This window comes from Kribbella yunnanensis (assembly GCF_039529655.1).
Classification (GTDB): Bacteria; Actinomycetota; Actinomycetes; order Propionibacteriales; family Kribbellaceae; genus Kribbella; species Kribbella yunnanensis.
This window is the reverse complement of sequence record NZ_BAAANF010000016.1, coordinates 497,424-543,127: the sequence shown is the minus strand read 5'-3', so window position 1 is coordinate 543,127 and position 45,704 is coordinate 497,424. Positions and strand designations below refer to the sequence as shown.

The following is a 45,704-nucleotide window of genomic DNA, read 5'->3' as shown; positions in this document are numbered from 1 at the left end:
TGGTCAGGAGGTCCGGCCGCTTCCGCGTCCTGCACTCGCTCCCAACAAGAAGAACATTACTGATGTTCACCCCCCAGATGCAAATCGGGGGTGGAAGCCGGTCCAGCCGGCTCCCACCGCCACGTACAGCACCGTCCAGCAGACGCCTCTCGGCGAGTGGCCGCTCGGAGCGGCTGAGGTTGAGGCCCGGGGGTCTTGTACCGGACGGCATCAGGTGTAACCGGCCCGGTCCGCCACCTATTCCCGCACGCAGTCGAGCTCGAAGCCGGTCTGCTGGAAGACGAGCCGACCGTCCCGCAGCTCGAGCTCAGCCTGGGTGCTCGAAGCCATGAAGGTTGTGGCCGAGAGCGCGAAGAACCGCAGCGGCGGTTGCCCCTCGAACGTGACCTGCAGACCGCTCCCCCACACCTTCACCGCGAACCGCAGCCGATCACCCAGGCGGTAGTCGCCGGCGAGCTCGGCCAGCACCTCTGCTGCCGGTTCATCCGACAGCTCGGCCGCCGGCTGGTAGTCCTCCCACCCGTACGACGACGCCGCGGTCGCGAACGCCCGCATCGCGAGCCGGTAGCCGCTATCCGAGTTCGTCATGACAGCAGCGCCGTACCCAGTTGCCCGGTCGACGAGGAGGTTGCAGCGGAAGCCGAGGTTCCCACCGCTATGGCCGAAGAGCTGACCGGACGCGTTCAGGAACGGACCGATCCCGACGTGGGTCAGGCCGGCGATCGGACTATCCATCTGGATGACAGGTGTCAGCATCTGCCGCGCGAGCTCCGGTGAGACGAGCGCGCCGCGCGCCCCGGCGGACGCCTCCTGAACCCCGATCCCGAATCTGGCGAGATCGGTCGGGGTAGTCCACAGGCCCGCGGCAGCCAGCTCCGGGTACACGTGCCACCCGCCCTCAACCGATTCGCCGGCCTCGTCGTGGCCGATCGCGGATCTCCCGGCGAGACCGGGCGGTAGCGGTTGGGCAAACGCGCTGTCCGACATCCCCAGGGGTTCGAGAACCAACTCGCGCATGAGATCAGGAAACGGCGTACCGGTGACATCTTCGAGGAGCTGCTGGATGACCGTCGTACCGCCGCCTGAGTAGGCGAACTGTGCGCCTGGGATGCGCTCCACTCGTGGTCCGGCGGTGTTGCTCGGTGGAGCACCCGTGAGGATCTCGAGAGTCGTCGGCAACGAGGCGTCGGGGTGGTAGCCCGGGAACCCCGGGGTTGTCATCCCCGCGCTGTGGCTCGCCAACTGCCGCAACGTGACGACCGGTTGCCAAGCACGCGTCGGCGGCACCTGCCACGATGTCAGCCGGGTGTTGACGTCTTCGTCCAGCTCGAGCAACCCGCGATCCACCAGCCGCAGCATCGCGAACGCCGTGACCGGCTTGCTGATGGAGGCGGCCTGGAACAACGTCCCCGCCTCAACCGGCGCAGGCTTGCCTGCTTCGAGGACACCAGCCGTCCCGGTGTGTGCGATCTCGCCGTTCTCGATCACTGCCCAGCTCACGCCGGGCACCCGGAACTCCTCGCGATCCGCCTCGATACCGTCCCGCAGTACGTCCACGTTCCCCTCCTCGACGCCTCACCGGAACGCTACGCCGGATCGGGGGACTACCTCGACGGTTGCGGCGCGCTGCAGTCGATCTTCGGGTTAGCGCCGACGTAGTTCAGCGGGCCCGCCACCACGGTGACGAGGGTTGTGCCGATCTTGGCGCAGGTCGCATCGGAGCCGGAGAGATAACTCCGTTGGCCTGCTGCGGCGAGACCGATCAGCAACCACACGGCGACGATGATGGCGACGGTCCGGGAACCGGTCGTGGATGCTCGACGGGTGTGCATATCCACCTCCTGGGCTGGGCGAATCCCCGTGTGGAACGCCCTTCCAGTGCCCGTGCGGACCTGACCGAAAACGCTACCGCCGTCAACGTTGCGGGTCGGCCAGCTGCAGCCGGGCCAGAACGCGCGCGAGATCGCCAATGGCGACGTTGAGCTGCTTCAGCGCGGCCTGGTCGAGCGGGGGCGGCTGCTGCAGACCGAGGTTGGCCGCGAACCTGAGCTTGGCATCGGCCTCCGCGTCCCGCAGCGAGGTGTCGAGCGCCTCCTGCAGCTGCGGACTCGGCACCATCTCCGGTCTCTCGCGCCACTTGGTGACCGTGCGTGGCGAGATCCCGAGGTGCTCGGCGAAGGCCTCGTTGGTCAGCCGTAGCGCTGCCCGCAAGGCGTTCGCATGCCGTCCGGTCCATTCGTCGATGACTGTCATCGCTATCACTCTCCTGGGCGTTGATCACTCCTTGCAATCAGACTACGGCGATTGAGTGACCGTCGGAGTTCCTAATTTCTGCCCTGTGGATACCGGATGAGTTCCTGGTGAGGCCGACTGCCCGGGCGTTGACTTGGGCCATGGACGAGATCAGCGGTAGAACCGCGACGCTGCCGCGGAGATCCTCGCGGCGGCGGCATCTGAAGGTCGCCGGCGAGGCGGGAGCACGCCGTTTCCAGCTCGTGCGCCATGTCGACGTCTCCGGCGTCAGCGGGACCGGCGTCGTCGCCGAAGGCGTTGAGTGGACCGATGGTTCGGTGGCCCTGCACTGGGGCGGCCGGTACCCGACGACCACCGTCTGGGCCGACGGCATCGACGCTGTGCTCACGATCCACGGCCACAACGGCTCCACCACGATCCGCTGGCTGGACGAATGAGCACCCACCGACCCCGGCGCGGCGGGTCCCTGCAGACAGCCCGTCGCGCCGGCCTACTCCGAGTAGAACTGCTCGCGATACTCACCGCGAGCCGGGCGCTGCGGTTCGGCCTGCTCTACTTCGAGCAGATCATCAACCGCTGCTGTGAACTCCAACTCCGCGCGGCTCGGTTTCGGCTGTCCGACCGCCTCGGCCGAGGCCCGGCGTACCGGCAGGTCGTTCGCGGCCGCAGACAGCTCGGCGAGGGTGTCGAGCAGACCCACCGCGTTCTCGACATCCCCAGGATGATTGGCAAGCCACCAGACCGCGGCCGATCCGGGCGTCGCAAACACGTCGTCCTTCAGGTAGGCACGCTTGTCCTGCTCCATCCGGCGTTCGATCAAGGTCGTCTGCTCAAGGCGATGCAAAGCAGCAAGGTGTTGCAGGTGCTTGTGATCCGCATCAGGCAACCGCAACCGCACCTCGGTCGCCCAGCAACGCACCTGCCCCTTCTCATCCAGCGCCGGCTCCCCCAGGATCGCCGCAAGATGCTGCTGGTTGAGCGCCTCCTCAGTCACCTGCAACCCAACCGCCAACGCCCGCGCCCGCTTCAACAACGCATCAACCGCCACCGCCCCAAGATCCGCATGCCGCGACCCCGACAACACCGTCGACCACTGCACGACCGCCGAGAAGCTGAACTGGAAGTCCGCCGAAGCCGACGGCAACCGCACATCGACAACAGTCCGAGTCGGCGGCCCCGAAAACACCGGATCCGGCAGTACGACGGGCGCCGGCGCGGCCTGCACCTTCTGCACCACCGGCTTGGGCGGATCCGGCTGCTTCCACACCACCGCCAGCAACACCAGCAGCACCACACTGAGCACAACCGCCGCCCAAGCCGGCAAACCGACCACCAGCGACACGACGTACAAGACCACAACGATCGCGGCGGCCGTCAGAAGAGAGTTCCGATGGAGCTTCATGGTGGCGTTCCTTCACCGCGTCGGGCAGACGTCAGCAGAGCAGCCAATGCGCACCGGACGGCTTCCCCGTCCTCACGCCATCCAGGTCACCGGCAACCCAGACCACGGACCTCACCCCACGGCGAGCCCTCCCAAAGTCTCACATGCCCAACGGGCCGCGGCCGCCCGTCGCGTGTCGCTCACCTCGCCCCGCCCCCGACCGAATTCAGCGTCGGTGCCCGGCCGCCCACTCCACACGGCCGGGCATCGATTCAGCTCGGAGCAGCCGGAGGCGAGTCCGGCTGCTCCGACCACCTGACCACGACCAGCGACCGAGCTCCGGTGAACTTGTTCATCGGTCGTTGCCCACCGACCAGGCACGACCCGGCCTGGATCCGGCGTCGGAGTCACCGCTCGGCGGAGGGTCGGCGAGTGGTCGCAGCGTGGGCAGGTTGTACTCCTCGCGGAGTGCCTGGGCGACGATTGGGACGCCCGCCTGGTCGAACGCGTCCGCCAAGCTGTGAGCCGCAGGCCTGCGCGCAGGCTCCTCGAGTTTCTGAATCGCCTCGATCAGGTGCTGACTCTCAGCGGACACATCTGTCTCGCTCGCGCCGGTCGCCAGCCGGGACAGCTTCGTCAGGACCTCGGCGAGCTCGACTGCTCGTTCGACTGAACCGTCGTGCTGGGCCAGCCACCACACGACCGCCGAAGCCGGCGTCCGTAAGGCATCGTCGCGAAGGTATGAGCGGACCCGGTTCTCGTTCGCGGCGCCGACCTCCCACAACAGGCCGTGGCGATGAGCCTCGTCCATCTTGGCGAGATGCTGTTCGACTGCTTCCGGCAACCCCAACCGCAGAGCGGTCGCCCACACTTCCAGATCTCCCCCGTCCGCTGTTGCCGGACGACCGATCCGGGCGGCTAGCTCGTGTTGGGCCAGCGAGTACTGCGCCGGGCGCCACTTGGCGGTCACCTCCCGAGCCTGTTGGAGGACGAACTCGCGGGCGACGTCAGCGTGATAGCTCTCGACCTTCGCAGCCTGCCAATGCACGGTCGCCGACACATTGAGAAACACGGTCTCGTCCGCGGTCGGCAGTCCGCTCGTGGACAGTTCGGACTCGGAAGCCGCCGACACGTCGGCGAACAGCTGACCACCTGCCTTTCGGTACGCGACAACACATCCGATCGTCAGCACCACCGCCAGGACAGCTCCGAGCCAGCCGAGCACAACACTCAGCCAGACGACGAAGGCTGTCCACGGCACGAAGATGGCTGCGATGACGACAGCCCTGGGGTGAGTGATCATTGGCCGGCCTCCGACAAGGTAGGTGCTGCAGGTCGCCGGCCACGCCGGACGAGTTGTTCGATGCTCTGCACGGTTCGTAACCGCAGGGGATCGTCACTGCGGTACTCGAGCCAGTCGAGAGCCGTGTTGAACAGAGCGTCGAGAAGGTCAGGCTGGTGCGCGCAGACCATCGCGAGCAGCTGCTGTACGGCTTGTGCGTCCCCCGGCCGCTCCTCCCCCAGCGCCTCGGCGTGTGCCGTGAGCCAGGGCCGGAACAGCGCAGCGCGCCGCGATTGATCGGTCTCGGTCAACGCGCGATGCCAGCCGGCGACGATCCGCTCGACAGCTTCGGTTCCCAGGAACATCGGCAGCCCGGCCGGCGCGGCGACCGCCGCGAAGCCGGCCGGATCGAACCGCCATCGCTCCAGGACGTAGTCGATCACCTGCAGACGGCGCCTCGGCTCCGCTGCCAGTTGCCCCAGGCCCTCGCGGGCTGCGCGACGGACGCCGTACTCCGAATGCTCGGCGAGCCAGGCCAGCCGCACCACCGCTTGATCGAGATAGCGATCCGCCAAGATGTTGACGCAGGCGGCGACCACGATGGCGACCCTGCCGTCCGGAAGATGTGTGTCGCGCGTCCAGTTGTACAACAGCTGCCGAGCCGCCGACGCCGTTCCGTCATCGTCGAGAAGATCCTCGAGCAGGGTGTAAGCCGCGGAACGCTGTGATTGGTATCTGTCGCCGGACCAGTCCGTCACGAGGCGAAACGCAAGGTCTGTGTCGCGCGTCCTGCGGCATTGCGCACCAAAGCGGCGAGCGAGCGTCGCCATGTCGAAGCGATCGAGTGCACCGACTCCGGTCCGCACAAGCTCTCCGACCCAATCGGTCAGCGGGCCTCGGAGCCACGGCATATCGTCCCAGAAGTACCGCAGCACCTCGGCCGGCATCTCCTGATCCGCGAAATGGAGCCGCTGCCCGGGCTCCGGCGTCACCGACAGATCGAGGGTGATCGAGGCCAGCATCTGCTCGAGGCCTGGGACGTCGAGGGCGTGATCCGCGTCCTCCTCGGTGCCCCGGAGCAACCCGAGCAGGCGCTCGTGCGCGAGCGAGACGGTATGTGTCGACAATCCATGCAGAAGCGCCACGGTGAGAAGCAGCGCCCGCCCGCGCACGTCCTTCACCGACTGCACACACCGAGCGATCGTGTCGGCGCGTTTCTCGGCCGAGTCGAGAACCTCCGAGAGGAGGACGTCTACCGGGATCTCCGGGCGATCGCGCCGGGCATTGCGGACCTGGTAGACGATGCGAACCAGCCCCTCGATACTCGACGAGGCGAAGCTCTCGCGGTACGCCGACAGGTTCGTGGCCGTCAGACCCTCGGCAGCGAGCTGCCGCTGCAGGACCTCGAACATGTCCGGGCGACCGATCTTGACCTCGAAGGGCAGCAGGTCGACGTTCAACCGCTCGCCGTGCAGGTGCGGCAAGATCGTCACCAGCTTCGCCTGACGTTGCAGCAACGCAGACTGCAGTGCCTGCAGATAGTCCTGCAGTTCGCCGAACGCTTCACCATCGACGTCGGACAGGTCGAGCATCAGGCGATCGTCGTCACGAACGTCCGAACCTTCGAAGATCCGCCGCTCGGCCTCCGCTGCCGACTTCTCCAGGTCCGGTGCGACGAAGCGGACCGCTGTGCCGGGTGCCATCCCGGCCCGCAGCAGCATGAGGCCCGCCGTACTGCGGCCGGTGCCAACTGCCCCGCTGAGGATCACCAGTCCATCCCGATCGGCGAGGATGCCCGCCGCACGGTCGAACCCGGGAGGTGGCACGAAGCTCTTCCACCGCTGTTCGAGCTTGTCCTGACTGAAGTCCCACGTCCGTGGCTTCCGAGGCCGCTGCTCGTAGTACCGGATGTCGTTCAGTTGGTCACCGGTGCCGGTGTGGATCGGTCCCTTGCTGTCATTGACCTCCGTGCGCGGCGCCTCCGGTGGAGTGGAGTCGGCCGGAGCAGACGGACGCTCGGCATCGGGTTGTGCGGCCACCACCAGCTCAGTCATCGCTCACGTCCGTGGTACAGCGTGTTGTTCTGCGTCCCGCTCCCCGTGTAGATGGGTCCGCTGGATCCGTTGATCTGGACACCGAAGCCTCCCGCCGGCTGACTCGGTGCAGGCGGAGTCGTCGTACCGGCAGGTGTCTCTGGCCCACGCGCGGGCTTCAGGAAGCCCGCGCCGAGCAGGTATCCGGACGGCTTGGGCACCCGCAGGTAGGCCTGGCCCTGATACGTCTTCACCTCAGCGCCGGCCTCGACGTACAAGGACGCTGGATCGTCGGCGAAACGGGCGAGTACGGCGTCTTCGTACACCCGGCGCGAGATGATCGCGGCGACCTGCGTCACCTCGGGATCGGAGCCGTTGAGCAAGTGGCGGACAGGGTCGCTGTCGAGGAGACGGTGCAGCACCACGCGTTCGGCACCGCTGCCATCGCCGAGCTGGTTCTCGCCGGAATCGGCAATCGGGCCGACGTTGACACTCACCCGGAAGCGGATCGGGCCGTTCCAGAAGTGTGGGCGATAGCGGTTGCGGTGCTCGAGCTCTTCCTGCAAAGCGGTCAGGTACGGGTTCAGCAAGTGCGGCAGCAACTCGGGCGGCAGGACGATCGCATAGCCGTCGCCGGTGCCGTTGTGGGCGCTCTTCCGGGCCCAGATCCAGGCCAGGCCGGCGCGCTCGAAGGCCGACTGCATGATCTCGGGGATCAGCTTGGTCAGCTCCGTCTGGTCGCGTCCGGCATTGCCGCTGTAGTCCTTCATGTCGACGACCAGCAGGGCGCGGTACGGCGGGAGCTCGGAAACGCCGGTGTAGCGCGAATCCATCGGTGTGCTCATCGTGGTCTCCTCCGAACGGGTGGGTCCCTTCAGAGTCGACGAGATCGGCCGGGCAGATTGTCCGGAATCGGACAGCCGGGCGGTGATGCAGAACTCAGATGCGAAAAGCTTCGGCCAGCCGGTCGAGATCGGCGACGACGAGGTGCGGTCCTCGGGTCAGCGCGCCTGACGCCCGCAGCGTCGTGAGCTGGTCGGCGACCGTGCTGCGCGCGAGACCGAGTGCGCCGGCGAGCTCTTCCTGGGTGAACGGGACCCTTCGGGGGTCCGCTGCGGTGGCGGGCGCGAGGGCGACCGTGTCATGCAGCAAGCGGGCGATCCGGCGAAGTGCGGAGCGGTGGGCCAGATCGACCTGGCGCGAGACAGCTTGGTCGAACTTCGCAGTCACGTAGCGCTGGTACTCCTGGGCGAGGCCGTGCTTCGCGAGGAAGCGCTCGAACTGTGCGATGGACAGGTAGTGCGCCGTACACCGGTCCAAGGCCTCGACCGTCGCCGTCCGTCGGCCTTCGGCTCCGGCCAGTTCGCCGAGAAGCTGACCGGCGCCGCGGATCGTGAGCAGGAGCTGGGCGCCGTCTGCCGCAGAGGCAAGGAGTTTGACGCGGCCGTGATCGAGCGCGAGCAGGAAGCCGCCGGGATCGCCCTGGCGGAGGATCGGCTGCCCCGGACGGTAACTGCGCAGCGTTCCCTCGGCGAGCAGGAGTTGCCAGGCGGACGAACCAATCAGGTCCTGGAACGTCTGCGGCAGAGTCAATCCGATCACACTCCGTGCCTCACCAGCAGTGGAGACACAAGTTTCACACCGGCCGCGGGTGGCGACGCTTGCTCTGCGTGTCGGTCAGCCGGTGAGGGAGCGGAGGGCTCGGCGGGAGGGGGTGAGGAGGACTGGTTTGTAGGGGCAGCGGGCGTCGGTGAGGGTTTCGTAGGCGCTGATGGCTCGGGTGGCGGCGTCCCAGCCTTGTTCGGCGGGGGTGCGGCCTAGGCCTCGGTTGCGGACCAGGGCGCCGTAGAAGGCGGAGCAGAAGACGGTGGCTTCGTACCAGCCGACGACGGTGCTGGTGCCGATGTAGGTGATGTCGTCCTGGAGGCAGTCGCGGATGGCGCGTTGCCATTTGCCGATGCCGGTTTTGCAGCCGTCGGCGATGACTACGCCGCTGGAGATGCCCCACTGGCGGTCGAGGAACCAGTCGGCCAGGGAACGCAGGGAGACCTGGGTGCGGCCGTCGGTGGAGAGGAAGGAGGGCTCTTCGCTGTGGTCACCGTGTGCCATCACATGCAGGACGGTGGAGGGGGTGGTGAGGGCGGAGAAGGCGGTCTCGTGGTCGCGGGTGCGGACGAAGTTCACGTCGATGACGGGCTCGTCCCAGCCGGCGTTGATATTGCCGGTGATGCCCTGGACGAACGTCATCGAGGCGTCGAAGGAACTGTCGAGTCCGAGGTCCACCAGAGTGATCAGCCGATTGCGCATTCGCCCACCCTCCAACGCGTTTCGATCCCGCCCGGCCTCCATCATGGACCACGCTTCCGACAATTCGCGCCCCAGATACGGGTGCTGAGACAAGGGCCGGGCCGTACGGCGTACGGTCGGCTGAGGGCCGGATCCCGGGGTGGGTGCGGACGGTGAACGGCGTACCGTGGCCGGACAGTCGCTGCCGAGGAGGAGAACGATGAACCAGATCCCGACGGTCACGTTGAGTAACGGAACTGCGATGCCGCGGATCGGGCTGGGTACGTCGCCGATGAACGACGCGGAGGCCGAACGGGCGGTGAATCACGCGCTCGAGGTCGGCTACCGGCTGATCGACACGGCCGAGAACTACCGCAACGAAACCGGCGTCGGGCGGGCACTGCGACAGGCACCACGCGACGAGTTGTTCGTGACGTCGAAGTTCAACAAGCGCTGGCACAGCGTCGACGGTGTGCGGACTGCGTTCGAGGCGAGTGCGGAGAAACTTGGCGTCGACTACCTCGATCTGCTGCTGATCCACTGGCCGAATCCGGACCAGGATCAGTACGTCGACGCGTGGCAGGGGCTGATCGCATTGCGTGATGCCGGCCTGGTCAAAGCCATCGGTACGTCGAACTTCAAGCCGACCCATCTTCAGCGACTGATCGACGAGACCGGGGTCGCCCCAGAGGTCAACCAGGTCCAGCTGAGCCCGGTGTGGGCGAAGCCGGCCGAGCGCGAGTTCCACGCCAAGCACGGGATCGTGACCGAGGCCTGGAGCCCGCTGGGCAAGGGCACCGACCTGCTCGACAACCCCATCCTGCAGGAGATCGCGAAGGAACACGGCCGGACGCCCGGTCAGGTGGTTCTGCGGTGGGAGACACAACAGGACGTCGTACCGATCCCGAAGTCTGCCGACCGCGGCCGGCTCGCGGAGAACCTGGCGGTCTTCGACTTCGACCTCTCCCCTGTACAGCTCGCGGCCCTGACCGCCCTCGACGGGACGGCCAAGACTGCAGCAGATTCGGACCGCTTCGGTCACTAGGGTCTGCCTATGACGAGGACGACACCCCCGCGCCCGGTGGACATCGCCGCGGTGTTCCCTGAGCTAGCTCCATTGGCACGATCTGCGGTGCGGTTACATCCTCGCGCTGGACAACCCACCGTGCACGACAGCTCCGTCGGCGGGCCACTGCTTTGGCCCGCCGACGAGGACTGGCCCACCTGCGCTGCCGAGCATGAGCTCTACGACGAGCCGGTGTCCATGGATGGTGTGCGCCGAGGCCGCGACCTGCTCGAAGCCGCGTGGCTGCGGCCCCGCGCGCCGAAGGAGGACCTCCTCACGCCGGAGCAACGTTCGTACCTGCATGAGCTGAGGGCGGGCCATCCTCAGCACAGCGAACCGAACGCACTGCTTCCCATCGCGCAGCTCTACCTTCGCGATGTCCCGGGACTGACCGGTCCCGACGGGGCGGACGTCCTTCAGGTGCTGTGGTGTCCGCTCGACCATGACGACTATGCGCCCGCGGTTCAGCTGGTCTGGCGGAACGCCTCCGACACAGGTGCGGTACTCGCCGACCCGCCGGTCCCACTCGACGTCCAGGACGACTATGTGCCCGAGCCTTGTGTGGTTCACCCTGAGGTCGTCACGGAGTACCCAGCACCCCTTGAGCTGCCCGAGGAGCTCTCTGAGCGCCTGAGGAGCTGGAGCGAGGAGCAGGGGCCCGCCAGCGACTACAGCGAGCACAGCATCGCTCCGGGCTGGAAGGTCGGTGGCTGGGGGCCTTGGAGCTTCACCGACCCGGTTCCGATGGACTGCGCCAGTTGCGGCTCGGCGTACCAACCGTTGCTGACCATCAGCTCAGGCGAGTGGGATCGGGGCAGCAGTTGGATCCCGCTGGAGGACCGCGACCAGACCGGGCCCGTCGGCCTCCGGCGCCCATCCAACCCGCCGATGGTGGTCGTCGGTCGCGGCTACAACCTGCAGGTCTACAGCTGCCCGACGTCGTACGAGCACCCGCATTTCACCTACGTGCAGTAAGCGGCTGGAAGCGCTCCCAGTTTTCGGCCTATGATCTGCGTTCCGATCACGACGACTGGGAGCCGCCCCAATGTCCTTTTCCGTCAGACGCGTCGCAGCCGGGCTTGCCGCCGGATTGCTGACCACCACGTTGCTGACCGTTGCGCCGGCGTACGCGAATACGCCGGCGAACTGCTATCACAACCCGACGAAGGAGCTGCTCAACTCTCGGCTCAGTGCTGCCGTCTACTGCACCGATGGTGAGTGGCTGGGTGTCCATGACGACCAGGCTGACGGCTACAGCGCGCGGGCTGCCATCCAGCTGTATCAGAGCCAGGTCGGCTTCTGGTACGACGCGCACGAGTGCTTCGACGACACCACGGTGGCCGACTACCAGGGCTTTTCGTTCTGCAACTTCTCGGTGACCGACGGCACTCTCGTCCGGATCCGCCTGTGGTCCTCGCGCAACGGGGTCGAGTCCTACTCGGTGGTGACCGGATCCTTCACGACCTGAGGACGCACCGCGGCCCCCGGGGGAAGTGGGAAGTTCCCGGGGGCCGTAGTGCGTTCAGCCTGTCAGCTGCAGCCGGAGGTGCTGCCGCAGCCTTCGCAGACGTAGCAGGAACCGCTGGGGCGCATCTTGGTGCCGCAGGTGAAGCAGAGCGGCGCGTCGACCGAGGTACCGGTGATGAGTTCGAACATCTCGGCGGTGGTGCGGACCTCGGAGGTGTCGACCGGCTTGGCCGCGGCAGCCTCGGTGGGCTTCTCGGTGACCTCGGCGATCGGCTCGACCGACTTCAGTGACTCGGCTTCGGAGATCTCGACGGGGGCCGGTTCGTAGGAGCCGGTGTCGAGCTGACGGGAACGCTCTTCGGCGGAGTAGATGCCGAGGGCCGCGCGCTCGTCGAAGGGCAGGTAATCCAGAGCAAGCCGACGAAAGATGTAGTCCATGATCGACTGCGCCATCCGGACGTCCGGGTCGTCGGTCAGACCGGCCGGCTCGAACTTCAGGTTGGTGAACTTCTGCACGTAGGTCTCCAGCGGTACGCCGTGCTGGAGGGCGATCGAGATCGCGATCGAGAAGGCGTCCATCACGCCGGCCAGGGTCGAGCCCTGCTTGCCCATCTTGAGGAAGACCTCGCCGAGGCCGTCGTCGGGGTAGGAACCCGCCGTCATGTAGCCCTCGGCGCCACCGACCGCGAACGACGTGGTCCGCGACGGCCGCGACTTCGGCAGACGCTTGCGGGTCGGCCGGTACTCGATGACCTTCTCGACGATCTTCTCCGCGACGGCCGCCTGGGCCGCGACCGCGTCGTCGGACTCGGCGGCCTTCTTCGCCTTGGCGTCGGCCAGCGGCTGACCGACCTTGCAGTTGTCGCGGTAGACGGCCAGCGCCTTCAGGCCGAGCTTCCAGCCCTGGAAGTAGACGTCGGCGATCTCCTCGACCGTCGCGGTCTCCGGCAGGTTCACCGTCTTCGAGATCGCGCCGGACAGGAACGGCTGGGCCGCCGCCATCATCCGCACGTGGCCCATCGGCTTGATGGCGCGCTCACCCATCGCGGTGTCGAAGATCTCGTAGTGCTCCGGCTTCAGGCCGGGCGCGTCCACGACGTGACCGTTCTCCGAGATGTACTCGACGATCGCCTCGATCGTCTCCTCGGTGTAGCTGTACTGCCGCAGCGCCCGCGGGACCGTCTGGTTGACGATCTGCATCGAGCCGCCGCCGACCAGCTTCTTGAACTTGACCAGCGAGAAGTCCGGCTCGATACCGGTCGTGTCGCAGTCCATCATGAAACCGATGGTCCCGGTCGGGGCCAGCACCGAGGCCTGCGCGTTGCGCCAGCCGTTCTTCGCGCCGATCTTCAGTACGCCGTCCCAGGCCGCGGTGGCGTGGGTGTGGACGTCCTTGTCGATCGGGTGGATGGTCCGGATCGCGTCGTTGGCCGCGGCGTGCTTGCGCATCACCCGGGTGTGCGCTTCCTTGTTCCGCTCGAAGCCGTCGTACGCGCCGACGACGCCGGCCAGCTCCGCCGACCGCCGGTACGACGTACCGGTCATCAGCGAGGTGATAGCGCCCGCCAGTGCGCGACCACCGTCGGAGTCGTAGGCGTGCCCCGTGGCCATCAGCAGCGCACCGAGGTTCGCGTAACCGATACCCAGCTGCCGGTAGGCCCGGGTGGTCTCACCGATCGGCTCGGTCGGGAAGTCGGCGAAGCAGATCGAGATGTCCATCGCGGTGATGATCAGCTCGACGGCCTTGACGAACTTCTCCGAGTCGAACAGGTCGTCGTCGCGGAGGAACTTCATCAGGTTCAGCGACGCCAGGTTGCAGGACGAGTTGTCCAGGTGCATGTACTCCGAGCACGGGTTGGACGCGGTGATCCGGCCCGTCTCCGGGGTGGTGTGCCAGTCGTTGATGGTGTCGTCGTACTGCAGACCCGGGTCGGCGCAGGCCCAGGCGGCGTGGCTGATCTTGTCGAACAGCTCGCGTGCGTCGACCTTCTCGATGATCGAGTTGTCCAGCCGCGCCCGCAGCCCGAACTCGCCCTTGTCCTCGACCGCGCGCATGAACTCGTCGGTGACCCGGACGGAGTTGTTCGCGTTCTGGTACTGGACCGAGGTGATGTCGCGGCCGCCGAGGTCCATGTCGAACCCGGCGTCGCGAAGGACGCGGATCTTGTCCTCCTCGCGCATCTTGGTCTCGACGAACTCCTCGATGTCGGGGTGGTCGACGTCCAGCACGACCATCTTGGCCGCGCGGCGGGTGGCGCCACCGGACTTGATCGTCCCGGCGCTCGCGTCCGCACCGCGCATGAAGGAGACCGGGCCGGAGGCGGTGCCGCCGGAGGACTGCAGCAGCTCCTTGGAGGAACGGATCCGGGACAGGTTCAGGCCGGCGCCGGAGCCGCCCTTGAAGATCAGCCCCTCTTCCTTGTACCAGTTCAGGATCGAGTCCATCGAGTCGTCGACGGCCAGGATGAAACAGGCCGAGACCTGCTGAGGCGACGTCGTCCCGACGTTGAACCAGACCGGCGAGTTGAAGCTGAAGTACTGGTGCAGGAGCATCCAGGTGAGCTCGTGCTCGAAGATCTCGGCGTCGGCCGGCGTGGTGAAGTAGCCGTAGTCCTCGCCGGCCTTGCGGTAGGTCTTGACGACCCGGTCCAGCAGCTGGCGCAGGCTCCACTCGCGGTTGTCGTGACCGACCGCGCCGCGGAAGTACTTGGTGGTGACGATGGTGGACGCGTTCACGCTCCAGTAGTCGGGGAACTCCACCCCGCGCTGCTCGAAGACGGTCTCACCGGTCTTCCAGTTCTGCTGTACGACGTCGCGGCGCTCCCACGTCACCTCGTCGTACGGGTGTACGCCCTCGGTGGTGAAAATCCGCTCGATGGTGAGTCCCGCGGGGGCGTTCTTCCGCCCACGGAACCCGGCCGCCGACCGCTTGGTCGACCCCGAGTGGCCGGTCACCGTCTCTGTCATGGTTGCTCCTCGCAATTTATGATCGCCCTGCCGCGGTCTGCCCGGGACCGCCCCGTTGGTACTGCCAACGCCGTACCGCACGTTGTGTTACTGGTGTCGCGAATCCCCGATTTATGTCTGCTGGGTCGGCCTCAGCGGCGGCGGCTCGGTGCCCTCGGGCTCCTTCTCCGCGCGCAGCAGGGCGATCTCGGTCTCGAAATCGTCCGCCGACTCGAACTGCCGGTACACACTGGCGAACCGCAGGTAAGCGACCTCGTCCAGCTCCCGCAGCGGCCCGAGGATGGCAAGACCCACCTCGTGCGCGGGAACCTCCGGCGAACCGCTCGCCTTCAGCGCGTCCTCGACCTTCTGCCCCAGCCGGGACAGCGCATCCACGCCGACGGGCCGGCCCTTGCAGGCCTTGCTCACACCGTTGACGACCTTCTCCCGGCTGAACGGCTCGGTCGCGCCGGAGCGCTTCACGACGGTCAGCTGCATCTGCTCGACGGTGGTGAACCGCTTCTCGCAGACCGGGCACTGGCGGCGGCGACGGATCGCTCCGCCGTCCTCGGCCACCCTGCTGTCGACCACACGGGAATCGGTGTGCCGGCAATACGGACAGTGCACGGCTGATCACTCCTCCCGTAGGCCGCCGCTCGGGCGGGCTGTGGACTGCATCTGTGGATGGATCTGGGGACAACCTGTGTATGGCCTGTGAGTAACCAACCACTACCTGTGGAAAATTACACCCGTGTAACCACTACATCTAGGGATCCTAGATCGCTGCTCCGACAGTTTGCAAGAACGGCCGGATCTCGCGCGCGTCGCTTCTGAATCGGTCTGACCCGTCCTTGGTTTCAACACTCGTGCGGCCCCGTGTAGTCCCGCGTGGCGCCACCAAATGGGCCCTCCGCGGGAGGACACTGCGGCCCTCCCCCGGCGTCCGCGCGGCTTGGCCGATGGGTGAAGATGGGGGGCATGAAACCGGTGATCCTGGACGTCGACACCGGGCTGGACGATGCTTGCGCGCTGCTGCTCGCCGCCCGCCATCCGGGACTCGACCTGCGGGCCGTCACCTGCGTCGGCGGGAATGTCGGGCTCGACGACGTCGTGATCAACACGCTGACCGTGCTGGAGGCGGCCGGGCGGACCGACGTACCGGTCGGGCGTGGTGCGGCGCTGCCGTTGCTGCAGCCGATGCGGGCTGCTCCGCATGTGCACGGGGTCGATGGGCTGGGTGATCTCGACTGGCCGCGGTCGACGCGCTCGCCGAGTCCTACGCCGGCGATTGAGCTGCTGCGTTCGGTTTTGCTGGATGCGGCTGCCAAGAACGACCCGGTGACGCTGATTCCGCTGGCGCCGATGACGAATATCGCGTTGCTGCTCCGGACCTACCCTGAGGCCGCGGCTGGGTTGCGGGAGATCGTGTTCATGGGTGGTGCTGCCGGGATCGGTAATGCGACTGCTTCGGCCGAGTTCAACATCTGGACTGATCCGGAGGCTGCTGCGATTGTGCTCGCGGCCGCGGGTGAGCTCGGCGTACCGGTGACGATGTATGGGCTGGATGTCTTCTACGACGTGGTTGTGACGCTTGAGCAGGCGTCGGGGTTGGGTGGGTCCGCGTCGGCTGATCTGGCGCGGAAGCTGATCGAGCGGCGCAGCGAGTTGTACGGCGCTGCGGGCGCGAGCATCGGTGATGGCGGCGCGGTGTGTGCGGTCATCGATCCGGAGGGGCTCACTACGCGACGGCTGCCCGTGCGGGTGGAGTTGGCGGGGAGTTGGTCGCGCGGGCGGACGATTGTCGACAGTCGGGGGTCGAGCGATCTGACCAGCGATCCGTACGGCGTTTCGCCGACTGTGGTGGACGTCGCGACGGCTGTGGATGGTTCGCGGTACGCCGAATTGTGGTTGAGCGCGGTTAGGTAGTCAGCTCGAGTAGGCGGGATCTGAGGCCGGCGAGGAAGATGTCCAGGCCGTCGGTGAACAGTTCCGTGGTGATTGTCGATTCGGCCACCACGGCTGCTAGACCCCAGCGGGCGGTGACCTCGAAGAAGTGGCGGGCTTGGGGTTCGGGGACACCGAGGCGTACGAGCGACTCGATTTGTGCGCGGACCAAGAGGGCTCGGGAGCCGGCGCCTTGATCGCGGTCCGGGGTTGCTTTTGCCTGCATGAGCGCGGCCAGGCCGGGATGGTCGGCGTAGAAGGCGCGGAATTCGAGTGAGCCGGTTCTGGTGAGGGCGATCCATTCGTCGATGGTTCGGAGATCTTCGTACGCCGTTTCGTCCGCGGCGAACTCGTCGAAGGCGTTGCGGGCTACCAGGTCGAGGAGGTCGGCCTTGTTTCGCACGTGGTGGTAGAGCGTGGGAGCTCGCACGCCCAGCCGCTCAGCCACTCCACGCATGGTCAGCCCGTCGACGCCGACCGCACGGATGACGGCGAGTGCAGCGTCGGCGATGGCCGCGACCGTGATCCCGGCGGCCGCGTGAGAGGAGGGGGCCCGCCGCGTTGTCGCGGGTGGCGCCGTGTGGTCCGGGATGCGAGCCGGGCGCTCGGGGCCCGGAGGCGGGTCTTCGGGCACGGGGAAACCTCGTTGTGGGATCTATGGGGCCGGAGTTAGTGTCTAACGGTGTTAGACAGACTACTCGTGAGGGCGGCGTCGTGACTGGATTGCATCCGGCTTATCCACTGCGGACCGAGCGGTTGGACCTGCGCGCGCATCGGCGGGACGATCTCGACGATCTGCTGGCGTTTCACTCGAATCCGGACATCGTGCGATACGTGCCGTGGCCGGTGCGGGATCGGGAGCAGACGCGCGAGGCGCTGGAGAAGAAGCTCGCGCAGGACCGGCTGACCGAGGAAGGTCAGTGGCTGGTGCTCGCGATCGAGTTGCGGGAGACCGGGACTGTGATCGGCGAGGTGCTGCTGAAGTGGGCGAGCGAGGCGGATCGGCAGGGGGAGATCGGTTATGCCCTGCATGCCGGGTATCACGGCAAGGGGTATGCCTCGGAGGCGGCGCGGGAGATGCTGCGGCTCGGGTTCGAGGATCTCGGGCTGCATCGGATCGTCGCCGTACTGGATGATCGCAATACTGCGTCGGCGCAGCTACTCGAGCGGCTCGGGATGCGCCGAGAGGCACATCATCTGCAGGCCTTGTGGTTCAAGGGTGAGTGGGGCAACGAGTTTGTCTATGCCCTGCTCAAGGATGAATGGCTCAGCGGGCGATCGGGATCTGCAGCGTCTGGCCAGGAGTGAGGTCGGCCGGGCCGGAGAGTTGATTCAGCTCGGCGATCTTCTCGATGACGAGCGTCGGGTCCTGATCGGGATTCGTCTCCTGGGCGATCGACCAGAGGCTTTGACCGGGCGCGACCTGGACCGGGACCGTGCTGCTGAAGTCGGGGCCTGAGTCGAGGACGCCGGCGATCCGCAGGCCGAGCACCGCGATGGCGGAACCGAAGACCAGCACCGACACGAACGAGACCAGCATCCGGCCGCGCCGGGTCAGCCGCAGGGAGGGGGCCTCGAGCTCGTGCGGCCGCCGCTCCTGGTGCCTGACGACCACCTGACGGCCGAGGACCTCGCCGCTGCAGGCACGGACCGGGAGTGGCTCGGTGGCGCTGCCGGGGATCCGGCGGCGTCGCGGAACCCCCTGGGGAGCGGGCGCAACCTCGGGCGCAAGCCGGCCGGCCAGCGCATCCGCTGCGAGTTCCGCTGTGCTCATCAGATCCTCCAGACCACGTTGTTCGCTGTGCTTCCTTGTCTACCGGCCGCCTCCGACAGTTTCTGCGGATGCGGCCAGCCGAACACCTGTTCGATCGAACGTCTGTACGAATGATTAACCCATCCACCCGGTCGGCGCAACTACTTCCAACAGCGACACGCCAGCAGAATTCCCGCCCTATAACCCGACACACGAACAAACGTGCGAACCGACACGCCTTCGAACAGATGTTTGAAGAATCTCAGAATTCGGTCTACGGTCGTCTCAGTCGAACCTGACCAGGACCAGAGGAGCGGATCACCGATGCCCAGGACGCCGAGCGGTTCCAGCAAGAACGAGGACCGCGCCGCGGACACCGCGGACCGGACCGTGAGCGAGCTGCCCGACGGGCCGGCCGACGCGACCGGGCTGACGCCGCGGCAGCGCCGGGTGCTGGACGTGATCAAGGATTCGGTGGACAGCCGCGGGTACCCGCCCTCGATGCGAGAGATCGGCGAGCGGGTCGGGCTGACCAGTTCGTCGTCGGTGTCGCACCAGCTGCGGGTGCTCGAGCAGAAGGGCCTGCTGCGCCGCGACCCGAACCGGCCGCGGGCCATCGAGGTCCGCTACCCCGGCGAGGTCGACGCCGCCGCCCGGCGCAGTGCGCTCGGCTCGGTGCGCCAGACGGCGTACGACGAGACCGGGGCCGGCGACGCGCATCCGGACGCGGTCTACGTGCCCGTGGTCGGGCAGATCGCCGCCGGTAACCCGATCCTCGCCGACCAGCAGGTCGAAGAGGTGTTCCCGTTGCCCAAGGCAATGGTCGGCGAGGGCACGCTGTTCATGCTGAAGGTCAAGGGTGAGTCGATGATCGACATCGCCATCTGCGACGGCGACTGGGTGGTCGTCCGGCAGGAGCAGACCGCGGAGAACGGTGACATCGTCGCTGCCATGATCGACGGCGAGGCGACCGTGAAGACGTTCAAGAAGACCAAGTCCGAGATCTGGCTGCTGCCGCACAACCCGGCGTTCGAACCGATCGACGGCAAGGACGCGGTGATCCTCGGAAAGGTCGTAACAGTTCTGCGGCGAGTCTGACATCTCAGACGGCAAGCGAAGTCGGGCGGCTCGTGTCAGCATTGTTCTCATGACGACTGTCTACGACTTCAGCGCGCGCCGGATCGAAGGCAATGAACAGTCTCTTGCCGATTTCCGCGACCAGGTGCTCCTGGTGGTGAACACGGCGTCGCAGTGCTCCCAGACCCCGCAGTACGCGGGATTGCAGAAGCTCTACAAGACCTACCGTCGGCAGGGCTTCTCGGTGCTGGGTTTTCCCTGCGACCAGTTCAACCACCAGGAGCCCGGTGACGAGAACGAGATCGCGAACTTCTGTTCGACGATCTACCACGTGACGTTCCCGATGTTCGCCAAGATCGACGTGAACGGATCGCGGACGATTCCCTTGTACAACTGGCTGAAACGCGAGCAGGGCGGCCTGCTCGGCGGCCGGGTCAAGTGGAACTTCACCAAGTTCCTGATCGGCCGCGACGGCGGGGTGATCGCGCGCTACGCGCCGACCAATACGCCGGAGAAGCTGGCCGACAAGATCGAGGCGGCGCTGGCGATACCGGCCGCTTCCCGGGAAGCGAACGACTGACCCAGCACGGCGTCCGCTCGGCGATTGATGCCGAGCGCAACTACTTCGCGGCCCTGAGCTGCAACACCTGAACAGCCGGCGTCGCAATGCCCGGCGAATCCGTCCGTATACCGGGCAGTTTTCTCACGCCTCGGCGATTCCCTCACCCGTTGACTAAACCGGTATAGTTCGACATCTTGGCTGCCCATGAGAGCAGCCATCACGAAAGCCTGCGTCGCTGTCGCCGTCGGTGCTGTAGCGATGACGACGTCGATCACCCCCGCCGGTGCCATCACAGCCGCCACCGGCGCGCAGAACTGCGGCACGCCCATCACCTACGGCTACTACCGGCAATGGCGCGATGTCGCGACCACGAAACCCGAGGACCGCGCGCCGAACGTGCAGCGGTTGAGCGAGGTCCCACCGGAGATCGACATCGTCTCGGTCTTCGCGACCAAACCTGCCGAGGATCCGGACTTCTGGGTGGCGTTGCGCGACACCTATCTGCCCGCCCTGCACGCCCAGGGCACGAAGGCCGTCTTCACCTTGTGGATCGACGACTTCGCCAAGGCTCCGGTCGCCGACAACACTGCCGCATACGACGCCTACGCCCAGCAGTTGTACGACGAGTACATCGTCAACTGGGGTGTCGACGGAATCGACATCGACGTCGAGAGCACCCCGAGCGGTACGGCGTTGACCCGCGCGGCCGGCATCATCAGCGCACTCGGCAAGCGGATCGGCCCGAAGTCGGCCTCCGGCAAACTCTTCATCTACGACACGAACCTGACCGGCAGCCACCCGGTCTTCACCCGGACCTCGTCGCTCTACAACTACGTGATGCTGCAGGCCTACGGCCGTGGCGCATCGACGCTGCAGTCCACCTGGCAGACGTTCTCGAGCCGGATCTCGTCGTGCCAGTTCCTGCCCGGTGTCTCGTTCTACGAGGAGCGCGGTGCGCACTGGGGCGACACTCTCGACCCCTTCGAGACCAGCCGGGCCGCGTCGTACGCGAAGTGGCAGCCGACCGGCGGTGATAAGGGTGGCGTGTTCGCCTACGCGATCGACCGGGATGGCAAACAGCCTGGTGATGACACCATCTCGACCACCGACTACAGCTGGATGAAGCGGCTCGACGCGTTGGCCAAGTCAGTCCACTAGGACGCTGCTGGGGTCGATGTCGAGGCGTAGGCCGCGCCAGACCGGATGCCGGAGGCGTCCGTCGGCGGCCCAGCCGGAGAAGGTGATCTCGGCAACCAGCACCGGGTCCAGCCAGTGCGCTCGGCGCTGGTCGGGCCCGGGAATGGTCGCCGGGTTGAAGGCCGGCCTGTCGATCTCCAGGCCGGCCAACTCCGCGCCGAGCAGGTCGAGCGTCGCGAAGTCGAGGCCCGAGCCGACTTTGCCGATCAGGAGCAGTTCGCCGCCAGGTTCGGCGTACGCGGCGATGTAGAAGGAACCGATCTTGCCGTCGCGGTTCCCCTCCCCCGGATGCCACCCGCAGAGGATGACATCGCGGGTCTGCACCGGCTTCACCTTGATCCAGTCGGAGCTCCGCCGGCCAGGCAGGTAACGGGAACGACGGCGTTTCGCCACCACTCCTTCGAGCCCTGTCGAGACCGCGATACCGAGCGCTTCATCACCATCGGCCAGGGCAGCCGGCGTCTCGTAGAACGGATCCCCGAGTTCGAGTGACTCGAGCAGTCCGCGCCGATCGTCGTACGTTGCCTCAAGCAACCACTTGCCGTCGAACCGGAGCACGTCGAACAACCGCACCGAGACCGGTACCTCGGTGATCAGATGACGCAGATGCCGGGGATCCCGCACATGCATCCGCCGTTGCAGCAGGCCGAACGACGGCGCACCGTGCTCGTCCAGCGTGACGATCTCCCCATCCAGTACGGCGGGCAGTCGCAGACCGGGCGATTCGGCCAGACCGATTAGCTCGGGGTACCCGCCGGACACGTCACGGCTGTTGCGCGACCACAACCGGCAGACACCGTCGTCGACCTCGACGACGACGCGAATGCCGTCCCACTTGAGCTCGTACGACCAGTCGGGTCCGGACGGCATCTCCCCCAGCGCCGCCATCATCGGCAGCACCGGCGGACCGCCCGACGGGCTCATACCGTCTGGAGTCTCTTCAAGGCGCCAAGCACCTTCTCACGATCCGCCGTCGGCCACATCGGAGGCAAGGAGGCGCGCAGGAAGCCGCCGTACCGCTGGGTGACGATCCTGGGGTCGAGGATCGCGACCACGCCGCGGTCGGTGCTGCGGCGGATCAGCCGACCGGTGCCCTGGGCAAGCAACAGCGCTGCGTGGGTGGCGGCGACGGCCATGAAACCGTTGCCCCCGGCCTCGTCCACTGCGCGCTGCCGGGCCGCCATCAGCGGCTCGTCGGGACGCGGGAACGGGACGCGGTCGATGATGACCAGGTTGCAGGTCGAGCCCGGTACGTCGATGCCTTGCCACAGCGACAGCGTCCCGAACAGAGATGTCTCGGGGTTGTCGACGAACTCCTTCGCCAACTCGCCCAGTTGCGCATCGCCCTGGCAGAGGATGGTCAGGTCGGTCGCCTCGCGGACGGCGGCGGTCGCGGCCTCGGCCGCCCGGCGCGATGAGAAGAGGCCGAGCGTGCGACCACCGGCAGCGGTGATCAGGTCGATGATCTCGTCGAACTGCTTCTGCCCGAGTCCGTCGCGATGCGGCGGCGGCAGGTGCTTGGCGACGTACAGAATGCCCTGCTTCTCGTACTCGAACGGGGATCCGACGTCGAGGCCGCGCCAGGGCAGTGGACCGGTCTCGTTGCTGTCATCGAGCTCGGGCATCTCGTCGTCGTCCGTGAGCTTGTCGGCCGGCCGCAGGCCGACCTGGCGCGCGATCGAGTCGAAGTCGCCGCCGAGCGAGAGAGTGGCCGAGGTGAGCACCGCGGTGCGGTCCTTCAGGACGAGCTCGCGGAGCAGACCCGCGACGGTGAGCGGCGCGATCCGCAGCTCGCGGCCGAAGCGCTCGCGGTCGGCCATCCAGACGACGTCCAGATCGTTCAGCGCGGCGACCCGCTCGGCGACGTCGAAGATCTCCTTCACCGCGCCCTTGGCCTGCCGCTTCGCGCCGTCGGGGTCGTCGTCCTTGTCGTCGGACTTCTTGTTCAGATCCGAGTACATCGAGCGAGCTGCGTCGCGGACCAGCCCGGCCGCCTCCAGGACAGGCGTGTTGGACGGCTCGATCCGACCTTCGCGAGTGCCATCGAGCGCTGCGCGCAGTGCGTCCGAGGCGTCGATCAGATCGTCGGCCTTGTCGTCGTCCACGAAGCGTCGCGACCGCTTGGCGGCTCGCTCGACCATCTGCGGCGAAAGCTCGTCGCCGGCGGCACCGGTGACGCGCGCCGGGAGCTCGTGGGCCTCGTCGACGATGATCACGTCGTGCTCGGGCAGAACAGTGCGGTTCTCGAAGGCATCGATGGACAGGAGCGCGTGATTCGTGATGACGATGTCCGCCTTGCGGGCCTGCTCCTTCGCCTTCTCCGCGAAACACTCGTCGCCGTACGGGCACTTCTGCGCGCCGAGGCACTCCCGCGCCGCGATCGCCACCTGCTGCCAGGCCTGGTACTGATGTGAGGGCGCATGGTCGCGGTCGCCGGCTTCGCCGTCGAGCAACTGCTGCTCGGCCCAGTCCCGCAGTTCCAGCACCTGCTGCCCGATCTGCCCCGGCGGCGGTACGTCGATCAGCATGCCGTCCTCGTCCGGCGCACCCTCGCGGATCCGGTGCAGGCAGGCGTAGTTGTTGCGGCCCTTCTGAATCGCGTACGACGGCCTGCGCGGCAGAAGCTTCTCAGTCGCGTCGAGCAGCGCCGGGACATCGCGGTCCACGAGCTGCGACTGCAGTGCGAGAGTCGCGGTGGAGACGACCACCCGGCGGTCCTCGATCGCGTGTAGCAGCGCCGGAACGAGGTAGCCCAGCGACTTCCCGGTGCCGGTGCCGGCTTGGACGAGTAGGTGCGAGCCGTCATGCATGGAGGTGTTGACGGCCTCGGCCATCTCCACCTGTCCAGGTCTGGTCTGCCCAGCGATCCCAGAGACAGCGGCTTCAAGCAATTCGCGTACGTCTACACCCACCGCCACACCCTAGCCCGCCGCGCCGACAGATTCCGCTCAGCGAACGGCGCCTGTGGATAACCGGCGCTTCCGCTCGCAGCATGAATGGGTGGAGGTGTGGTCGAGGTCATTTGACCGTCGGTTCGGGGCGCTGACCTGCCACGGATCGGCCAGCCCCGGCGAGGCCGCACTGGCGAGCCTTCACCAACCGGCCATGGGTTCCCCCACGAGCTTGTGGGTTCCCCCACCGCATGCGGGTACAGAACCCACAAGCTGATGGGTCAACCCACGAGGTGGTCAGTCAAGGCCGTTCGGGCGGCGTCGACCGAGCCAGCTGCTGGACGCAACTCCACTCTCCCCAAACCGGTTCGGGGAGGGTCAGCGCAGCAGTTCGGGGAGGAACCACGCCCGACTACATGCCCCGGTCCGCCCCAAGGCGGTTCGACATCGCCCCCTGCGGATAACTCCTCAGATGCTGACCAGTACGACGCCTGCGACGACCGCGGCGAGTCCGGCCAGCCGGGTGCGGGTGGCGCGCTCGTGGAGGACGAGGAAGCCGAGGAGCGCGCCGATGACGACGTTCATGGTGCGACCGACCGCGACCGTGCTGACGGAGGCGTAGGAGAGCGCGAGGAGTGACAGGCCGTAGCTGGCCGGGACGAGGATGGCGACCGGGATCGCTCGCCGCCACTCCCCCAGGGCTGCTCGGCGGTCGCGAGAAAGCACCGAGAGGACCACGACCTGGGCGACATTGCTGACGGCCAGGTAGGCAAGCAGATCCGCATGCAAGGTGCCGATCGCATAGGCGTCCCAGAGCGTGTACGCCGCCGTGCAGGCTGCGACCAGTAGACCGAGTGCGATACCGCGAGCCAGCGTCCGGCCACGATGCAGACGGTCCATGACGAGAACGCCAGCCAGAACGATCAGAGCTCCGGCGTACACCCGCCAGCCGGAGACCGTAGCTAGCGCGACCAGGACGGGCGCAGAGCCTCGGCTGATCGGATAGACGGTGGCGAAGTCGGCGGCGCCGTACGCCTTCTGCAGAGTGACGGCGTACAGAGTGTGCAGGGCCATGCTGATCAGGGCCGGCCACCACGTCACGGCGAGGTCGTCGGAGCGCAGGAGCAGGACGACGGAGACCGGGAGAGTGAGCAGGCCGCAGAGCCAGATGAAGGCGGATCCCTTAGGGCTGACGGTCTTCATCAGCAGGTTCCACGTGGCATGGCAGCACGCGGAGGCGGTCAGCAGCGCGAGGGCGGTCATGTAGACAATGTCTACACGACCGCCGTAGACACTGTCTACCTAGACGACGGCTCCCCGATCTGGAGCAGCATCCCGGTCGACCTGGGCGCGCTTCGGGCGCGGCGGCGGGGCCGGGTAGCGGCGTTCGAGCTCGAGGAGCAGCGGCGCGGCGGTCAGGTTCGACGAGTAGGTGCCGACCAGGATTCCGAGCAGCAGCGCCAGCGAGAAGTCACCCAGTGAGTCGCCGCCGAGGACCAGCAGCGCGGACAGGATGAACAACGTCGAGATACCGGTGTTGACCGTTCGCGGCAGCACGTTGACGATCGCCGTGTCGATGACCGGGCCGAGGTTCTCGGTGGCCCGGGCACTACGGGTCTCGCGGATCCGGTCGAAGACGACGACCGAGTCGTTCACCGTGTAGCCGATGATGGTCAGGATCGCGGCCAGGAAGATGCCGTCGACCGGTTTGCCTGTCCAGGCGAAGACGCCGACCACGACCGCCACGTTCTGGATCAGGGCGAGTACAGCGCCCGCACCGAAGGTCCACCGGAAGCGAGCGGCCAGATAGGCCAGCTGGGCAAGCAAGGCGATCCCGAGCGCGATCAGACCTTTGTTGCGCAGCTCCTCACCGAGCGACGGACCGATGCTCTCGTTGCGCACCAGCTCGGCAGTGCCACCGCCGATCTGCGCGATCGACTCACGGACCTTCTCCGCCTCGTCGTCCGAGATCGTCCCGGTCCGCACGGTGATGTTCTCGTTGTCGGTCGCCTGCACGATCGCGGTCGGATAACCGGCCTCGCCCACCGCGGCCCGCGCCTGGTCCGGCGTGATCGGCTGCGCTGTGCTGACCTCCAGCAACCGCCCGCCAGTGAACTCGATCCCGAGATTGAGACCCCGTACGACGACGCCGGCGACTCCGACCGCGATCACGATCGTGCTGATCAGCAACCACCGGCGACTGTGATTCATCAGGGCCGGCCGACGGGCCTCCAGCCAGGTCCGCACGCGCCCGTGGCCGTCGATTCCACTGAGGCCGGGACGCCGCAGGACGAACTTCCGCGACACGAAGAACTCGGCCAGCACGCGGGTGACCACCAGCGCGGACAAGAGCGACGCAAGCACACCGATGCTCAGCGTGACGCCGAAGCCGCGCACCGGTCCGGCCGCCAGGAAGAACAGCAGACCGGCCGCGAGCAGGGTGGTGATGTTGGAATCCGCGATGGCAGACAACGCGTTCTGGAAACCGCTGCGCAGCGAACGGCGCAGGCCGTCGGTCCGCCCGGCAATGTGGTCTTCCCGGGCTCTCTCGAAGACCAGGACGTTCGCATCGACCGCCATCCCGATGGCGAGCACGAAACCGGCCAGGCCGGGCAGCGTCAACGTGGCCCCGAGCACGGTCAGGGCGGCGTACGACATACCGGCGTACCCGATCAGGCCGAGGACGGCCATCAGGCCGACCAGCCGGTACACGAAGATGATGAAGATCGCGGTAAGGCCGAGGCCGATGATCGCAGCCTCGGCGCTTGCCTGGATGGCGTCCTTGCCCAGCGACGGGCCCACCGAACGCTGGTCGATGATCTCGACCGGCACCGGCAGCGAGCCGCCCTCGATCAGCGCCGCCAGGTCCTTGGCCTCGGCCTCGGTGAAGCGGCCACTGATCGTGCTGGTGCCACCGGGGATCCCCGTGCCGCAGAGCTGGTTGCCGCCGTCCGGGTCGACCTGCGGGGCGCTGATCACCTCGTTGTCGAGGACGATCGCGATCATCCGCTTGGGCGTGTTCACCGGCTCACAGGCCGCCTTGCCGGTGATGTTGGCCCAGATCTTGCCGCCGTCGCCCTTGAACTTCATCTGGACGAACCAGCCCTGGCCCGGCTGTTGCGGGTCGATCATCCCGTCGGCGCCACTCACCAGCTGACCGGTCATCGCCGGCTTCGCGAGCTGCAGCACCCCGGATCCGGTGTCCGAGGGCAGCCAGATCTCACCCTTGGCGGGCACGGCCGGCTTCTCGGCGACCTGGTTCAGCACCTCGTGGAAGGTCAGCTGAGCGGTCTTGCCGACCACCTTCGCGGCTTCGCGCGGGTCCTGGACACCGGGCAGCTCGACGATGATCCGGTTCTCGCCCTGGCGGGTGACGTTCGGCTCGGCCAGGCCGAGGGCGTCAACGCGCCGGTGCAGCACCTGGGTCACGTTGTCGGTGACGTCCTTGGTGACCTTCATCTCCGGCGTGTCCTTGGCCTCCAGCACGATCTGCGTACCGCCCCGCAGATCGAGGCCGAGCTCGGGCTTCGCGGTCAGGACGACGAACGTCGACAGAGCCAGCACGACGAACGCGAGCAACGCGCGAACGATGGACGACCGGTTCACTACAGCCTCCGGAGATGGGCACCCGCAGTACGGGTGTCGTGACAGAGAGCAGCCATGGTTGGCGTGGCGCACAGTGTACGGAGGTGAATCAAACGCCCGAGCGCGGCAGCGCAGTGCCATGGCATCAGCGCACCCCTGAATTGATTGACCTGTCAGGTGAGTACGGCCTAACTTCTGCCCCACCCCGGTCCGTAGTCGACTGCGGACCGACGGTGATCACCCCTCCGCCCCGGTGGGTGATGAGTTCCCTGAGGAGGAACCGTGCGTCGTACCGTCTCGCTGATTCTCGCCGTGGGCCTGGCCCCGGCCCTCGCCCTCGCCACCGCCGCCACCTCCGGTGCCGCATCCGGCCCGGACCGGATCATCGTCCAGCAGGCCAAGGCCGAGCCCGGTGTCTCGGCCATCAAGGACACCTACATCGTCGAGCTGAAGAAGGGCATGAAGCTGAAGAGCGGCCTGGGCATCACGCCGCAGCGCCAGTTCAGTACCGCCGTCAACGGCTTCAGCGCGAAGCTCACCCCCGCCCAGCTGGGCGCCCTGCAGAAGAACCCCGACGTCGTCGCGATCTCGCAGGACGTGCGGATCGAGAACGCCCTCGACGCCACCCAGAACAACCCGCCCTCATGGGGTATCGACCGGATCGACCAGCGCAACCTGCCGCTGTCGAACTCCTACACCTACACGCGGACCGGCCAGGGCGTGCACGCCTACATCATCGACACCGGGATCACCCCCGGGCACGCGGACTTCGGCGGCCGCGCCACCTTCGACTTCAACGGCATCGACTCCAACAACACCGACTGTATGGGTCACGGCACGCATGTCGCCGGCACGATCGGATCCACGACGTACGGCGTGGCGAAGACCGCCCGGCTGCACGGTGTGAAGTGGCTGGACTGCAACGGCTCCGGTACGGCGTCCTCCGCGATCGCGGCCGTGGACTGGGTGACCCGGAACGCGGTCAAGCCCGCCGTGGCCAACGCCTCGTGGAACTTCAGCGCGAACACCACGCTGGAGAACTCGCTGCGCGCCATGATCAACTCCGGTGTCTTCCTGGCCGCCTCGGCAGGCAACACCGGTGGCAACTCCTGTGACCGCCTGCCCCGCAAGATCGAGACCGCACTGGTCGTCGCGGCGTCGGAGCGGAACGACGCGCGGGCGTCGTACTCGAGCACTGGTGCGTGCGTCGACGTGTACGCGCCGGGTTCGGCGATCATCTCTACGCTGCGCACCGGTGGCAGCGGCTCGATGAGCGGGACCTCGATGGCGACGCCGCACGTCGCGGGTGTCGCGGCGCTCTACCTGCAGACCAGCCCGTCGGCCACCCCGGCCGCCGTGAAGACGTACATCGAGACCAACGCGACCCCGAACAAGGTCACCGGTGGCACGACCGGCGGAACGGTCAACCGCCTGCTCTTCACGAACGGCCTGTAACCCCGGCGGACGACGCCCCCGGAACTATTCGGGGGCGTCGATCCCGTGTTCGATCGCATAGCGGACCAGCTCGGCGCGGTTGTGCAGCTGCAGCTTCCGCAACGTGTTCTGCACGTGGTTCTCCACAGTGCGATGCGAGAGCACCAGACGAGTCGCGATCTGGCGGGCAGTCAGCCCGCGTGCGACCAGCCGGAGTACTTCGGTCTCCCGCTCAGTCAGCTGCGGTACTTCGGGACCAGCCCCCAACCGCCGGTACTCCCCCAGCAACAGTCCGGCCAGACCGGCGCTGAAAACCGCGTCCCCCTCAGCAGTACGCCGTACTGCGTCGTCGAACTCGTCCAGCGATGCCGACTTCACCAGATAGCCCGACGCACCGTTCTTCACCGCAGCCAGTACGTCGTCCTGTTCCGCGCTGGCCGACAAGACGAGCACCCGGGTGTCGGGGAGCGCCGCGGTGATCTCTCGCGTCGCATCGACCCCGGAACCGTCGCCCAGTTGCAGGTCCATCACCACGACATCCGGCCGAGTCGCCAGCGCGATCTTCACGGCACTCGCAACGTCCTGCGCGGTCGCACAGACGTCGTACCCGCGACTCCCGAGGTCACGCGCCACGCCTTCACGCCACATCGGGTGGTCGTCGACGATCATCACTCTGGTCATGGTCGGTCTACCTTCAGCTCCCACTCGGTTCCCTCGCCTGGTGCGGTACGGACGGTGGCGGTGCCGCCAAGATCAGTGATGCGGCCGCGGATGGACTGGCTCACTCCGAGGTGGCCGTCGACCCGGGCCTGTTCCAGCTGGGCCGGCGTCGTACCGATCCCATCGTCGCGGATCGACACCAGTACGGCGTCGTCGAGGTCCTCGACCACCACCCAGGTGCGGGCGTCGTCACCGGCATGCTTGTCCACGTTGCTGAGCGCCTCTTTGACCGCGGCAACCAGTTCGTCGGCTGCGGCGGCCGGCAGCAGGACAGGTCCGGCCGGCACCACCACGTCGGTCCTGGTGGTGGCCAACGGCAACAACTGGCTGCACACGTCGGTCTGATCTCCGTCCGCCGTCACCGGGCGGGCGGCCATCAAGGTGCGCAGGGCAACCTCTTGTTCGGCGGCCATCCGTGCCAGCTCGACGGCCTCGCCACCGATGGCGTGACCGCGGCGCTGCACCTGAGCCAGGACTTGCAGGACACCGTCGTGAATAGACCGGCTGAGCCGCAGCCGCTCGGCGGTCGCGCTCTCCGTGGCGATGGCCTCCCGTAGCCGGTCGCCTGCGCGCCTCATGGTGGAGGCGGCGTACCCGACGACCAATCCGGCGACCAGCAGCAGCTGCACGTTGCTGAGCACCTTTGCCGCGTTGTCGACACCCCGTAGCGACAGCAACGCCAGACTGATGGTGGCGGCGCCCAGCAGGCCACCATCGCGACCACGCGAGATCGCGAGTGCCAGGACCGGCCCGGCCGCCCACACCGAGGTCAGCACCGACGCACCGCCCCTGATGTCGATCAGCGGCTGGGCCAACAGCGTGGCGTACATACAACCCGCAGTGACGACCAGGTCTGCGAAGGCAAGCCGGGTGTTCCGCCGTCCCCAGCGCCTGCTGTAGCCGAACGAGGAGATGAGCGTCCAAACCGCCATGATGACCAGCTGCAGTACAGCGCCGGACGGCCGGGCGATGCCCTCCCACCGGGTCCAGACGCCCAGACAGGCGAATCCGAAGGTGATCACCCGGAACACGACCAGCGCACGCCACAGCGGCTGCAAGAGGTCTACCGGATCGCGCTCCACCGCCACAGTCTGTCAACACTCCGGCCCGCTGCGACCGAGGCGTCGTACTCGGCCGGTTGAGTAATACCACTCATGGTGCAGGTTTCCCCGCGCCTTTCCCGTATTTTCCGCCATCTGCTTCCGGAGTCCCCTGGTTGCCCCGTACTCTCGCGCAGAACACGCTCGGGGGAGCTACGAACACGCCGCGTCACCATGCGCGGCGGAGTCCACAATGCATGGAGGGGAATCGTGCGCAAGCTACCCGCTGGGCTGTTCAGCCTGGCCTTGGCGGCAACGGCCGGGATCGGATGGGCCGCGGCCGGTAACGCCGTCACGCCGTCCACCCAGAGTTCGGGACCGATCGCCAGTGAGACCGCACCCGCACCGGACGAGATGCCGAACCCGCTCGAGGAGAAGCGTCGCGACCTGCGCCAGGAGGCACTCACCAAGGTGCTGAACGGCACGGCGAAGCCGGAGCTGCGGAACGGCAGCCAGGTCGTGAAGCTGGGCACCAAGGCCGCCGCCGCGAAGGGGATCAAGAACAAGTCCGGCAAGGTCGACCAGTACGTCGAGCTGAGCCGCGAGAAGAGCGACAAGATCTTCGTCGTACTCGCCGAGTTCGGCAACGAGCGGCACCCGAGCTACCCCGACGTGGACACCTCGCCGAACTTCCCCGGCCCGGTGACCTGGGACGGGCCGCTGCACAACGCGATCCCGGAGCCGGACCGCGCGGTGGACAACAGCACCGTCTGGCAGTCCGACTACAGCCAGAAGTACTTCCAGGACCTGTACTTCGGCAAGGGCAACTCGGTCAAGAAGTACTACGAGAAGCAGTCGTCCGGCCGCTACACCGTCGACGGCACCGTCACCGACTGGGTGAAGGTCAAGTACAACGAGGCCCGGTACGGCCGGTCCAACGGCAAGCCGTGTGCCGCCAACAACTGCAACAACGTGTGGGCGCTGATCGCGGACTCGGTCAACCAGTGGGTCGCCGACCAGAAGGCCAAGGGCCGCACCACCGCGCAGATCCAGGCCGATCTGAAGTCGTTCGACGTCTGGGACCGCTACGACTTCGACGGTGACGGCAACTTCAACGAGCCCGACGGCTACATCGACCACTTCCAGATCGTGCACGCCGGCGGCGACCAGGCCGACGGTGACCCGTGGCAGGGTGAGGACGCCGTCTGGTCGCACCGCTGGTCGGTGCAGTACCCGGGCGGCCCGGCGAACAACCCGAAGGGCGGCTCGCAGATCGGTGACACCGGCCTGTGGGTCTCCGACTACACGATCCAGCCGGAGAACGGCGGGATCAGCGTCTTCGCGCACGAGTTCGGCCACGACCTCGGCCTGCCGGACCACTACGACACCTCCGGCCCGGCGATCGAGAACAGCGTCAACTGGTGGACGATCATGGCGCAGAGCCGGGTCTCCAAGGCCACCGACGGCGGCATCGGCGAGCAGGCGGCCGACTTCGGCGCCTGGGACAAGCTGCAGCTGGGCTGGCTGGACTACGAGATCGTCGCCGCCGGCCAGAACCGGACGCTCGAGCTCGGACCGCACGAGTACAACACCAAGAAGGCCCAGGGCCTGGTCGTGACGCTGCCGAAGAAGTCGGTGACGCACGAACTGGTCACCCCGGCCGCCGGCACGAAGTCCTGGTGGAGTGGGCAGGGCAACCAGTTCACGCACACCATGAACCGTCAGGTCACCCTGCCGGCCGGCGCCGCGAGCCTCACCTTCCAGGCCAACTGGGACATCGAGGACTGCGGTCCGGACCCGTGTGACTACGCCTACGTCGAGGTGAACGACGGTACCGGCTACAAGCCGATCGCCGGCTCCATCACCAAGGCGGCCGAGGGCAACGGCATCGACGGCACCAGCACCGGCTGGGTCCCGGCCACCTTCGACCTCTCGGCGTACGCCGGGAAGACGGTCGGCCTGCAGTTCCGCTACACCACGGACCCGGCGGCTGGCGGCAAGGGCTTCTTCGCCGACGAGATCAAGGTGACCTCCGGCGACACCACGGTCCTCAGCTCCGGTGCCGAGACCACGCCGGACGGCTGGACGCTCAACGGCTTCAGCACGGTCGGAGCGTCGTACACGACCCAGCACGACAACTACTACCTCGCGTCGCACATCAACTACGTCAACTACGACGCGCACCTGAAGACCGGCCCGTACAACTTCGGCTTCGCCAACACGGCGCCGGACAAGGTCGAGCACTTCCCGTACCAGGACGGTCTGCTGCTCTGGTACTGGGACACCTCGCAGGAGGACAACAACACCAACGAGCACCCCGGTCAGGGTCTGGTGCTGCCGATCGACAGCCACCCGGTCCCGATCAACCGCCTCGACGGCCAGCTCTGGCGGCCGCGGGTCGGCGGGTACGACGCTCCGTTCGGGCTCGAGAAGGCCGACTCCTTCTCGCTGCACCTCAACGGCAACGCCAGCTACATCCGCGGCCAGGCCGGAGTCTCGACCTTCAACGACTCCAAGCCGTTCTGGTTCGCCGAGCAGCCGATGGCCGGCGTCAAGGTGCCGAACAACGGCGTCAACATCAAGGTGCTCTCGCGCAACGGCACGAGCATCAAGGTCCAGGTCTCCAAGCGGAAGTAACGCCCTGATCTGAAAAGCAGCCCCCGGGTCACTGCCCGGGGGTTGCTGCTGTCTGGGCCACCTGGGTCCGGTCGGGCCGGCTCTTCAACTTCTCGATCGTGGCCTCGTAGCCGAACCCGGCCAGCAGCGCCTGCCAGAAGGTGAGCTGCAGATCCGGCTTCAGCGACCGCACGATCGCCAGCAGGACGAGTGCGGTGACCAGGCAGAAGAGGAACAGCCTCACGTACTTCGGCACCCACGGCGGAAGTCCCGCGGTCGCCCCGAAGTCCTTCTGGATATAGCCCTTCAGGAACGTGTACAGAATCGCGGCCAGCACTCCCAGCGCGATCCCGAGATAGTCGTCCATCGCAAACCCCTCCCAAGGTTCAGTCGATGACCGGTAACCGCTCGTCGAGCGGAACCGCCAGCGTCGAGCGCTCCAGCGGTACGCCGTCTGGCGTGAGGAAGACGAGATCGAAGACAACGCAGACCGGGGCGTGCGTCGCTTCCTCGTACGCCGACGGTTCGACGTACCCGATCGCCACCCGCAAAGCGGTCTCGCCCGCCGGCCGCAACAGGTCCACGGCGAGTGCCTCGATCTCGCGCGGATCGCGACGACTTTCGACCGGTACGGCGGTCGCCAGCGGCCGCACGCCGACATCCACGAAGGCGCCGTCGTGGCCGGTGATCAGGCTGACTCGACCGCCGGGCCCGATCGACGCCGTACCGCCGATCACCGTCAAGCTCTCCCGCTCGACGACAGGTGACGAAGGCTCGACCTGCTCCAGAGATCGTGGCGGCGAAGTCCGCTCGAGATAGCGCTCGGCCTGCTCCCAGTCGCGGAACCGGACAGTCCCCGACCACGGCATGTGCTCCGCGTCGGGCAGTTCCCAGGCCAGAAAACCGAGCTGCTCCTCCACCGGCGCGAACACGAGTGTCGGCCCGGCCTCAGCCCAGTGCTTCTGCTCGTACACCCAGCCGGCCGCATCGCTCAGGCTGAGTTCCGTCCAGCGCATCAGTACTTCGCCTTGACGGTCGGTGTCGCCGAGGTGCGCGGTCCGGGCAGGTTGTCGATGTCGAGAGTATCCAGCGTGTGCTGAGCGTCCTGGTCGCTGTCACCGAACGCGATCGCGAGTGGCTCATCGGTCTGGTAATACGCACCGGCTTGCATGGACCCGAACCAGGCGTCCTTGACCGGGAACTGCCGCAACATGGTGGCGAAGGCGCGACCGCGGATCGACGCCAGCTTGGACACCGAAGCGGCCGAGCGGAAACCGAGGACCATCCGCAGCTCGGTGCCGAGACTGCTGTTCTCCCATTTCGTCTTCCAGCCCGGCTGTTTGACGTCGTCGAGATTGCAGCAGTCGAAGACCACCACCGCAGGACCGCGACCGCCGAAGTTGCTGGTCAGGAGATCCCAGTCGAGCGCATGCAGGGCAACGGAGAACCCGTTGGTGCCGAGGCCGCCGTGCGACGCGACGTACAGGATGTCAACGTCCTGGCAGATGCCGGGATCGAGCGAGGCGCTCGTCAGGTCCTCGTCGCAGAGCACGAACTGGATGTCATCCCCCGCGTTGAGCATCCCCTGCAGGAACAGCGACGGCGCCCGGTACGCATAGCGCAGCCTGGTGTGCCGCACCGACGTCTGCAACGCCTGCTGCCACAGCGGCCTGTCGAAATGCGTCGCCCAGGCGACGCCCACCCTGATCGCCATCCCCCAACCCCCATTTCGGAGGATGACACAGCGTGAGGCCGCCGCCAAGATGCCGATGGATGATTCGATGCGCGGGTGGCGGACCGCCGGCACTCACCAACTCGGTGTGGCCTGCTTGATTCACGCTCAGCACGCCCTGCCCGGACGGCTCAGGAACGGGTTGATGAGTGGCACAGGTCCGCCGCAGGCCCGGGCGGTCGCCCGGCGACTTGGCTGGGGGGATAGCTGACGCGGGGAAGAACAAACAACCCCCGAGGATTGGTCCTCGGGGGTTGTTTGTTGTGCTGTTAGGCGGAAGCTACCTCGTACGGCGTGAGGTCGCCGGCCAGGGCCGGGTGGACTCGGGCCGTGACGCGGGTGCCGTCGGCGGTGTGCTCGAGTTGCTCGACGGAGCCTTCGGAGTGGATGCGGGAGACCAGGTCCCCGCGGTCGTAGGGCAGCAAGAGGTCCAGGGAGATGTGCGGCTGTGGCAGTGCACCCTCGAGGAACTCGCGGAGCTTGTCGATGCCCTCGCCGGTCTTGGCCGAGACCACGATGGCGCGTGGTTCGCGGGCCAGGATCGGGGCCAGCGCCAACGGGTCGGCGGCGTCGGCCTTGTTGATGACGATGATCTCGGGGACGTCGAGGGCGTTGATCTCGCCCAGGACCTCACGGACCGCGTGGATCTGCGAAAGCGGATCAGGGTGCGACCCGTCGACCACGTGCAGCAGCAGGTCGGCGTCCGCGACCTCCTCCAGCGTCGAGCGGAAGGCCTCGACGATGTCGTGCGGCAGGTGCCGGACGAAACCGACGGTGTCGGTCAAGGTGTAGACGCGACCGTCGGCCGTGGTGGTCCGCCGGGTGGTCGGGTCCAGGGTCGCGAACAGCGCGTCCTCGACCAGTACGCCGGCCCCGGTGATCCGGTTGAGCAGCGAAGACTTGCCCGCGTTCGTGTACCCCGCGATCGCCACCGAAGGAACCAGGTTGCGGCGACGCTCCTGGCGCATGGTCGAGCGGGTGCTCTTCATGTCCTTGAGCAGCCGGCGCAGCTTGGAGATCTTGGTGTTGATCCGGCGCCGGTCGGTCTCGATCTTGGTTTCACCAGGACCACGGCCACCGATACCGCCACCGGCCGCACCGACGCGTCCACCGGCCTGGCGGGACAGGTTGCCACCCCAACCACGCAGGCGCTGCTTCATGTACTGCAGCTGCGCCAGCTCGACCTGGGCCTTGCCTTCCTTGCTCTTCGCGTGCTGCGCGAAGATGTCCAGGATCAGCGCGGTCCGGTCGACCACCTTGACCTTGAGCTTGTCCTCCAGGTTGCGCAGCTGCGCGGGAGCCAGCTCACCGTCGGCGATCACCGTGTCCGCGCCCGAGGATGCGACCAGGTTGCGCAGGTCGGACACCTTGCCGGAACCGATGAAGGTCGCCGGGTCCGGCTTCTTGCGGCGCTGGATGACTCCGTCCAGCACCTCCGAACCGGCGGTCTCGGCGAGCAGCTTCAGCTCGGCCAGCGAGTTCTCCGCGTCCTCGGCGCTGCCTTCGGTCCAGACGCCGACCAGCAGCACCCGCTCCAGCAGCAGCTTGCGGTACTCGACCTCGCTGATATCGGTCAGCTCGGTCGACATGCCGACTACACGGCGGAGCGCCTGGCGCTCTTCGAGGTCCAGGCCTTCGGTGCTCAGATCACGTTCGTCGTACTCACTTTCGGTCTCGTCATGACCCGTCAACGGAGTGCCGGAGTCATCGCCCTCGAGGAGGTCGGTTTCGACATCGGTGGTCTCGTCGTAAAAGTTCGATTGGGTCGTCATATACCTTCCATGGTGGCACGGGCCACCAGTACAGGCGACCCGATTACCCACGTCAACGCCTCAGCGGCTGCCTGAATTCCCGTTCAGCCAGGCGCGGTCGAAGTCGCCGCGGGCATGCAGGACGGCCGGCCCGGTCAGTTCCAGGTGGTTGTCATCGCGCCACGTGACCGTGACTTCACCGCCTGGTACGCCGACGCGGTACGTGACCGGTAGTGCTTGCTTGGCGGCTTTGGCCGCTGCCACGGTCACTGCGCAGGTCCCCGTGCCGCAGGAACGGGTTTCGCCCGAACCACGCTCGTGGACGCGCATGTCCACGTCGTACGGACCACGCCGTACGACGAACTCCAGGTTGACGCCGTTGGGGAACGCCTCCTGCGGGGACCAGGTCGGCTGGTCGCACAGGTTGCCTGGCTCACTCAAGTTGTCGATGAAGGCCACTGCGTGCGGATTGCCCATGTCGACGTGCAGAGCGGGCCACTGGTGGCCGTTGGCGGTGACAACGATCCCGGCGGGTCCGGGCAGGGTGGGCTCGCCCATGTCGACGGTGAGCGTGCCGTCGTCATTCTGGACGACCTCTTTGACCCCTGCACGCGTGCCGACGCGGACTGGCTTGTCGTCGATCAGACCGGCGTCTGCGAGGTACCGGACGAACACCCGGACGCCGTTGCCGCACATCTCGGCAATCGACCCGTCCGCGTTGCGGTAGTCCATGAACCAGTCGCCGCCGTCCTCGACGTACTGCTGGCTGGCGCCTTCAAGGACCCGCAGTACGCCGTCCGCGCCGAGGCCGGCGTGGCGGTCGCAGAGGAACTGCACCAGTTCCGCGTCCAGCTCCCCGTGGACTGAGCCGTCGGGGTCAGGAAGGATCACGAAGTCGTTCTCCGTGCCATGGCCCTTCAGCCAGGGGAACGTGGTGCTCGTCATGGGTAGATCGTACGGTGTTGCGCTATGGAGCTGATCGCCTACTTCTGGGAGCAGGAGGACGCCGTTGCCGTCGCTGCGCGGCTGGACGGTGTCGTACGGCGGGGGCGGTTTCACGGGGAGGACGACGACGAGGACCACCCGTGGGTCGTCGTACTGGACGCTGCGGTGAGCCGTGCCGAGCTGGACTCGTTGCTGACCGAACACGACGGCTGGCTGGAGACTGCGGTCGACGAGCCGGTGGCGGCTCCCCCGCCGTTGCCTAGCGGGCCTAAGCGGTTCAAGAAGACTTGAGTTCGCTCGTGGCGATCGTGTTGGCGGCGATGAACGCCGTGTCGACCTCGTGCCCCAGACCTGGCGCGGTCGGGACCTGTACGACGCCCTGCGTGGCAACGACGGGTGGCGTGATCACGTCCTGGGCGTAGTACTTGGCGGAGGCCGAGACGTCGGACGGGAGCGTGAATCCGGGGAGGCTGGAGAGCGCTATATTCGCCGCTCTCCCGATGCCGAACTCGTGCATGCCGCCGCACCAGACCGGGATGCCCGCCGCGTGCGCGCGGTCGTGCGCTTCGCGGGCCGCGGTGAGGCCGCCCATCCGGGAGACCTTGATGTTGAGAACGCGGAGAGCGCCCAGAGAGAGCGCTGTCTCGAGATCTTCGACGGTCTCGATGCTCTCGTCCAAGCAGATCGGCGTCTCGATGTCCTGCTGCAGGTGGGCATGAGCCAGCAGGTCGCGCGGGGCGAACGGCTGCTCGATCATCGTCAGGCCGAACTCGTCCAGCGCCTCGAGATCCTCCCACTGGTTCGCGGCATAGATGCCGTTGGCATCGACATGGAGATCGAGGTCGGGGTGGGCCGCTCGGACCGCACGGACCGGTTCGACGTCCCAGCCGGGAGCGATCTTCAGTTTCACGCGGGGGTAACCGGCCGCAAGGTGCCGGTCGACCTCGGCCAGCAGGTCGTCGATCGTCGGCTCGATGCCGAGGGAGACGCCGGCTACGACCTCACTGCGGGTACCGCCGAGGGCCTCGGCCAGCGGCACGCCGTTGATGGTTGCCCAGAGCACCCATCCGGCCGTGTCCAGGCCGGACTTGGCGAACTGGTTGCCGCGCACCTTCGCCCACAGCTGCGGAAGTTGCTCGGGGTGATCCCACTCCTGGCCGAGGATCGCGGGAACGAGATAGCGCTCTCCCACGTGCCAGCAGGACTCGACGGTCTCGGGCGCGTAGTACGGGTCGGACGGCGAGGCGATCTCTCCCCAGCCGGTTGCGCCGGAGGCGTCGGTCAGTTCAACCAGGATGTGGTCGAGGAGGCTCTTGCCGTGTGAGCTGGTCCGAAACTCGTGCACCAGCGGCAACCGGACTCGGTGCAACCTGGCCGCGACGATCTTCATGCTGTTCCTCTCACGAGATGTACAGACCCAGCTCGGTGTTCAGGCGATCGCGCTCTCCCAGCCGACGCCGGGCGCCCTTGGCGCTGGCCGTGGTGAGGGTCGCGAGGACATGTAGGACGGAGGCGATCACTGTCGGCGAGTCGACGTACGACGCGCTCCCGGTGGCGACGTAGATGCACTGATCGGCGACCGCCGCCAGTGGGGCGTCTTCGAAGTCGGTGATGACAACGAGTTCACCCCCGGCCGACTTGAAAGATCGCGCGATCTCGACTGTGTCCCGGCGGTACCGGCGGAACGAGAACGCGACCATCAGGTCGCTGGACCGGACATCGGACAGTACGTCGACCGCCCGCACGACCGTCCCGTCGACGAGCGTCACCTGGGACAGGCCGGCGCTCAGGTCGAAGGCGAGGAGGGATGCGTACGAGAAGGATTTCGCCGACCCGACCACGAACCGCCGTCGGGCCGCGACGATCCGGGCCGCGGCCAGCGCGATCGCGTCGTCGGCCAAGATCTTGTCGAGCGCTTCCTCGATCGAGGCTCGCTCCTGCTCGATCACTCGGCGCTGGAGCAGCGTCGACGACCGCCGTTGCAGACGCGCGTCGTACCGGTCCTGGGGGCTGGCGAGTTCGCGGTTCCGGTCCTCGCTCATTCGGCTGGTCCGAACAGGTACGACGCGGTGTGCTCGTCGTCGCGGTGGATGCCGGTGGCAACGAGTCCCTTGGCCAGGAGTTCGGCGAACTCGTCGCGGACCCGAGAAACCAAGAGAGCGCTCACCGCGGCGCGATCAACCGGGATCTCGACCCGAGCAACCGGTTCTGGGAGTTGCACCTTCTCCTGGGTCAAGTTCCATTCGACGACTAGGCGGTCGGTGCCGGGGCCGTAGAGGTCGGGGCGGTACCAGCGGGCGCGGGCGCCTAGGACGTTCAGGTTGAAGTGGGCGTTGCGCACCTGGAACGGGTCATACGTCCAGCGCATCCGGGTCATGCCGTTCGCGAGCGCGACCTCACGTTGCGCGTACTTGAGCATCCGGCCGAGGCCGCGGCCCTGCAGGTCCGCGGCCACGACGGCTGATTGTGAGTAATGGTAGAGAGCGCTCTCCGATGTTCCCGGGAAGCCGTAGGCGAAGGCGACCAGACGATCAGACGCGTCCAGGACGCCGACCACGGATCCGCCGTTGCCGGCCAGGGCTGCCAGCAAGCGTGGGTTCAGGCCGTGATCCGGCTGCTGGTAACCGAAGACCTCGCGATACAGCGCCGCAGCTTCGGCGTACTGCTCCGGGGTCTGCAGTGAGACCGCCCGGAAGTCGTCGGACACTACGCGCTCCTCTCGAAGATACGAAACGGATCATGTCCGTCGTACGAGTAGAACGCTCGACTTCCGGGTCAGTCAATCAGCGACCGGATGATGATACGGATGCTATCTGTTGGTCGGCCAGAGCTGGTGGACGGTTCCGGCCGAGCCGCCGCCGCGGCGGGTGGGCTCGGCAGCAGCCAGGAAACCGCCGTTGGGCAGGAACTCGAGCGCGGCCACAGCGCCGATCTCGGCCGCCGAGGTGAACGCATCCCCGGACGGCACCAGCGTGTGACCGTACGGCTTGAGTGCAGCGCCGTAGGCCTCGATGAACGGCGGTTCGGCGGTGACGTTGGCCGTGTTGCGCTGCGAGGCACGCGGTGCAGCCACTGCCTCAGGCAGCGTCATGCCGCGGTCGACACGGTTCGTCAAGGTCTGCAGGACAGTGGTGATGATGGTCGACCCACCCGGTGAACCGAGCGCGAGGAACGGCTTCCCGTCGCGCAGCACGATCGTCGGCGACATCGACGAGCGCGGGCGCTTCCCCGGCTGGATGCGGTTCGGGTCGGCGTCGCTGTAGACGGTGGAGAAGTCTGTGAGCTCGTTGTTCAGCAGGAAGCCACGGCCGGGGACGGTGATGCCGCTACCGCCGGTCTGCTCGATGGTCAGCGTGTACGAAACCACGTTGCCCCACTTGTCCGCGGCAACCAGGTGCGTGGTGGACAGGCCCTCGGTGTCCGGGCGCTCGTTAGTCACGGTCGTCGCGCCACAAGCGCCGTACTGGCCGTCCGGCACGCCAGGCTTGACCGGCTTCACCGCAGCCTTGGCCGGGTCGATCAGGCACGAGCGCTCGGCACCGAAGCCGCGCGACAACAGCTCCTTCGTCGGTACGTCGACGTACGCCGGATCGCCGACGTACGCGCCACGGTCGGCGAAGGCGAGTGCCGACGCCTCGAGGTAGCTGTGCAGGGCTTGCGGAGTCGACTGCTTGCTCAGCTGCAGCGGCGTGAGGATGTTGAGCGCCTCCCCGACCGTAGTGCCACCAGATGAGGACGGTGCCATGCCGTAGACGTCCAGTCCGTCGTACCGGACCTTGGTGGGCGCGCGGTCGATCACCTTGTACTTCGCCAGGTCCGCAGTGGTCAGGTGGCCGGGCATCACCGGCAGTGCGGTCCCCGGTGTCTTCGGCGGGTTCTTCACCGTCGCCTCGATCTCACTCGCCAGCGGGCCGCCATAGAACGCCGGGAGCCCCTTAGCGCCGAGCAGCCGGTAGGTGTCGGCCAGCTCGGGGTTCTTGAACACCGTGCCGACCTGCGGCGCGTCACCACCGGGCAGGAACAGCTTCGCGGTCGGCACGATCGCAGCGAACCGGGCCTTGTTGTCCAACGTCTGACTGCGGAATGTGGCGTCAACGACAAACCCGTGCTGCGCCAGATCGGCAGCCGGCTTCAGCGCCTTGCCCAGCGACAACGTGCCCCACTGCCGCAGTGCGCGGTCCCACGTGGCCGGCGTACCAGGAATGCCGACTGACACCCCAGAAGTGACCAGCTCCGGGAAGAACCGGTACGGCGCGCCTGTCGCAGGGTCGATGAACGCATTGGTCGGCATCGCGGCCGGTGCGGTCTCGCGGCCGTCGATCGTGAGCACCTTGTGCTGTTTGGCGTTGTAGAAGACGAAGTACCCGCCACCGCCGATACCTGCGGAATACGGCTCGGTGACACCGAGTGCTGCGGCAGTAGCGACCGCCGCGTCGACCGCGTTGCCCCCACGACGCAGTACGTCGAGACCGATCTTGGTCGCATCAGGGTCGACCGAGGCGACAGCGCCGCCGTACCCGATGGCTGTTGGGTACTTGGTGCGCGCCTGCGCCGCATCATGGGCCGACTCCGGCACCAGTGGCTTCGGTGGGCTCGCGGCCGCACCGCTCAGACCGAATCCGGACAGGACTAGCGCACTCGCGGACAGCGACGCGATCAGCTTCTTCACCGGGTCTCCAGGAGCTCAGGCGGCAGGGATCTGTCCCTTGCCTATCCCGAACTCGCCCCGGGCGCCAGTCGAAAGGCGCATCCGGAGCAGATCAGTTGATCGTGCAGGACCCCAGGAACTGGCGCACCGTCTCGTCCGTCCAGGCCTGGTCCCCCGCCGGAGCCTCGACCAGCAGCCACTGACCGGACACCTGCACCTGACCGGTCAACCGGCCCGCCAGCGTCCCGATGTGATACCTCTTGCCGGCCGCATCGGTCACTCGGACCCCGTCCAGCGTCAGTGCGGACTCCCGGCGCTCCAGCACCACCTTCGCGGCCACCTCTGCGGTCCGCATCTCCGGCTGCGCCAGTACGACGCGGTCGGCCGCGATCGGCTTCTCGGCGACCCAGCCCACCGGGGCGAGGGTGCAGCCGATCGTGTTCCAGGCCTGCTGGTTGGCCGCGAGCTCGACGCCGCTGGAGAACAATGACATGGGGCCCTCACTGGCCTTAGCGCTCGGTTCGGTCGATCCCGCTGCACTCCCCGCGACCGACGACTCGTTCTCCCCGCCAGCCGCAATCGGCGCGTCGCCAGCACCGCCCCACCACTTCAGTTGGCCGAACGCGAGCACCGCGGCCGACACCGCGGCCACGCACAGCACTCCGGTCACCCGGCGGCGCCGTTTGATCCGGCGCAACGCTCGCCGCCCCCGCGCGATGTCCGCGTCGATATCCGCCGGCGGCAGGCCATCGGCGGCCTCCTCGGCGAACCCCTCCAGCAACTTCTTGACCTCGTCCACTACTCCGCTTCCGTCCCTCTCCCGGCGGTGTCGGCCGGGATGTCAGCCACTCCCCGTTGCCTGATCCGGCTGTTCGTCGGTCATCAGGTCCTTCAAACGCTTGAGCGCCTTGGCGGTCTGGCTCTTCACCGTTCCCTCGGTGCACTCCAGGATCCGCGCGCAGGTCGCGACGTCGAGATCCTGGAAGTACCGCAGTACCAGGACCGCGCGCTGGCGGGGCGCCAGGTCCAGCAACGCCCGCCGGACCGCGATCGTGTCCACCGGATCCGTCTCGTCGGCCAGTCTCGGCTCGAGCGTGTCGGCGGTCACCACCTCGGGGTGGCGGCCGGCCCGGCGGCGCTCGTCCAGGAACGCGTTCACCAGAATGCGGTGCGCGTACGGCCCGGCGCCTTCGTGCCGGATCCGGTGCCAGTGCACGTAGACCCGAGTACAGGCGGTCTGGACCAGATCCTCCGCGGTATGCGAATCCCCCGCGGTCAGCAACAGCGCCGTTCTCATCAATCGGGTGCGATCCGCGAGCAAGTACTCGCGGAACTCCGCCTCACGGTCACCCCCTCGCATCGACAACCCCCGCGGTGGGGGCGTTTTCTACCCCGACTACGCCATCGGCACCCGTTCGGTTGCCTGCGGCCAGCACATCGATCGCCTTGTCCAGCAGGGCGGAGTCGTCGTACGGCAGCCAGGTGATCCGCGGATCCTTGCGGAACCACGAATCCTGCCGCCGCGCGAACCGCCGGGTCGACTGCGCGGTCCGCTCCCGGGCCTCGGCCTCGTCGATCTCGCCGTTCAGCAAGGCGATCACCTGGGAGTAGCCGAGGGCGCGGTTGGCCGTCCTGCCTTCGAGCAGGCCGTGCTTCAGCAGTTCGCGCACTTCGTCGACGAAACCGGAGTCGAACATCCTGTCCACCCGCAGGCCGATCCGCTCGTCGAGCTCCGGCCGCGGTACGTCGAGACCGATCTGAACAGCTGGGTAGACATAGCGGTGCTCGGGCAGCGTCGCACTGTACGGCGCTCCGGTGATCTCGACGACCTCCAGTGCCCGGACGATCCGGCGACCGTTGCTGGGGAGGATCTGAGCCGCGGCCTTCGGGTCGACGGCTTCGAGCTTCTGGTGGAGCGCACCGGATCCGAGGTCTTCAAGCTCAGCCTCCAACCGCTCCCGTACGGCGGGGTCCGTCCCGGGGAAGGTGAAGTCGTCGAGGATCGCCCGCACGTAGAGCGCGGACCCTCCGGCCAGGACCGGAATTACCTGCCGACTCGCGCAGTCGTCGATCGCGGACCGCGCCAGCTGCTGGAACTCGGCCACGGTCGCGGTCTCGGTCACATCGAGAATGTCGAGCAGATGATGCGGTACGCCGCTCCGCTCGGGGACGGTGATCTTCGCCGTACCGATGTCCATGCCGCGGTAGACCTGCATCGCGTCCGCGTTCACGACCTCGCCGCCCAGGCGTTTGCACAGGGCAACGGACAGGTCGGACTTGCCGGCCGCTGTGGGGCCGACGACCGCGACGACGAGGGGTTCGGCCATCGCTCCAGTGTGGCAGTTCAAGTCTGCACCAAGAAGCATCGGGGTGCCCTTGTGGATGACCCCGGAAGACAGGTAGACACGACAGCAGTTCGCAACACCGGATTACGGGAGGAATGAAGCTGTGACGAATCCGTTCGAGGGAGAGTCCGAAGCGGCCAAGGACGCTTTGGGTCTGGGGGACGACGAGCTGGACGCCGCGAAGCGCAGCGGCGGTGACGTCGAACTGAAGGCGAGTGGTGGCGACGTGGAGTCCGGCGGTGACGTCGAATCGGGCGGTGACGTCGAATCGGGCGGTGACGTCGAGTCGGGTGGCGATGTCGAGTCGGGTGGCGGCAGCCAGGACTCCGGCGGCGACGTCGAGTAACAACCGCTGAATTCCTGTCCGACAGTTCGCGGCGGTCCTAGGACTTCAAGGGCCATTGATGTAATCATCTACCGCTAGCTGTCAGTAAGCAGTTCACTACGCAGGAATGGGAGCCCCAGCGATGGGCATCTTCGACAAGTTCAAGGACAAGGCCGAGGACCTGAAGGACAAGGCCGGCGACCTGGTCGATCAGCACGGCGACAAGGTCGGCGACGGTCTGGACAAGGCCGGTGACTTCGTCGACGAGAAGACCGGCGGCAAGTACGGCGACAAGATCGACCAGGGTGTCGACAAGGCCAAGGACGGCCTCGATGGCCTCGACGGCCAGAACGACGACATCCCGGACGCGGACAAGCCTGCCTGAACGCTTCCTTGACAAAGGGCCGCGAGCACTCTGCTCGCGG

45 protein-coding genes are annotated in these 45,704 nt (G+C 67.1%); 14 read left to right on the top strand and 31 right to left on the bottom strand.

What is annotated here, in order from left to right; translation table 11 throughout:
* Positions 1-237 precede the first annotated feature (237 nt).
* The 3 genes from ABD231_RS23555 to ABD231_RS23545 form a co-directional block, all read right to left on the bottom strand.
* Positions 238-1,557, bottom strand: a complete 1,320-nt coding sequence (locus ABD231_RS23555; RefSeq protein WP_344155814.1) for a serine hydrolase domain-containing protein — start codon at positions 1,555-1,557, stop codon at positions 238-240.
* A gap of 47 nt (positions 1,558-1,604) precedes the next feature.
* Positions 1,605-1,832 (bottom strand): hypothetical protein, encoded by a 228-nt coding sequence (locus tag ABD231_RS23550; RefSeq protein WP_344155811.1) that lies wholly within the window; start codon positions 1,830-1,832, stop codon positions 1,605-1,607.
* Between the two features lie 82 nt (positions 1,833-1,914).
* Complete coding sequence (locus ABD231_RS23545) at positions 1,915-2,253, bottom strand: helix-turn-helix domain-containing protein (RefSeq protein ID WP_344155808.1); 339 nt, start codon at positions 2,251-2,253, stop codon at positions 1,915-1,917.
* Between the two features lie 140 nt (positions 2,254-2,393).
* On the opposite strand from ABD231_RS23545, the gene ABD231_RS23540 reads away from it, so the two are divergent.
* Positions 2,394-2,690 (top strand): hypothetical protein, encoded by a 297-nt coding sequence (locus ABD231_RS23540; protein ID WP_344155806.1) that lies wholly within the window; start codon positions 2,394-2,396, stop codon positions 2,688-2,690.
* Between the two features lie 53 nt (positions 2,691-2,743).
* Here ABD231_RS23540 and ABD231_RS23535 read toward each other — a convergent pair whose 3' ends face one another.
* From ABD231_RS23535 to ABD231_RS23510, 6 genes are all read right to left on the bottom strand, one after another.
* Entirely contained in the window at positions 2,744-3,655 is a 912-nt protein-coding gene (locus tag ABD231_RS23535; RefSeq protein ID WP_344155803.1) for a hypothetical protein, read from the bottom strand.
* A 331-nt stretch (positions 3,656-3,986) separates the two neighbouring features.
* Positions 3,987-4,937: a hypothetical protein gene (locus tag ABD231_RS23530; RefSeq protein WP_344155800.1), complete on the bottom strand. Its 951-nt coding sequence runs from the start codon at positions 4,935-4,937 to the stop codon at positions 3,987-3,989.
* Entirely contained in the window at positions 4,934-6,970 is a 2,037-nt protein-coding gene (locus ABD231_RS23525; RefSeq protein ID WP_344155797.1) for a P-loop NTPase family protein, read from the bottom strand. Before ABD231_RS23525 ends, ABD231_RS23530 begins: the two co-directional genes overlap by 4 nt.
* A complete protein-coding gene (locus ABD231_RS23520; protein ID WP_344155794.1) occupies positions 6,967-7,794 on the bottom strand; it encodes a hypothetical protein in 828 nt (275 codons plus the stop codon). Before ABD231_RS23520 ends, ABD231_RS23525 begins: the two co-directional genes overlap by 4 nt.
* Before the next feature lie 94 nt (positions 7,795-7,888).
* Positions 7,889-8,551: a Crp/Fnr family transcriptional regulator gene (locus ABD231_RS23515; protein ID WP_344155791.1), complete on the bottom strand. Its 663-nt coding sequence runs from the start codon at positions 8,549-8,551 to the stop codon at positions 7,889-7,891.
* A gap of 75 nt (positions 8,552-8,626) precedes the next feature.
* The gene (locus ABD231_RS23510; protein WP_344155788.1) at positions 8,627-9,256 is read right to left on the bottom strand and encodes a hypothetical protein; all 630 of its coding nucleotides are present in this window, start codon (positions 9,254-9,256) and stop codon (positions 8,627-8,629) included.
* Positions 9,257-9,455: 199 nt separating this feature from the next.
* On the opposite strand from ABD231_RS23510, the gene ABD231_RS23505 reads away from it, so the two are divergent.
* The 3 genes from ABD231_RS23505 to ABD231_RS23495 all read left to right on the top strand — a co-directional run bounded on the left by ABD231_RS23505 (position 9,456) and on the right by ABD231_RS23495 (position 11,769).
* Positions 9,456-10,280, top strand: a complete 825-nt coding sequence (locus ABD231_RS23505; RefSeq protein ID WP_344155786.1) for an aldo/keto reductase — start codon at positions 9,456-9,458, stop codon at positions 10,278-10,280.
* Between the two features lie 120 nt (positions 10,281-10,400).
* A complete protein-coding gene (locus ABD231_RS23500) occupies positions 10,401-11,276 on the top strand; it encodes a hypothetical protein (protein ID WP_344155783.1) in 876 nt (291 codons plus the stop codon).
* 70 nt (positions 11,277-11,346) lie between these two features.
* On the top strand, positions 11,347-11,769 hold the full coding sequence (locus tag ABD231_RS23495) for a hypothetical protein (RefSeq protein ID WP_344155779.1): 423 nt from the start codon (positions 11,347-11,349) through the stop codon (positions 11,767-11,769).
* Positions 11,770-11,831: 62 nt separating this feature from the next.
* On the opposite strand, the gene ABD231_RS23490 is transcribed toward ABD231_RS23495, so the two are convergent.
* Both ABD231_RS23490 and nrdR read right to left on the bottom strand, forming a co-directional pair.
* Complete coding sequence (locus ABD231_RS23490; protein ID WP_344155777.1) at positions 11,832-14,735, bottom strand: vitamin B12-dependent ribonucleotide reductase; 2,904 nt, start codon at positions 14,733-14,735, stop codon at positions 11,832-11,834.
* 111 nt (positions 14,736-14,846) lie between these two features.
* Positions 14,847-15,341, bottom strand: coding sequence for a transcriptional regulator NrdR (gene nrdR, locus ABD231_RS23485; protein WP_132173398.1), 495 nt, complete (start codon positions 15,339-15,341; stop codon positions 14,847-14,849).
* A gap of 351 nt (positions 15,342-15,692) precedes the next feature.
* Between nrdR and ABD231_RS23480 the strand changes: the two genes are divergently transcribed.
* Positions 15,693-16,640: a nucleoside hydrolase gene (locus ABD231_RS23480; protein ID WP_344155772.1), complete on the top strand. Its 948-nt coding sequence runs from the start codon at positions 15,693-15,695 to the stop codon at positions 16,638-16,640.
* On the opposite strand, the gene ABD231_RS23475 is transcribed toward ABD231_RS23480, so the two are convergent.
* Entirely contained in the window at positions 16,633-17,292 is a 660-nt protein-coding gene (locus ABD231_RS23475) for a TetR/AcrR family transcriptional regulator (protein ID WP_344155769.1), read from the bottom strand. The two genes, ABD231_RS23480 and ABD231_RS23475, sit on opposite strands and share 8 nt — an antisense overlap.
* An 80-nt stretch (positions 17,293-17,372) precedes the next feature.
* Between ABD231_RS23475 and ABD231_RS23470 the strand changes: the two genes are divergently transcribed.
* A complete protein-coding gene (locus ABD231_RS23470; protein WP_344155766.1) occupies positions 17,373-17,966 on the top strand; it encodes a GNAT family N-acetyltransferase in 594 nt (197 codons plus the stop codon).
* On the opposite strand, the gene ABD231_RS23465 is transcribed toward ABD231_RS23470, so the two are convergent.
* Positions 17,926-18,432, bottom strand: coding sequence for a LysM peptidoglycan-binding domain-containing protein (locus tag ABD231_RS23465; RefSeq protein ID WP_344155763.1), 507 nt, complete (start codon positions 18,430-18,432; stop codon positions 17,926-17,928). The genes ABD231_RS23470 and ABD231_RS23465 overlap by 41 nt on opposite strands.
* A 303-nt stretch (positions 18,433-18,735) precedes the next feature.
* Here ABD231_RS23465 and lexA point away from each other — a divergent pair, with 303 nt between their 5' ends.
* The 3 genes from lexA (at position 18,736) to ABD231_RS23450 (ending at position 21,208) form a co-directional block, all read left to right on the top strand.
* Entirely contained in the window at positions 18,736-19,509 is a 774-nt protein-coding gene (lexA, locus tag ABD231_RS23460) for a transcriptional repressor LexA (protein WP_344155760.1), read from the top strand.
* A 49-nt stretch (positions 19,510-19,558) separates the two neighbouring features.
* A complete protein-coding gene (locus ABD231_RS23455) occupies positions 19,559-20,068 on the top strand; it encodes a glutathione peroxidase (protein ID WP_344155757.1) in 510 nt (169 codons plus the stop codon).
* Positions 20,069-20,254: 186 nt separating this feature from the next.
* A complete protein-coding gene (locus ABD231_RS23450) occupies positions 20,255-21,208 on the top strand; it encodes an endo-beta-N-acetylglucosaminidase family protein (protein WP_344155754.1) in 954 nt (317 codons plus the stop codon).
* Here the strand turns inward: ABD231_RS23450 and ligD are convergent.
* The 4 genes from ligD to secD form a co-directional block, all read right to left on the bottom strand.
* Complete coding sequence (gene ligD, locus ABD231_RS23445; RefSeq protein ID WP_344155751.1) at positions 21,197-22,171, bottom strand: non-homologous end-joining DNA ligase; 975 nt, start codon at positions 22,169-22,171, stop codon at positions 21,197-21,199. The two genes, ABD231_RS23450 and ligD, sit on opposite strands and share 12 nt — an antisense overlap.
* A complete protein-coding gene (locus ABD231_RS23440; protein ID WP_344155748.1) occupies positions 22,168-24,165 on the bottom strand; it encodes an ATP-dependent DNA helicase in 1,998 nt (665 codons plus the stop codon). Before ABD231_RS23440 ends, ligD begins: the two co-directional genes overlap by 4 nt.
* A gap of 441 nt (positions 24,166-24,606) precedes the next feature.
* Positions 24,607-25,401, bottom strand: coding sequence for an EamA family transporter (locus ABD231_RS23435; RefSeq protein WP_344155745.1), 795 nt, complete (start codon positions 25,399-25,401; stop codon positions 24,607-24,609).
* A gap of 39 nt (positions 25,402-25,440) precedes the next feature.
* Positions 25,441-27,744 (bottom strand): protein translocase subunit SecD, encoded by a 2,304-nt coding sequence (gene secD, locus ABD231_RS23430; RefSeq protein ID WP_344155742.1) that lies wholly within the window; start codon positions 27,742-27,744, stop codon positions 25,441-25,443.
* A 261-nt stretch (positions 27,745-28,005) separates the two neighbouring features.
* On the opposite strand from secD, the gene ABD231_RS23425 reads away from it, so the two are divergent.
* Complete coding sequence (locus ABD231_RS23425; RefSeq protein ID WP_344155739.1) at positions 28,006-29,178, top strand: S8 family peptidase; 1,173 nt, start codon at positions 28,006-28,008, stop codon at positions 29,176-29,178.
* A gap of 24 nt (positions 29,179-29,202) precedes the next feature.
* Here the strand turns inward: ABD231_RS23425 and ABD231_RS23420 are convergent, their stop codons facing one another.
* Positions 29,203-29,838 carry a response regulator gene (locus ABD231_RS23420; RefSeq protein WP_132406479.1) on the bottom strand — a complete coding sequence of 212 codons (636 nt, stop codon included), beginning with the start codon at positions 29,836-29,838 and terminating at the stop codon, positions 29,203-29,205.
* Positions 29,835-30,959, bottom strand: a complete 1,125-nt coding sequence (macS, locus tag ABD231_RS23415; RefSeq protein WP_344155733.1) for a MacS family sensor histidine kinase — start codon at positions 30,957-30,959, stop codon at positions 29,835-29,837. The genes ABD231_RS23420 and macS overlap by 4 nt, the downstream gene beginning before the upstream one ends.
* 228 nt (positions 30,960-31,187) lie before the next feature.
* Here macS and ABD231_RS23410 point away from each other — a divergent pair, with 228 nt between their 5' ends.
* Positions 31,188-33,554 carry an immune inhibitor A domain-containing protein gene (locus ABD231_RS23410; protein ID WP_344155730.1) on the top strand — a complete coding sequence of 789 codons (2,367 nt, stop codon included), beginning with the start codon at positions 31,188-31,190 and terminating at the stop codon, positions 33,552-33,554.
* Positions 33,555-33,582: 28 nt separating this feature from the next.
* On the opposite strand, the gene ABD231_RS23405 is transcribed toward ABD231_RS23410, so the two are convergent.
* The 5 genes from ABD231_RS23405 to dapF all read right to left on the bottom strand — a co-directional run bounded on the left by ABD231_RS23405 (position 33,583) and on the right by dapF (position 37,961).
* Positions 33,583-33,900 carry a hypothetical protein gene (locus ABD231_RS23405; RefSeq protein WP_344155727.1) on the bottom strand — a complete coding sequence of 106 codons (318 nt, stop codon included), beginning with the start codon at positions 33,898-33,900 and terminating at the stop codon, positions 33,583-33,585.
* Between the two features lie 19 nt (positions 33,901-33,919).
* Entirely contained in the window at positions 33,920-34,549 is a 630-nt protein-coding gene (locus ABD231_RS23400) for a hypothetical protein (protein ID WP_344155724.1), read from the bottom strand.
* A complete protein-coding gene (locus ABD231_RS23395) occupies positions 34,549-35,247 on the bottom strand; it encodes a DUF6345 domain-containing protein (RefSeq protein ID WP_344155721.1) in 699 nt (232 codons plus the stop codon). The genes ABD231_RS23400 and ABD231_RS23395 overlap by 1 nt, the downstream gene beginning before the upstream one ends.
* Before the next feature lie 287 nt (positions 35,248-35,534).
* Complete coding sequence (gene hflX, locus ABD231_RS23390; protein ID WP_344155718.1) at positions 35,535-37,037, bottom strand: GTPase HflX; 1,503 nt, start codon at positions 37,035-37,037, stop codon at positions 35,535-35,537.
* Positions 37,038-37,097: 60 nt separating this feature from the next.
* Positions 37,098-37,961 (bottom strand): diaminopimelate epimerase, encoded by an 864-nt coding sequence (gene dapF, locus ABD231_RS23385; RefSeq protein WP_344155715.1) that lies wholly within the window; start codon positions 37,959-37,961, stop codon positions 37,098-37,100.
* A gap of 24 nt (positions 37,962-37,985) precedes the next feature.
* Here dapF and ABD231_RS23380 point away from each other — a divergent pair, with 24 nt between their 5' ends.
* The gene (locus ABD231_RS23380) at positions 37,986-38,252 is read left to right on the top strand and encodes a hypothetical protein (RefSeq protein WP_344155712.1); all 267 of its coding nucleotides are present in this window, start codon (positions 37,986-37,988) and stop codon (positions 38,250-38,252) included.
* Here ABD231_RS23380 and menC read toward each other — a convergent pair.
* The 7 genes from menC to miaA form a co-directional block, all read right to left on the bottom strand.
* On the bottom strand, positions 38,239-39,351 hold the full coding sequence (gene menC / locus ABD231_RS23375) for an o-succinylbenzoate synthase (RefSeq protein ID WP_344155709.1): 1,113 nt from the start codon (positions 39,349-39,351) through the stop codon (positions 38,239-38,241). The genes ABD231_RS23380 and menC overlap by 14 nt on opposite strands.
* A gap of 10 nt (positions 39,352-39,361) precedes the next feature.
* The gene (locus ABD231_RS23370; protein ID WP_344155706.1) at positions 39,362-40,003 is read right to left on the bottom strand and encodes a MurR/RpiR family transcriptional regulator; all 642 of its coding nucleotides are present in this window, start codon (positions 40,001-40,003) and stop codon (positions 39,362-39,364) included.
* Positions 40,000-40,668, bottom strand: coding sequence for a GNAT family N-acetyltransferase (locus tag ABD231_RS23365; RefSeq protein ID WP_344155703.1), 669 nt, complete (start codon positions 40,666-40,668; stop codon positions 40,000-40,002). The genes ABD231_RS23370 and ABD231_RS23365 overlap by 4 nt, the downstream gene beginning before the upstream one ends.
* Before the next feature lie 102 nt (positions 40,669-40,770).
* On the bottom strand, positions 40,771-42,630 hold the full coding sequence (gene ggt, locus ABD231_RS23360; protein ID WP_344155700.1) for a gamma-glutamyltransferase: 1,860 nt from the start codon (positions 42,628-42,630) through the stop codon (positions 40,771-40,773).
* A 91-nt stretch (positions 42,631-42,721) separates the two neighbouring features.
* Positions 42,722-43,408 (bottom strand): hypothetical protein, encoded by a 687-nt coding sequence (locus tag ABD231_RS23355; RefSeq protein WP_344155698.1) that lies wholly within the window; start codon positions 43,406-43,408, stop codon positions 42,722-42,724.
* 42 nt (positions 43,409-43,450) lie between these two features.
* Entirely contained in the window at positions 43,451-43,969 is a 519-nt protein-coding gene (locus tag ABD231_RS23350; protein WP_344155695.1) for a sigma-70 family RNA polymerase sigma factor, read from the bottom strand.
* Complete coding sequence (gene miaA / locus ABD231_RS23345) at positions 43,956-44,936, bottom strand: tRNA (adenosine(37)-N6)-dimethylallyltransferase MiaA (protein WP_344155692.1); 981 nt, start codon at positions 44,934-44,936, stop codon at positions 43,956-43,958. Before miaA ends, ABD231_RS23350 begins: the two co-directional genes overlap by 14 nt.
* 121 nt (positions 44,937-45,057) lie before the next feature.
* Here miaA and ABD231_RS23340 point away from each other — a divergent pair, with 121 nt between their 5' ends.
* Positions 45,058-45,300, top strand: a complete 243-nt coding sequence (locus ABD231_RS23340) for a hypothetical protein (protein WP_344155689.1) — start codon at positions 45,058-45,060, stop codon at positions 45,298-45,300.
* Between the two features lie 121 nt (positions 45,301-45,421).
* The gene (locus tag ABD231_RS23335; RefSeq protein WP_344155686.1) at positions 45,422-45,664 is read left to right on the top strand and encodes an antitoxin; all 243 of its coding nucleotides are present in this window, start codon (positions 45,422-45,424) and stop codon (positions 45,662-45,664) included.
* Positions 45,665-45,704 lie beyond the last annotated feature (40 nt).

Bases quoted from the DNA above. Each gene is read 5' to 3' on its own strand.
- ABD231_RS23380 (WP_344155712.1), top strand. From the start codon at position 37,986: ATGGAGCTGATCGCCTACTTCTGGGAGCAGGAGGACGCCGTTGCCGTC.
- dapF (WP_344155715.1), bottom strand. From the start codon at position 37,961: ATGACGAGCACCACGTTCCCCTGGCTGAAGGGCCATGGCACGGAGAAC.
- lexA (WP_344155760.1), top strand. From the start codon at position 18,736: ATGCCCAGGACGCCGAGCGGTTCCAGCAAGAACGAGGACCGCGCCGCG.
- ABD231_RS23455 (WP_344155757.1), top strand. From the start codon at position 19,559: ATGACGACTGTCTACGACTTCAGCGCGCGCCGGATCGAAGGCAATGAA.
- ABD231_RS23350 (WP_344155695.1), bottom strand. From the start codon at position 43,969: ATGCGAGGGGGTGACCGTGAGGCGGAGTTCCGCGAGTACTTGCTCGCG.
- ABD231_RS23335 (WP_344155686.1), top strand. From the start codon at position 45,422: ATGGGCATCTTCGACAAGTTCAAGGACAAGGCCGAGGACCTGAAGGAC.
- ABD231_RS23510 (WP_344155788.1), bottom strand. From the start codon at position 9,256: ATGCGCAATCGGCTGATCACTCTGGTGGACCTCGGACTCGACAGTTCC.
- ABD231_RS23540 (WP_344155806.1), top strand. From the start codon at position 2,394: ATGGACGAGATCAGCGGTAGAACCGCGACGCTGCCGCGGAGATCCTCG.
- ABD231_RS23535 (WP_344155803.1), bottom strand. From the start codon at position 3,655: ATGAAGCTCCATCGGAACTCTCTTCTGACGGCCGCCGCGATCGTTGTG.
- ABD231_RS23495 (WP_344155779.1), top strand. From the start codon at position 11,347: ATGTCCTTTTCCGTCAGACGCGTCGCAGCCGGGCTTGCCGCCGGATTG.
- ABD231_RS23405 (WP_344155727.1), bottom strand. From the start codon at position 33,900: ATGGACGACTATCTCGGGATCGCGCTGGGAGTGCTGGCCGCGATTCTG.
- ABD231_RS23545 (WP_344155808.1), bottom strand. From the start codon at position 2,253: ATGACAGTCATCGACGAATGGACCGGACGGCATGCGAACGCCTTGCGG.
- ABD231_RS23395 (WP_344155721.1), bottom strand. From the start codon at position 35,247: ATGGCGATCAGGGTGGGCGTCGCCTGGGCGACGCATTTCGACAGGCCG.
- ABD231_RS23490 (WP_344155777.1), bottom strand. From the start codon at position 14,735: ATGACAGAGACGGTGACCGGCCACTCGGGGTCGACCAAGCGGTCGGCG.
- ABD231_RS23550 (WP_344155811.1), bottom strand. From the start codon at position 1,832: ATGCACACCCGTCGAGCATCCACGACCGGTTCCCGGACCGTCGCCATC.
- ABD231_RS23525 (WP_344155797.1), bottom strand. From the start codon at position 6,970: ATGACTGAGCTGGTGGTGGCCGCACAACCCGATGCCGAGCGTCCGTCT.
- ABD231_RS23480 (WP_344155772.1), top strand. From the start codon at position 15,693: ATGAAACCGGTGATCCTGGACGTCGACACCGGGCTGGACGATGCTTGC.
- ABD231_RS23520 (WP_344155794.1), bottom strand. From the start codon at position 7,794: ATGAGCACACCGATGGATTCGCGCTACACCGGCGTTTCCGAGCTCCCG.
- ABD231_RS23420 (WP_132406479.1), bottom strand. From the start codon at position 29,838: ATGACCAGAGTGATGATCGTCGACGACCACCCGATGTGGCGTGAAGGC.
- menC (WP_344155709.1), bottom strand. From the start codon at position 39,351: ATGAAGATCGTCGCGGCCAGGTTGCACCGAGTCCGGTTGCCGCTGGTG.
- ABD231_RS23530 (WP_344155800.1), bottom strand. From the start codon at position 4,937: ATGATCACTCACCCCAGGGCTGTCGTCATCGCAGCCATCTTCGTGCCG.
- miaA (WP_344155692.1), bottom strand. From the start codon at position 44,936: ATGGCCGAACCCCTCGTCGTCGCGGTCGTCGGCCCCACAGCGGCCGGC.
- ABD231_RS23400 (WP_344155724.1), bottom strand. From the start codon at position 34,549: ATGCGCTGGACGGAACTCAGCCTGAGCGATGCGGCCGGCTGGGTGTAC.
- ABD231_RS23435 (WP_344155745.1), bottom strand. From the start codon at position 25,401: ATGACCGCCCTCGCGCTGCTGACCGCCTCCGCGTGCTGCCATGCCACG.
- hflX (WP_344155718.1), bottom strand. From the start codon at position 37,037: ATGACGACCCAATCGAACTTTTACGACGAGACCACCGATGTCGAAACC.
- ABD231_RS23370 (WP_344155706.1), bottom strand. From the start codon at position 40,003: ATGAGCGAGGACCGGAACCGCGAACTCGCCAGCCCCCAGGACCGGTAC.
- ABD231_RS23450 (WP_344155754.1), top strand. From the start codon at position 20,255: ATGAGAGCAGCCATCACGAAAGCCTGCGTCGCTGTCGCCGTCGGTGCT.
- ABD231_RS23505 (WP_344155786.1), top strand. From the start codon at position 9,456: ATGAACCAGATCCCGACGGTCACGTTGAGTAACGGAACTGCGATGCCG.
- ABD231_RS23465 (WP_344155763.1), bottom strand. From the start codon at position 18,432: ATGAGCACAGCGGAACTCGCAGCGGATGCGCTGGCCGGCCGGCTTGCG.
- ligD (WP_344155751.1), bottom strand. From the start codon at position 22,171: ATGAGCCCGTCGGGCGGTCCGCCGGTGCTGCCGATGATGGCGGCGCTG.